The sequence below is a fragment of the Pseudomonas sp. NCIMB 10586 genome (assembly GCF_023127895.1).
Taxonomy (GTDB): domain Bacteria; phylum Pseudomonadota; class Gammaproteobacteria; order Pseudomonadales; family Pseudomonadaceae; genus Aquipseudomonas; species Aquipseudomonas synxantha_A.
This window is the reverse complement of record NZ_SPKQ01000021.1, coordinates 1-57,671: the sequence shown is the minus strand read 5'-3', so window position 1 is coordinate 57,671 and position 57,671 is coordinate 1. Positions and strand designations below refer to the sequence as shown.

Sequence of the window (57,671 nt, the reverse complement as noted above, 5' to 3'; positions counted from 1 at the left end):
GCAGGCTATCGAGGAACATCCAGTGCGCAGGCACCATGTAATCCGGCAGGCACTCGCGCAGCGCGGCTTTGTACGCCTGCTGTGGCTGCGGTGCGGAGCTGACCAGATAGGCGATCAGGCGGTCGTTATCGGCCAGCACCACCGCTTCGCGTACACCGTCGTGCTCACGCAGACAGGCTTCGATTTCACCCAGCTCGATCCGGAAACCACGGACCTTGACCTGATGGTCGACGCGCCCGATGTACTCCACCACGCCGTCGGCCCGGTAGCGTGCCAGGTCGCCGGTGCGGTACAGGCGTTCGCCCGGCGCCCCAAACGGGTTGGGCACGAAGCGTTCGGCAGTCAGCGCCGGCTGCCTGTGGTAACCGCGCGCCAGGCCGACACCGCCGATCAGCAGCTCGCCAGACGCGCCTTGCGGGCATGGCGTGAGGCCGGGATTGAGGATAAACAACCCGGTATTGGCAATCGGCCGTCCAACGAAAGGCTGCGCTTGGTGCAGACGATGAGCCGCTGACCAGATGGTGGTTTCCGTCGGGCCATAGAGGTTCCATACGGTACCTTGCAGCTCGAGCAGGCGCTGGGCCAAGTCGGCTGGCAGCGCTTCACCACCGCACAGACAGGTTATGCCACTCAGTAAATGGGCGAGCGGGCTATCGAGCAACATGCGCCAGCTCGATGGCGTGGCCTGCAGCACACTCGCGGCCTGACGCTGGGCCAGTTCGAGAATCGCCTCAGGGTCGAGGGCCATGTCCTGGGCGCTCAGTAGCACTGTGCCGCCCATACTCAGCGGCACGTACAGCTCCAGGGCGAAGATATCGAACGAGAAGGTCGTCAGCGACAACAGCCGCGTCTGCCGGCCAATATCCAAGGTGCCGGCCATACCGCTGGTAAAGCTGCACAGCGCCTGGTGGCCTACCATCACCCCTTTAGGCTTGCCGGTGGAGCCGGAGGTGTAGATGACGTAGGCCAGATTTTGCGGTGTAACGGCAACCTGCGGGTTATATGCCTGCGTGCCGACATCCTCGACCATCAGCACCTGCACGCCTTGCGGCTGCACCAGGCGCCCTTGCAGGTGCGCCTGGGTCAGCAGCACCCGGGCGCGGCTGTCTTCGAGCATGAACGCCAGGCGCTCTGCCGGGAATTGCGGGTCGAGTGGGACATAGGCGCCACCGGCCTTGAGAGTCGCGAGCAAGCCGACCACCATGTCCAGGGAGCGCTCCACGTGCACTGCCACCAGCACGTCCGGGCCGACGCCCATGGCGATCAAACGATGGGCCAGGCGATTGGCGCGGCGGTTGAGTTCACCGTAGCTCAGGCGCTCCTCGTCGAAGTGCAGCGCGATGGCGTCGGGTTGCGCCACGGCCTGGGCCTCAAACAGCTGGTGTACGCACTGTTCGTGTGGGTATGGGGTGTCGCTGCGGTTCCAGTCGTGCACCATTTGTTGCCATTGCGACGTGCTCAGCATCGCCAGTTCATCCAGGGGCTGGGAGGCATCGTGCACGACCGCGCGCAGCAGGTTTTGCCAATGCTCGGCCAGACGTTCCACGGTTGCAGCGTCAAACAAGTCGGTGGCGTAGGTCAGGGACGCCCAGAGGCCGTCGGCCGATTCCTCGGTTTCCAGGTTCAGGTCGAACTGCGTGCTGTGACCCGCCCAGTCCATTGGCTGCAACACCAGGCCAGGCAGTTGCACTGAACCCGAACGCAGGCTGCTTTGATGATTGAACATCACCTGGAATAGCGGGTTATGGCTCAGGCTGCGCTCCGGCTGCAACACCTGCACAAGTTGCTCGAACGGCAGGTCCTGATGGCCCTGGGCTTCCAAAGCGCGCCGTTTGACTTGGCCCAGCAACTGCTCGAAAGGCATCTGCCCGTGCAACTGCGCCTGCAGTACTTGGGTATTGACGAAGAAGCCCATCAGCCGCTCGGTTTCGAGACGATTACGGTTGGCGATCGGCACGCCGACGCGAACCTGCGACTGGCCGCTGTAGCGGTGCAGCAAGGTCTGGAACGAGGCCAGCAGGAGCATGAACAAGGTCACGTCCTGGCGTTCGGCCAAGGCTTTGAGCTCAGCCAGCATCACGCGGTCAAGATGGATCTGCCGGCGTGCGCCGCGATAGCTCTGCACCGCTGGGCGCGGATGGTCCAGCGGCAAGTCCAGCAGCGGATGGTCGTTACCCAGACGGGCGCACCAGTAATCGAGCTGGCGTTGTTGCTCCCCTGCCGCCATCCAATCACGCTGCCAACGGGCATAGTCGGCGTACTGGATCGGCAAGGCCGGCAAGTCCGCGTCACCTTGGTACAGCGCTACCAACTCGTCGATCATGACCTGCATCGACCAGCCATCAGAGATGATGTGGTGCTGGGTAATGACCAGCACGTGGTGTTCAGGCGCGACGACCAGCAACTTGACGCGCATCAATGGGCCGTCAAGCAGGTCGAACGGGCGCTGGATTTCTTCGCTGACGGCGTGCTCGATGGCATCGGCGGCAATCGCTTGCTGCTCAATCGGCACGGTCAGACTGGGGTGGACGACTTGCAAGGTGTGCTCGCCCGCCTCCACAAACGTAGTACGCAGCGGTTCATGACGCTGCACCAGGGCCTGGACGGCGCGTGCAAGTGCCGCACTGTCGAGTTGACCGCGCACGTGCAATGCAGTCGGTACATGGTAAGCCGCGCTGGCCGGGTCCAATTGCCACAGGAACCATTGACGCTCCTGAGCAAAGGACAACGCCAGCGGCTGCTCACGTCCAAGCGCTTGGAGCGCTGGCGCCGTATCGGCCGTCAAGCCTGCGCAAGCCGCCGCGAAGGCTGCCAGCGTCGGCTGTTCGAACAGGGCCCGCAACGGTACTTCCAGCTTGAGGTCGTGACGCACCCGTGAGATCACTTGAGTCGCCAGCAACGAGTGACCGCCGCGCTCGAAGAAGTGGTCGTCCAGGCCAACCCGCTCCACGTGCAGCACCGCTTGCCAGATCGCTGCCAACTGCACCTGCAAAGGGCTCTGAGGTGCCACGTACACGGCGCACGCCTGGCTCAGATCCGGTGCCGGCAGCGCCCGGCGGTCGAGCTTGCCATTGTTGTTGAGCGGCAAGGCATCGAGTACCACCCAATGTCCCGGCACCATGTAATCCGGTAACGCCTGACGCAAGCGTGTCGCCAGTGCCTGCGCTTCCAACTGCTGATCATCGGCGGGTACCACATACGCCACCAACTGCATGCCGATCGCGCTCGGCTGGGCAATCACTGCCGCTTCACGCACGTCGGGCAAGGCTTGCAGGCTGGCTTCGATCTCGCCCATTTCGATACGAAGGCCGCGAATCTTCACCTGATGGTCGATACGCCCCACGTATTCCAGCGCCCCCGCCGCGTTGTACCGGGCCAGGTCGCCACTGCGATAAAGCCGCGCACCGGGCGTGGCGGAAAATGGGTCAGGCAAGAAGCGCTCGGCAGTGAGCGCCGGGCGATCGAAGTAGCACTGGGCCAAGCCCGCCTCGGCGCCGATGCATAACTCGCCCACACCGTCGGTGCTCAGCAGTTCGAAACCGCTGTCGAGCACATACAGCGCACGCCCCGCAATCGCCTGCCCAATCGGTACGCCGTACGCGTCGTTGGCATCGGTCAACTGGCAGTCATGCACGCTGGACACCACCGTGGCTTCGGTCGGCCCGTAGGTATTGACCAGGCGCACATGACCAAGCCCTGCGGCATGCCAGGCACGTACACCCTCCACCGCCATGGCTTCACCGCCCACATGCACCTGGCGCAGCTTGCCCAGGGAGCGGCAGTGCACTGCACATTCCTGCGCCAACAGATACCAGTAGGCCGCCGGCAAGTCGGCCAGGGTTACGCCTTGCTCGACGATCTCCCGCGCCAGTTGCCCGGCGTCCCACAGCTCATCACTGCGCATGATCAACGCTGCACCCACACACAAGGGCGGGAAGCACTGCTCGACAAAACCGTCGAAACTGAAGGTCGCAAACTGCAAGACGCGATCCTCGGCACTCAAGCGGCTGTACAGCGTGGCACTGTCGCAGAATTGACCGAGGGCGGCATGATCGATGGCCACACCTTTGGGCTGACCGGTGGAGCCCGAGGTGTAGATCACATACGCCAGATCAGCAGCGGCGGCAGGGTTGGGCACGTTGGTCGTCGGGTAGCCGGCCAGCTCGTCACCGCAGGCGGTGAAATCCACACGTGCCAGTCCTTGGGGCAATGGCAGATCCACGAGCAAACCCACTTCGCTGAGCAGCAGGTTGAGTCGGCTGTCGGCGAGCATGTAGGCCAGGCGCTCGACGGGGTATTTCGGGTCCAGCGGTACGTAGGCCGCGCCACTTTTGAGTACCGCCAACAGGCTGACAATCAACTGCGGGCCACGGCGCGAAGCCAGGCCCACCCGTTGTCCGGGACCGACACCAAGCTCCAATAGGCGATGGGCCAGACGATTGGCCCGCTGGTTTAGCTCGGCGTACGTCAAGCCTTCGCCACCGGCCAGCACAGCCAGGGCGTCTGGGGTGGCCTGGGCTTGGGCTGCGATGCGTTGATGCACGCGCTCGTTACCCTGGGCAGCCGCGGCCGACTGGCTGAGAGCGAGCATATTCTGCTGTGCGGTGGCGTCGAGAAGGCGCAGGTTACCAAGGGGCACATGGGCATCTGCGAGCAATTGCGCCAGCAGGTGTTGAAGGTTGGCGCTCAGGCGCGCGACTTGCGGCTCGCTGAACAGCGAACGGTCGTAGCTGAATTCCAGGCGCAGGTTGGCCCCCAGCTCAATGCCCAGGGTCAATGGGTAGTGCGTTTGTTCATGGTTGTGCAGGCGACCGAAGGTCAGGCCAGCCGGCGCACCTTGCTTGAGCGCCTCGGCAACCGGGAAGTTTTCGAACACCAGCAAGGTATCGAACAGCGCGCCGTGATGGCCGGCCCAAGCCTGGATATCGTAGAGCGGTACATGCTCATGGTCGCGCAGGCTGAGGTTGAGCGCTTGCAACTCGCCGAGCCAGCTTGCGACCGACTGGGCTGGCGAGGCTGCACTGATGATCGGCAAGGTATTGATGAACAGGCCCAGTTGCTGCTCGATCCCTGGCAGTGGCGCAGAACGCCCGGCCACGGTGGCGCCGAAGGCCACGCAATCCTGGCCTGTGTAGCGCTGCAACAGCAGGCCCCAGGCGCCTTGCAACACGGTATTGAGGGTCACTTTGTGCTGGCGCGCAAACTCGCCGAGACGTCGGGTAACGTCGCTGTCCAGCGCCACGTGATGGTCCGCCATGCCGATCCCGTCCACCGGCTTGCGCAGTGCCTGCGACAGCAAGGTCGGCGCCGGCAATGCTGCCAGTGCGGCTTTCCAGAACGCTTCGCCAGAGCCTTGCTGTTGCAACCAGCCCAAATAATCGCGCCATTGCCCCAGTGGTGCGGGCACAGCCTGGCCTGCGTAGTGAGCAATGACTTCGCCAAGCAACTGCGCGTTGCTCCAGCCATCCATGAGAATGTGGTGGCTGGTAAAAATCAGGTGCCAGGCCGCGCCCGCACCGCGCACCAGGGTCAGGCGAAACAGCGGCGCGGCATTCAGTGCGAAACCGCGCTCACGTTCAGCCTGGGCCAGGGCGTCGAAGTCGGCATACGGGTCTTCAATCACTTGCAGTTGCAGGTCAACCTGGTGCTGGATCAACTGGTGAGCACTGTCCATGCCCAGCCAATGGAAGCTGCTGCGCAGGGTGTCATGGCGGTCCAGCGCGGCCTGCCAGGCACGCCCGAAGGCCAATAGGTCGAGCCCTTCGATGTCGAGGCGCAACTGGTTGATATAAGACTGGGCCTCGGGCGCAAGCAACGTGTGGAACAACATGCCCTGCTGCATCGGCGACAGCGGGTAAAGATCGGCAATGGCCGACCCCGCCACGGGCAATGCATCCAGTTGCTGCTGAGTAAGACGTGCCAACGGAAAATCCGACGGGGTCACCTGCCCTGCCGGAGCAGCACAACAATGTTCGATCAACGCCTTGAGTTCAGCGGTGTATTCATCCGCCAGACGCTGGACGCTCGACACGTCAAACATCTCGCGACTGAAGCCCCATTGCAGCGCCAACTCACCGCCATACACCTGCCCTTCCACCGTCAACCAGTTGGCCAGCGGTGCCTCGGGATCCTGGGCTTGGCCGCTGCCTTCACTGGCCGGTACGAAGAGTACCGACTCATTGAACTGACGGTCGAACTGGCCCAGGTAGTTGAACGTAATGCGCGGTGCGGCGAGGTTCGCCAGGCTTTCGCGGGCCTGCGGCGACCCCAGGTAACGCAGCAGACCGTAACCCAGGCCCTTGTCGGGCACGGCGCGCAGTTGCTCCTTGACCGATTTGATCGCATCGGACAACTCGCCTTCGGCGCGCAGACGCACCGGGAACAGGCTGGTGAACCAGCCGACGGTACGGCTCAGGTCGATGTCGTCGAACAGGTCTTCGCGGCCATGGCCTTCCAGCTGGATCAGCGCAGCGGGTTGTTCGCTCCAGCGGCTGATCACCCGCGCCAGGGCCGTCAGCAGCAGGTCGTTGACCTGGGTGCGATAGGCCGCCGGTGCGTCTTGCAGCAACCGGCGGGTCTGCTCGGCGTCGAGGCGCGTTTCCAGTTTGGTGCCCAGCCGGTTTTGCAGGCCGCCCTCGGGGTGGTCGCAAGGTAGATCGGTGTCGACCGATTGCGCCTGCCAGTACGGCAGTTGCTCGTCGAGGGTTTGCGCGTGGTCGTGAAGTTGCTGCGCCCAATGCTGGTACGCGCTGGTTTTCGCCGGCAGCGACTGTTCGCGGTAAGCCTGTTGCAGGTCTTCGAGCAGGATGCGCCAAGACACACCATCGACGACCAGGTGGTGGATCACCAGCAGCAAGCGTTGGCTGCCATCGGCCATGCTCACCAATGCGGCACGTATCAGCGGGCCTTGTTCGAGGTCGAGGCTGCGCTGGGCTTCATCACACAGCGCTGCCAACTCGGCGTCGATGTTGGCGTGGGACTGCCACAGCAGCGGCTCGGCGAGGGGCGCCGCATGGCTCTGATGCCAGCCATCCGCCTGCTGCACAAAACGCAGGCGCAAGACGTCGTGATGCTGGATCAGCTGGTTCAAGGCCGCTTCCAGCTGCGCGGGCTGCAACGCCTCTCGCGGGGTCAGCAGCAACGACTGGTTCCAGTGATGACGTGCCGGGATCGTCTGGGCGAAAAAGCGCTGTTGCACTGGGGTCAGAATCACCTCGCCACTGATCTGGCCCTGGTCGATCAGGCTGACTTGGTCGAAGCTGGCCACCCGCGAAAGGCTGCGGATGCTTTGGTACTGGAACAGGTCCCGGGGGCTGAGTCGGATACCGGCCCGGCGGGCGCGGCTGACCACCTGGATAGAAATGATCGAGTCGCCACCCAGCTCGAAGAAGTTATCGTCCTGGCCGACCTGTTCAACGCCGAGCACATCGCTCCAGATCGCCGCCAGGGCTGTTTGCAGGTCGCCTTGTGGGGCGATAAACGCCTGTTGCAGCGCTGCATCCGGCAGTGGCAATGCCTTGCGGTCAAGCTTGCCGTTGGCGGTCACCGGCAGCTTGGCCAGGGTGAGGAAGTGGGTCGGCACCATATATTCCGGCAGGCTGCCGAGCAGCCAGGCCTTGAGGTCGGTCGGCTCCTCGCCTTCACACACCAGGTACGCGACCAATTGTTTGCCACCTTGCACCAACACCACCGCTTCGCGCACTTGCGGGTGCTGCATCAGGCGGGTTTCGATTTCGCCCAGTTCGATACGCAAGCCGCGCAACTTGACCTGGTGATCGAGGCGGCCGAGGTATTCGATCACACCATCGGCGCGCTGGCGCACACGGTCACCGGTACGATACAGCCGCTCACCCGTCACGAACGGGCTTGGCACAAAACGTTCGGCGGTCAACGCCGGGCGCCGATGATAACTGCGCGCCAGGCCGCTACCGCCCAGGTACAGCTCGCCAGCTACACCGTCAGGCACCGGGTTGAGTTGGGCGTCGAGCACATAGGTGGCGAGGTTGGCGATCGGGCGGCCGATGGGTACGCTGTCGGCGCCTTCGTCGATGCAGGTCCAGTGGGTGACGTCAATGGCCGCTTCGGTCGGGCCATAGAGGTTGTACAGCGCCACATCGGGCAGCCTGGCGAACACCTGCCGTTGCGCATCCAGGGGCAAGGCTTCGCCACTGCACACAATGCGCTTGAGGCAGGTGCACGCCTGCACGCCCGGCTCGTGGATAAACGCCTGCAGCATCGACGGCACGAAGTGCAACGTGGTGATGGCGTGCCGGCCGATGGTTTCGATCAGGCGCGCCGGTTCACGGTGCTCCCCAGGCGCCGCAACCACCAGGCGCGCACCGGTCATCAGCGGCCAGAAGAATTCCCACACCGACACGTCGAAGCTGAACGGGGTTTTCTGCAACACTGCATCCGCGGCATCCAGGCCGTACGCCTGCTGCATCCAACTCAAACGGTTGACCAACGCACGGTGGCTGTTGCCAGCGCCCTTGGGCTTGCCGGTGGAGCCGGAGGTGTAGATCACATAGGCGAGGTTGAGGGCATTGACCGCCACGGCGGGCGCTTCGCGGCTGTAGCCGTCGAGCCACAGCGCCGGCTGATCCAGGGCAATCACCTGGATACCGGCAGCGGGCAGCGCGGCCAGCAGGCTTTGCTGGCTGAGCAGCAACCGAATGCCGCTGTCTTCGATCATGTAGGCCAGGCGTTCCTGGGGATACTCGGGGTCGAGGGGCACGTAGGCGCCACCGGCCTTGAGAATCGCCAGCAGGCCGATGACCATTTCGACGGAACGCTCGACACAGATCCCCACCAGCACGTCGGGGCCTACGCCCTGCTCGCACAAGGCGTGGGCCAGCTGGTTGGCCCGGCTGTCGAGCTGGGCGTAAGTCAAGGTGGTTGTACCGAATACCAGTGCCGGTGCATCCGGGGTGCGCTGAACCTGGTCTTCGATCAGGTGATGAATTGCGCGTTCGGTTGGGTATGACTCGGCAGTCTGGTTCCAGGTGTGAACCAGTCGGTGCTGTTCTTGGGCATCAAGCATCGACAATTCGCCGATACGCTGTTCGCCATCCAACACCATCGCCTGCAACAGGCTGATCCAGTGTTGGGCCATGCGGTCGATGGTCGGCGCGTCAAACAGGTCATTGGCGTAGGTCAGCGCGGCGTGCAGGGTGCCGGATTTTTCATAGGTGTCCAGGGTCAGGTCGAACTGCGTGGTGCGGCCTTGCCATTCCACCAGGGCCAGCTCCAGGCCGGACGCGGTACTGACCGAAGCGATGTCGGCGACGACCGGCTGGTGGTTGTACATCACCTGGAACAGCGGCGTGTGACTCAGGTTGCGCTCGATTTTCAGCGCTTCTACCAGGCGCTCGAAGGGCAATTCCTGATGGGCCTGGGCACCCAGGGCGTGTTCCTTGATGCCTTGCAACAGCTCGGTCACGCGGGTTTGCCCGCTCAGTTCGGTGCGCAACACCTGGGTATTGACGAAGAAACCGATCAGCCCTTCGACTTCAGTGCGGTTGCGATTGGCAATCGGCACGCCGACGCGGATATCACCCTGGCCCGTATAGCGATGCAGCAGCACATTGAACGCGCCCAGCAGCAGCATGAACAAAGTGACGTTGTGTTTTTGCGCGCAACTGCGCAGTTGTACCGCCAATGCCGGATCAATCGCGAAGTTATACCGCGTGCCTTGATGGCTGGGCATCGCCGGGCGTGGGTGGTCGGTGGGCAGTTCCAGTACCGGATGCTCGTCGCCCAGGCGCGCCTGCCAGTATTCCAACTGGCGCGCCTGCTCCCCCGCTTCCAGCCAGCGCCGTTGCCACAGGGCATAGTCGCTGTACTGGATCGGCAGCGCCGGCAATTGCGGTTCTTCGTTGCGCTCATGGGCGTCATAGCAACGAATGAACTCGTCGATCAGTACGTTCATCGACCAACCATCAGAGACGATGTGATGCAGGGTTAGCAGCAGCACGTGCTCTTGATCGGCGAGTTTGAGCAGTTGCACACGCAACAGCGGGCCGTGCTCCAGGTCGAACGGCAACAGGGACTGGCGGGTAGCGGCGTCGCTGACGGCCTGCTTGCGCTCGGCGTCTGGCAAGGCGCTGACGTCCAACTGCTCGACATTCACCGCCGGTTCTACCGCCACCTGCGCCAAGCGCTCGTCGGCCTGTCGCTGGAACACGGTGCGCAGGGTTTCGTGACGCGCCACCAGGCTGGCGAACGCCTGCTCCATCGCAGGCAGGCTCAGCGCGCCGGTCAAGCGCACCGCGCCAGGCAAATTGTAGGCGCCACTGGCCGGTTCCAATTGCCAGAGAAACCACATGCGCTGCTGCGCGTAGGAAAGCGCCTGGCGATCCTCAACCTCCACCCCTGCCGGTATCGGAAACCTGGAAAAATCCACGCCCTCTTTCTGCAGGGCTTGCAGGAACAGTTGGCGTTTTTCCAGGGGCAGCCCGATAAACCGGCGAGCAAGTTTCAAGGAGTCTTCAGCATTCATTTCTTCGAATCCGGGGCAATAGGCGGGAAGCACAAAGGCACGTCGTCCCTATAAAACGAACCGGGAAGGGAAAAATTAGCGGGGGATAGGCGGCCGTTATCCGCGGGGAATGCGGGCTGGCGGGAAACGTCCTACGAAAAAAAGCGTGCGCGGCCGATATTTTCAGCAATGCGTAAGATTCAGGCTTGCCGAGGCCAAGTTATCCAGCCGTTTACGTGAGGAAAATCCGCACAATGAATCGCCAACTGCAATACAAAGGCTATAGAGGCTCGGTTGAACACAGCACTGAAGACCATTGCCTGTTCGGCAGGCTTTTATGTATCAGCCCATTGGTGAGCTATGAAGGGCAGACCGAACAAGAACTGGAGATGGCCTTCCGCGCGGCCGTAAATGATTTTCTTGACCGGGAGTGCTCCGTAGCCCTTCATCCTAAACGCCGGTAACCCACTGCAGCCGAGCACAACACCACCGCCCCCGCCGCCAACGCCACCCAGAATCCACTGGTCGCGCCGAAATGATCGATCATCCAACCAGAACTGGCGGCGCCGATAGCAACGCCGATGCTCAACCCGGTGATCAGCCAGGTCATGCCTTCGGTAAGACGGCTGGGCGCAACGATCTGCTCGACCATGGCCATCGACACGATCAAGGTGGGCGCAAAGAACAGGCCGGAGATAAATATGGCGACGGCCAGACCGGGGATGTTGCTCACCAGCAACAAGGGCAAGGTAGTCAACGCCGTGGCCACTCCGCAGAACAGGAACTGACGCGGCAACGGCGCCTTGAGCTTGAGGGCACCGAAGGCCAATCCGGCCAGGCACGAACCGATGGCGTACACCGACAGCACAATACTCGCCGCCGCCGGCTGGCCCTGATGCTGGGCGAACGCCACACTGACCACGTCCACCACGCCGACGATCACGCCCATGGCCAGCAGCAAGGTCATCAGAATCAAAACCGCAGGGGAAGCGATCAGCCAGCGGCCATGCGCGCCGTGGTGCTCGTGTATGGGTGGCTCGGTTTGCCGCTGCATTACAAAGGTGGTGACGCCCACCGCTAGTAACAATGCCGCCACCAAAGGGCCGGCTTCGGGGAACAGCACTACGCTCAGGCCCACAGAAATGGGTGGGCCGATAATAAAGCACACCTCATCCAGCACCGACTCCAGAGCAAACGCGGTTTGCAGCCTGGGCTGGCCGCGGTACAACTCGGTCCAGCGCGCACGCACCATGGCGGACATATTGGGCATGCAGCCGGCCAGCGCAGCAAACAGGAACAGCGTCCAGCTTGGTGCCTGCAAACGCGTACACAGCAACAACATCAATAGCGCCCCGCCGCCGATCAGTGCGGCTATCGGCAGGACCTTGCCCTGGCCGTAGCGGTCCACCCAACGCGACACTTGCGGCGCACAAAACGCCGTGGCCAGGGCAAACACCGCCGCCACCGACCCCGCCAGCCCATAACCGCCATGGACTTGGGCGAGCATGGTGATCAGGCCGATACCGGTCATCGAGATTGGCATGCGCGCCAACATGCCTGCGAGCACAAAGGCTCGGGCGCCTGGGACCTGGAATAATTCGGCGTAAGGGTTTGCCATCCTGCGTAACCTCTTGCTCAAGCCGCGGCCTTGCTATCTGAAGCGATCCGGGCAGAATACATACGGTGCGTATGTTAGGGATCATGCTTCGCATACGCACCGTATGTCAATCACCAACCAATGAGACTTCCATGAGCCGAGCCCGTGCCGAAATGATCGAAGAGACTCGCGCCCGCCTGATCGCAAGTGCGCGCCGGGCATTCGCCACCCAAGGCTATGCCCATACCTCGATGGATGACTTTACCGCTCAAGCCGGGCTGACGCGCGGTGCGTTGTACCATCACTTTGGTGACAAAAAAGGCTTGCTGGCAGCCGTAGTCGCCCAGCTCGACAGCGAGATGGACGAGCACTTGCAACGCATCAGCGCGCAGGCCATAGAGCCCTGGAGCGGGTTTTGCGAACGCTGCCGAGCTTATCTGCGCATGGCCCAGGATCCGGAAATCCAGCGCATTGTGTTGCAGGATGCGCCAGCGGTGCTGGGGGATACCGGCTCACAACACCACTGCGTTGAGTCGTTGCGCCAACTCTTGGAGGCCCTGATGCAAGCCGGATGGGTGGCGCCGGCACCCAGCCAGGCACTGGCGCAGTTGATCAACGGCAGCCTGGTCAACACGGCGTTGTGGATCGCCCGGGATGCACACCCGGGCGCGCGGCTGGAGGAAGGCTTGCAGGGCCTGGAGGTGTTATTGCGCGGGCTCAGCCTCAAACCAACCGCTTGATCTGCTTATGCCGCCATACCAGCCGGTAATACGCGGTCTGCAATACCAGCATTGCCAGGTAGGTCACCGGGAACGCCATCCACACCCCCTCCAGCCCGAAGTGTGCGTTGAACAGATAAGCCATCGGCAGCTCCACGCAAAGCACGCAGAAAATCGAGATTGCCACCGGCATCAGCACCACGCCGCTGGCGCGCATGATGCCGCCGATCACCGCCTGGAAGCCGAACACCAGGATGCTCCAGAGCATGATGTGCAGCAGGTGTTCGGCTCTGATCCGGGCGCTGTCGTCAGTGATGAACAGCCCCAGCAACCAGTGCGACAACCCATAACCGAGCACAATCAGGCCCCCGGTCAGGCACAGGTTGATCACCAACCCCGTGCGCAGGATCGGCCCGATGCGCTCCAGGCGCCCGGCGCCGATCGCCTGGGCACCGAGGATCGAGGCGGTGATGGCAATCGACAGCGCCGGGAACTGGACGTAGTTGACGATCTGCGTCACCGCGCCATAAGCCGCCGTGGCCTGGGAGCCGTGGCTATTGACCAGGGCCAGGATGACCAATTCCGACAACGACAACACCACCATCTGCAAGCCTGTCGGCAGGCCGATGCGCAGCACTTTACCGAGGATGACGCGGTCCAGGCGTAAAGCCGCGAGCAGCTCGCGATCCGGTGCCATCACATGGTTTTTATGCCGCAGGCGCAGCACCAGGAACAGCATCGCCAAGGCGTTAGCCACCAAACCTGCGTAAACCGCACTCTGGATGCCAATGGGTGGCAGGCCGATCCAGCCGCGAATCAGCGCTGGCGTCAGCAGCAAGCCCACCAGGGTCGAAACCATTAACGCCAGCAACGGCGAAATCGTGTCGCTCACCCCACGCAGCAACTGGGTATAGAGGATGAACACCAGCAACAGCGGCATGATCAACATCATCATCTGGGCATAGCCCACCGCATCGTCGAGCACATCCAGCGGCGTACCCAATGCCTGCAAGGCCGGGCGCGCAAACAGGCTGCCCAGCACCGCGGCAATCAGGCCCACCAGGGCGCCCAACGTCAGGGTGGCGCCGGTAATCACCTTGACCAGCCCCGTCTCCTGGGCACCCCACGCCTGGCCGATCAACACCGAGGCGCCCGCCCCCAGGCCGATCACCAGGGCGATAAAGAAAAACACGATGGGGAACATCCCCGACACCGCCGCCAAAGCCTGGGTGCCGAGCATTTGCCCGACATAGATACCGTTGAGGGTGCCGGAAAAGCTTTGCAGAAAATTGGACAGCACCATCGGTGCCAGAAAGATCAGATAGATCTGCCACAGCGGGCGTTGCAAAGGGGTCAGCATGAAAAATGGGACCTCGAATAACGAAAGCGTCGCAGGGTTATACCGTAAGTGGATCCAATGCTAATGCGTTTTAGCAAAGATCACTCATCCACCAAACGTCTGCGACGGCCTGCGCAACGTAGGGTCGAACGGGTTGATGCGTGGCCCGATTGCTGCAGCTTCGCGCTTGAGCAACTCCACCACCATCGGCAATCGGCTTGGCCCCAGGCGGTCACTGATGGTCGCCACACTCAACGCTGCGACCGCATGCCCCTCGCGGTTGAGGATCGGCACTGCCAACCCCGCCATACCTTCCAGCACCCCGGTGTTGCGTGCCGCGTAGCCCAAATTGCGAACGTTCTCAACTTCGGAGCGCAGCAGCACTTCGTCATACAAATGAAAATCCTTGAGCCGTGGCAGGTTGTAGCGGATGACCGTCTCGCGCTCTTCCTGCGGCAGAAAGGCCAGAATTGCCAGGCTGCCCTGCCCTACCCCCAGGGCTACGCGCCCGCCGATATCACCGGTGAAGGTACGAATCGGGTACGGGCCTTCGCTGCGGTCCAGGCAAATGGCGTCGAAGCCGCTGCGAGCCAGCAGGAACAGCGAATCTCCCAACGATGCACTCAGGCGCAACAGGCTTGGGCGCACCAGATCGCGCAGGTTGCCAGTCTTGCCGGCATTGGCCGCCAACGCAAAGAACTCCAGGCTCAGGCGATAGCGTTTACTGCGTGCATCCTGCTCGACCATGCCTTCATCCATCAGGCTGCGTAGCAAGCGGTGAGTGGTGGGCTGGGAGAGGCCAACGCGGTGGGCGAGCTGGGTGACACGTTCACCTCCCTCGGGCACTTCACCCAGAGCGCGTAGTAAGGCAAACACGCGGGATACGCCACCAGCACCGACTTCCTTGCCGCTACTATTCCGCTGAATGGAATCTGTATCACTCGATATCAACATAAATTCTGCTCAGTGAATAAATCTTAAAATAGTAGTCCGCTGAATGAAATCCCATCTTCCGCCCATCCTAGTCTTCGCTCTAATCTGCGTCCACAGGGGCGAAACGAACAACAACTGGCAGCCGACTCAAGATCGAGCGTCAACGCACCGGCAACACTCTTTTCGCATCTGCCCAAAACAAAAAAACGCGCTTCGGCGCGGCGGAATAAAAGGTGGAACGCAGACATGGCATTTCTCCAACTCAACGCCTTGAGTAAACGCTACGGCGCCGTTGATGCAGTAGTTGCCACCGACCTCGCGGTGGAAAAAGGTGAATTCGTTTCCCTGCTTGGTCCTTCGGGCTGCGGCAAGACCACCACCCTGCAAATGATCGCCGGCTTTGTCGAGGTGAGCAGCGGCCAGATCCTGCTCGATGGTCGCGACATCACCCGCGCCAAGCCTGCCAGTCGTGGCCTGGGCGTGGTGTTCCAAAGCTATGCGCTGTTTCCCCATATGAGCGTGCGCGACAACGTCGCCTTCGGCTTGAAGATGCGCAAGGTACCGGCCACCAAGATCGCAAGCCTCGTCAAGACCGTACTCGAACTGGTGCGTCTGGCCCCCCATGCCGAACGCTACCCTCGGGAACTCTCCGGCGGCCAACGCCAACGCGTCGCGCTGGCCCGTGCATTGGTGATCGAGCCACCGGTTCTGCTGTTGGATGAACCGTTGTCCAACCTTGACGCCAACCTGCGTGAAGAGATGCAGTTCGAGATCCGCCGCATTCAATGTGCGGTGGGCATCACCACCTTAATGGTCACCCATGACCAGGGCGAAGCGCTCTCCATCAGCGATCGCGTGGTCGTGATGCAGGCCGGGCGCGTGACCCAGATCGACGCGCCGTACAAACTCTATGAACATCCGCGCACGCGCTTCATCTCTGACTTTGTCGGCAAGGCCAACCTGCTGGCCGGCGACTACGACGCGCTCGGTGTCCCCCAAGTGCGTCACCAGGGCGGCGCTGGCCAACTGACCCTGAGCCTGCGTCCGGAAAAGATCCAATTGGTACAAGCAGGTTCAGGCCGCGTGCAAGGCCAGGTGCTCGACCGCTACTTTTTCGGCAGCCAATGGCTGTATCGCATCCATACCCCCCTTGGCGAAATTACCGTGGTGCGCGGCAACGATGGCAGCGCACCGCTTTGCAACGGCGCGGCAGTGGGCCTGCAATGGCAAGCGGATTTGCTGCGGGTACTGGCGGCCGATGAGGTGCACCCATGAGGCGCGGCTACCTGCTCTCGTTACCGGCATTGGTGCTGTTTGGCGGGTTACTGATCTTGCCATTGGTCTTGACGCTGGTACTGTCCTTCAACGTGTTCGATTACCAGGTGGGTGTAAAGGCCGATCAGTGGACCCTGGACCACTACCTGGCATTGTTGAGCGATGCCTATTTCTACGAGATCTTCTGGCGCACCTTCTGGATCAGTGCGCTGGTAACGTTGCTGTGCGTGCTGATCGGGGTACCGGAGGCGTACATCCTCAGCCGCATGGGTACGCCGTGGCGGTCGGTCTTCCTGATCCTGATCCTCACACCGCTTCTGATTTCCGTGGTGGTACGCGCGTTTGGCTGGAGCTTGCTGCTCGGCGCCGATGGCCTGGTCAACCAAGTGATCCAGGCCATCGGCGGGCGCCCGGTGAAGCTGCTGTATACGCCGTTCGCCGTGATCATCGCGCTGGTGCACGTGATGCTGCCGTTCATGATCATTCCGGTATGGACCTCCCTGCAAAAGCTCGACCCCTCGGCGGAACAAGCGGCGCTTTCTCTGGGCGCAAGCCAGGCCACGGTGATGCGCAAGATCGTGTTGCCGCAAGTGATGCCCGGCGTGCTGTCCGGCACCTTGATCGTGTTCGGCCTGGCCGCCAGTTCGTTCGCAATCCCAGGGTTGCTGGGCGGGCGGCGTCTGAAAATGGTCGCCACTGTGGTGTATGACCAATACCTCTCGGAACTCAACTGGCCCATGGGCGCGACTATCGCGGTGGTGCTGCTGTTGGTCAATCTACTGATCATGCTGAGCTGGAACCGAATGGTCGAAGGCCGCTATAAAAAGTCCCTGGGGGTTTAAGCGCATGTCCAGAAACGGTCCTTTGGCCCTCGGTTTCCATGGTTTGGTGGTGCTGTTCATGATGGCGCCGCTGGTGGTGGTGTGCCTGGTGGCGTTCACCCCGGAAAACACCTTGAGCCTGCCCACATCGGGCTTTTCCCTGCGCTGGTTTCGCGCCGTATTCGAACGCGCCGACTTCATCCAGGCCTTCTATAACAGCCTGATCCTGGCGTTTACCGCCGCGTCCCTGGCGACCTTGATCGCGGTACCGGCGGCTTTGGCGATCAGTCGCTATACGTTCCCCGGGCGTAACTTTTTCAGTGCACTGTTTCTGTCGCCGATCATCATCCCGCACCTGGTGCTGGGCGTGGCGATGCTGCGCCTGTTTGCGTTGATGGGCGTTAATGGCAGCTTTACCTGGCTGATGCTGGCGCACGTGGTGATCATCACTCCCTATGTACTGCGCCTGGTGCTGGCGGCAGCGATCGGGATTGATCGCAGTGCCGAGCAGGCCGCCGAATCCCTCGGAGCCGGGCGCTTTACGTTGTTCCGGCAAATCACCTTGCCGATGATTTTGCCTGGGGTGGCCGGTGGTTGGTTGCTGGCGTTCATCAACAGTTTCGATGAGGTGACCCTGTCAATCTTCGTCAGTTCACCTGCCACACAAACCCTGCCGGTGCGCATGTACGTGTATGCCACTGAGTCCATCGATCCAATGATGGCGGCGGTATCGGCGCTGGTGATCGCACTCACCGCAGCGACCATGATTCTGCTCGATCGGGTCTACGGCCTGGACCGTGTACTGGTGGGGAAACATTGATGGCGCTGTTCAAGCGGCTGACCGAAACCCAGCGCCCAGCCCTGGCGTTCACCCTTGATGGGCAGCCGGCCACCGGGCTGCTCGGCGATACCTTGCTGACTGCCATGCTGACCTGCGCCGACCATCTGCGCGGCAGCGATTTCAGCGCCGAACGCCGCGCCGGTTTTTGCCTGATGGGTGCGTGCCAGGATTGTTGGGTACGGCTTGCCGATGGGCGACGCGTACGGGCCTGCTCGACGTTGCTCGAAGAAGGTCACGCGATCAGCCGCGATCCAGGACGGCAGCCATGAAGCCCGTGGCAATTGTAGGCGCAGGCCCAGCGGGCATCGCTGCCGCACGTACGCTGCTCGATCACGGCATAAAACCCTGCTTGATCGATGAGAACCTGCGCGGCGGCGGGCAGATATATCGGCGCCAACCGGCAAACTTCCAGCGCTCGGCCAAACAACTCTACGGCTTTGAAGCGAGCAAGGCGCAGACCGTGCATCGCATCATGGACGAGCTTGCGCCGTTGATCGACTACCGGCCGCAAACCCTGGTATGGAACGCCGAGGACAACCGTCTCGACCTGCTCACCAGCGGTCGCATCGACAGCGTTGAGTATTCGCGCATCATTGTCGCCACCGGCGCCACCGACCGTATCCTGCCGGTGCCGGGCTGGACCTTGCCGGGCGTCTACAGCCTGGGCGCGGCGCAAATCGCCTTGAAGTACCAGGGCTGCGCAATTGGCGAACGCGTAGTGTTTTGTGGTTCCGGACCACTGCTCTATCTCGTCGCTTATCAATATGCCCAGGCGGGCGCCAAGGTGTTGGCCGTGCTCGACAGTGCGCCGTTCAGTGCCCAATGTCGCGCATTACCGGCGCTGCTCAGGCAACCGGCGACCCTGGCAAAGGGTTTGTATTACCGTGCTTGGCTGACGGCCCATGGGATTGCCGTGCATCAGGGCGCAACACTGTCGCAGATCGATGGAGAGCAACGGGTCCACGGCATTCGCTGGGGCGAACAGACGCTGGAATGCGATGCGGTGGCCTTCGCGCATGCCCTGCGCAGCGAAACGCAACTAGCGGATTTACTCGGCTGTGACTTTGCCTGGAATAATCTCAACCGCGCCTGGTTGCCGCAGCGGGACTGCGCTGGGCGCAGCAGCGTCGAGGCGGTGTATCTGGCTGGCGATGGCGCAGGGATCATGGGCGCGGATGCGGCGCAGATGGCTGGCGAATATGCGGCGTTGGCGCTGCTGGAGGATGCCGGCATTACGGTCGATCAGCACCGCCAGGATACGCTGCAGAAGCAGTTGGCGAGGATCCAGGGCTTTCGTCAGGGCCTGGAAACCGCGTTCCCTTTCCCCGAACAATGGGCTGTGCAAGCCCCCGACGAACTGATTCTGTGCCGCTGCGAAGAGGTCAGCGTCGGTGAAGTGCGGGCAGTAGTGGATGAGGGTCACTGGGAAATAAATCGGGTCAAAGCCCATTGCCGCATTGGCATGGGCCGCTGCCAGGGACGGATGTGCGGGTTGGCGACGGCGGAAATTGTCGCCCAGCGCAGCGGGCGTGGCATCGAACAAGTCGGACGCCTGCGAGGCCAAACGCCGATCAAGCCGCTGCCGTTTGGCGTGGAGGGGCAACCATGATCGACGTCATCGTCCTGGGCGGCGGGATCGTCGGCGCTTCGGCAGCTTTGACACTCGCGCGAAAAGGCCAGCGGGTGGCGCTGGTGGAACGGGATTTTTGTGGCTCGCACTCCAGCGGCGTCAATTATGGCGGCGTGCGCCGCCAGGGCCGGCCCTTGCATCAGTTACCGTTGTCCCAGCGCGCCCATCAACTGTGGGCCGACTTGCCAGGCTTGATTGGCATTAGTGGCGAGTACGTGCGCTGCGGGCATTTGAAGCTGGCGCGCAGCCCGGTAGATTTTGCTGCGCTGCATGCGTATGCCGAACAAACCCGTGGCTTCGACCTGGGCTTGCAGCTGTTGGATCGCACTGAGTTGCGCGGGCGTTTCCCCTGGGTGGGCGACGTGGCAGTGGGTGCCTCCTTGTGCCCGGAAGACGGACATGCCAACCCGCGACTAGTGGCCCCTGCCTTCGCCCGTGCCGCCCTACGCCACGGCGCCGAGGTGTACGAGCAAGCCGAAGTGATCGGCATCGAGCACAACAGCCAACAGTTCCAGGTGCACTGTGCCAATGGCTTGCATCTGCAAGCCCCCTGGCTGCTCAACTGCGCCGGTGCCTGGGCCGGCAGTGTCGCTGCACAGTTTGACGAGCCGGTACCGATTACCTCGGCGCACCCGGCGATGCTGGTCACCGAACCACTGCCGGTGGTGATGACTGTCAATACCGGTGTCGAGGGCGGAGGGATCTATGCGCGGCAAGTCGCCAGGGGCAACTGCATCCTCGGCGGCGGTCGCGGCTTTGCCCTCGGCCCACAGCAAGCCAGGCCAGGTCAGGCCGCGCTGCTGGAAATTCTGCGCAATGCCAGCGAACTCTATCCATTTCTCAAGGGTGCCCAGGCGATCCGGACCTGGAGCGGCACCGAAGGTTACTTGCCCGATCACGAACCGGTGATCGGCCCCAGCAGCACCCAACCTGGCCTGCTCCACGGTTTCGGCTTCGCCGGCGCCGGGTTCCAGCTCGGCCCCGCAGTCGGCGAAGCCCTGGCAGAGATTGTCTGCGCAGGGGCCAGCCGCCAACCCATCGAAGCGTTTTCCATCCGTCGTTTCCAAGCCTGAGAGGAAAAACATCCATGCACTCACGCATCGCTTTATCCTGCTTGTCCCTCGCCTTGCTCACCGGCACCGCCCAGGCCGCCCCCACGCTGTACCTGGGCATGAACGGCGGTACCATGGAACGGGTGTACGCCGACAAGGTGCTGCCCGCCTTCGAGAAAGCCAACAACGTCAAGGTGGTGATCGTACCCGGCACCTCCTCGGACATCCTTGCCAAGGTCCAGGCCAACAAGGCCAACCCGCAGATGCACGTCATGTTCCTCGACGACGGCATCATGTACCGCGCGATCTCCATGGGCCTGTGCGACAAGCTCGCGCCAAGCCCGACCCTGGAGCAGATCCCGGCCAAGGCCAGAATCAAGGACGAAGCCGTGGCCGTAACACTGGGCGTCACCGGCCTGGGTTACAACGCCAAGATGTTCAAGGACAAGGGCTGGTCCGCACCCACCTCGTGGATGGACCTGGCCGACCCGCGTTTCAAGGACAAAGTGGTGTTCCAGTCCCTGGCCTCCTCCACCTTTGGCCTGCACGGTTTCCTGATGTTCAACCGCATCCAGGGTGGCGATGAAACCAATGTAGAACCGGGCTTCAAAGCCTGGCCTACGAGCGTCGGCCCCAACGTACTGGAATACATCGCCAGCTCCGCGAAGATCTCCGAGATGGTGCAAACCGACGAAGCCGCACTCTTCCCCCTGACGCCGACCCAGGTCGCCACGCAGAAGCTGTTGGGCATACCCATGGAATATGCGCAGCCCAAGGAAGGCGCGGTGGTTCTCAACGTGGCCGAATGCGTGATCGCCCGCAATGACCAGCCGGAACTGGCGCAGAAACTCGCAGCGTTCTTGCTGACCGCCGAGGCCCAGGCGCCGGCGCTGGAGGACGGCGACCAGATCCCGTCGAACCCGACGACGCCCACCACCGAAAAGACCCGGGCACGGGTGGAAGCCATGCAGGGTTACTTGCAGACGGCGATTTCAATTGACTGGGACCAGGTTAACCAGGCGAGGCCGGAATGGAATGCGCGGTGGAGTCGCTCGATTGAGCGTTGAGGCTTGAGCGCTGCGCAATCGCGGCCAGTTCATCGCGGGTGCTACTGATGACAGCACCCGCCTTGAGCAACTCATTGACCGCCTGTACACCCCCCTCCTCGCTGATGCTGCGGCACGCCGGCAGGTGCAGGACCACTTGCAATCCGGCCTTGAGCAACTGCAACGCAGTGGTCTTGACGCAGTAGTCCAAAGCCAGGCCGCCGACGATCACACGCACCACCCCTCGGGCCTTGAGGTATTCGATGACGCCGGTGGACAGTTTGTCATGCAGGTCGTGGTAGCAGGCGCCATATGGGTGCAGGTCGGGTTCGACGCCCTTCCAGACGAAGTAGTCATAGTCATAAGGCGTTGGCAGTTCGTCGAGCAATGTGAAGCCTTCGGTGCCCGGTACGCAGTGGCTGACCCAAGTGACATCGGCGTGGGCAAGGCCGGTGGGTTGCAACATCTCGCTGTGCTGCGCAACCACCCAAGGGGCGTGCGGGGTGTGGGCGTCCTTGCTGCCAATGCGATGACCGGCGAGGCTGGCCATGTAGTTGAGTTCGGCGCCAATGCGGTCGCCACCGACCACCGGCAATTCGTTGGGGCACAAAGGCGTGAAGCTTTTCTGCGCGTCGACGTCGAATGAAGCGATGGCGGTTTTCGCAAGGGTCATGGTGATTCTCCGGTGGCAGGCCCCAGGTGACGGAGTGTCAGTCACTTTATAGATGGCTGGCAACACCACCATGGGGGCAAGTCGAATCGTCGCACCGACCCTCCTAGTTTTTAACGGTGCATGGCTTCAGTTCATCCAGTTGCCGCCATCCACGTTGTAGGTCTGGGCCACCACATAATCGGCTTCCTTCGACGCAAGGAAGATCGCCATTCCAGTCAGATCTTGCGCCGTGCCCATGCGCCCGAACGGTACCTCATCCCCTACCCGCTTTTTCTTCTCGCCAGGTGCCAGCCCCTCATGCCTGGCAAACAGTGCATCAACTGCGTCCCAGTGCTCGCCGTCCACTACGCCCGGGGCGATGGCATTGACGTTGATGCCCTGCTTGATCAGGTTCAACCCCGCCGATTGCGTCAGGCTGATCACCGCGGCCTTGGTCGCACAATAGACGGCTACCAACGGCTCACCCCGTCGTCCGGCCTGGCTGGCCATGTTGATGATCTTACCGCCATGGCCCTGGCTGATCATCTGCCGGGCCGCGGCTTGTAGCGTGAACAGGGTGCCGGCGACGTTGATCGAGAACAGCCGCTCAAAGCTGTCGCGGGTAATGTCGATAATAGGTGCCAGGTCGAACAGCGCAGCATTGTTGATCAGGATATCCAGCTTGCCGGCATGGGCCACGACCGCGGCGATGGCGGCGTCGATGCAAGCTTGATCGGTGACGTCCATCGCCACGGCATAAGCCTGGGGGCCCAATTCGGCGGCGGTGGCCTGGGCGCGTTGCAGGTTGATGTCGGCAATGGCAACGGTAGCGCCTTCAGCAATATAGGCCTGGGCAAATGCTCGGCCGATACCCCGCGCCGATCCGGTGATCAACGCGCTTTTACCTTCGAGTCGTTTCATCGCGGTGTCCTGTAAAAATGAGTTCGGGTCGCCGGCACATTGCACCTGTTGTTTTTGTGGGCGTGCTTCGATTACAGCAGCTCGGCCTGGCCCTCACAAACGACTGGCGACTGCGCGGCTGATACTTTTTTGACCTCAAGCCCAGGATCAAAAAAGTACCAGTGCAAAGCAAAACCGGGGTAGCACACTGATTGCCGGTGCGCGTATTTTGAGTCCATTGCACAACGACAAGAGGCAGCACCATGCCCATCAGCCGCGCCAGCCCGTTCGAGCACCGCCCTGCGGAGCTTGAAGTGATCCTGCCCGAACCGGAGCATGGTTTTCGCTGGTTCGAACATGACTATCCCTATGAGCTGGCGCGCTGGAACCACCACCCCGAGTTCGAGATTCACCTGATCCGCCAGGGCAGCGGCAAGCTGGTGGCGGGCGACTATATTGGTGCGTTCAGCGCCGGTCATGTCGCGTTGATCGGTCCTGACCTGCCCCACGACTGGATCGGCGACCTGGCGCCGGGCGAATACCTGAGCGGCCGCGACGTGGTGCTGCAGTTCGACGGCGCCGCCCTCCTCGCCCTGCGCACCACCCTGCCTGAGCTCGGCGATCTACAACCGTTGTTTGAACGGGCGCGATGCGGTCTTGAATTCACCGGCGAAGCAGCAACAAGTGCGGCACGGCTGATGGAGGCCATCGGCAGCGCCCATGGCCTGCAACGCCTGACCCTGTTTCTGCAGCTGCTCGACACCCTGAAGAACGCCTCGCCCACACAGGCCAAGACCCTGGCCAGCCCGTACTACGCACCCACCCTGGATGCGCGCAGTGCCGATCGCATCAACAAAGCCTTCGATTACCTGATGCGCGAACTGACCGGCGACGTGCGCCTATCGGACATTGCGCGGCAATTGGAGATGAGCGAGCCGGGCTTCTCGCGTTTTTTCAAGCGCAACACCGGCCACGGTTTTATCGACCTGATGCGCAAGTTCCGCGTGCAACGTGCCTGCCGGTTGTTGTTGCAAAGCCAGATGTCGGTGGCGGATATCTGCTTTGAAGTGGGCTACGCCAACCTGTCCAATTTCAACCGCCACTTTCGCATCGAAATGCACCAGACGCCGAGCGAATACCGGCGGCAGACTGCACTGCATTTATTCAACCCCATCGCCAATCAACCACCACGCGCCAAGCTCACCTATTGACCCAGTGCCTGTTGCGCCAGGCAAGCCACCCGCAACTCAGCCTCGGCGCGCTCGCGTTCCTGATCTTCCAGAAACCAGGCGGCGGACAGCCCAGCGTGAGCCACCACCCATTGCAGCAGACGCGTGCGCGACAGCCCCGCCGCCTGCGTAATCACCTCGACCTGGCGGCTGAAACGCTGCGGGTCGCTAGCAGTAGGCAAATCCGGATTGCAGATCAGGTTGACGTAATCGTAGCCGCGCTCACCCACCACACGTTTTGGATCAATCGCCAGCCAGCCCCGAGGGCCGAAGTCGAGAATATTGTTGTGATGGATATCTCCGTGCAGCACCACCCTATCCTGTTGCGCCACCAACAAGGTACGGGCCATCGCCGCGCAATCGCGTAGCACGCCACCTTCGCGCTCGGCGGCGTTCCACAAGGCATTGAACCATTCATCCAGCCCAAGCAAACCCTCGGGCGGCGACGCACGGGGCGCATGCAGTCGGGCCACGGTGGCGCAGGCGATCTGACTGGCTTCGTCGTCCTGGCCATTGAGGGCCATGCGCATCAAGGAACCTGGCCCAGTGGCGCGCTCCATCAATACTGCGGTGTGGTCATGAGCAAACACCTGCGCCGCGCCGTCGCCCGCCCACCAACTCAACAAGCGACCGCCAAGTTTTTCTTCCGAGGTATGGGCAATTTTCAACATCGCCGCCATGCCTTGCCAGCGCACCGGCAAAAGGTGACTGCCAGGCGTAACGATAGGCTCGCCATCGGCACTCAAGCTCCAGGCGCGCAGATAGTGATCGAACATATGGGTGCTCCAGTGAGTGGACACAGGATGACATGTAACCTGCTGGTTTTCTGACCAAAGCGTCGGCTAATTCGCATTTTTTCCAAACAGTTCAAGCCATTGACACAAGTTGGTACAGCCTGTGCAAACGTTTGCGGAACGAACTTGGCTGCCAAGTTCAGCCCTACCCGATGAATCGGGCTAAACCGTGTACGAATAAGGACTTTCAATGCATCCCACCTCTAAGCCTCGTGCTTGCCTTGGTGTTTCCCTGCTACTGGCCGCCGTTACGGGAGTACTCAGTGGCCCCATTTTGGCGCAGCAAAAGCCCGTCGATGATTCAGCCCAGGGCGAAACCCTTAGCCCTGAGGCCAGCCCACCGGCGAAAAAAGGCGTTTACCTGTCGGAGTGGTTCAACCAGGACCTGACGCTGATCGGCAGCAAAGACATCAGCTTCGGCCCCAAGCCCCAGGATGACGTCTACCTGGAGTACGAGTACTTCGGGCGCAAGGGGCCCTTTGAGCTGTACGGCTATATCGACGTGCCGAAGATCCTCACCATCGGTAACAGTAATGACAAAGGTGTATGGGACCATGGCTCGCCGGTATTCATGGAGCATGAACCGCGGATATCCATCGACTACCTCGCAGGGCGCAGCCTGGCAATCGGCCCGTTCAAGGAGTGGTATGTGGCCTTCGACTGGATTTACGATCACGGCAGCCATAAGGAAAACCGCGCCAACACCCTGTACAGCGGCTTGGGCACCGATATCGACACCCACTCGCGGGTCAACCTGTCGGCCAACTTCTATGGCCGCTATCAGTGGGAAAACTACGGCGCCAGCAATGAATATTCCTGGGATGGCTACCGCGCGCAGATGAAGTACATCGTGCCCATCGGCAAGTTCGACAACGGTGCTTCGCTGACCTATATCGGCTTTACCAACTACGACTTCGGCTCGGACCTGCACAAGGACAACCCGGCGCGCACCGCCAATTCCCTGGTGGCTACCAACGTGTTGCTGTACGCGTTCACCCACCTGCGCTTTACCCTGGTGGGTCGTTACTTTCACAACGGTGGCAACTGGGAAGACGGCAGCGAGTTGAATTTCGGCGAAGGCAACTTCCGCGCCCGCTCTGATGGCTGGGGTTACTACGCCGGCGTGGGTTACCAATTCTGATCAAGGAGCTGTACATGAACGCACTGACTCGTATCTCGCTGGCCGTCGGCCTCGCTCTGCTGCCCCACGTAGTGCTGGCGGATAACCCCGCACCGATCAAGCCCAAGGTGATGTTGATCACCATGTTCGCCCCCGAGGCGCAAACCTGGATCGACCGCCTGGAACTCAAGCAGGAAGTACGCGTGCCAGGGCTGTCTGCCGAATACCCAGTGATTCGCTGCAACACCCAGGACGTGTGCCTGCTGGTAACCGGCATGGGCCAGACCAACGCCGCTGCGTCGACCCTGGCCCTGGCCTTGTCGCCCAAATTCGACCTGCGCCAGAGCTATTTCCTGATTGCCGGTATCGCCGGTATCAGCCCCAAGCACGGCACCATCGGCACCGCCGCCTGGGCCCATTACCTGGTGGAGTTCGGCACCCAGTGGGAGCTGGATTCACGGGATGCGCCCAAGGACTGGCCGACCGGTTATATCGGCATCAACACCAAGGGGCCCAACGAAAAGCCACCGCTGGACTACAAGACCGAAGTATTCGAGCTCAACCCCAAGCTGCAAGCCAAGGCGTTTGCCTTGTCGCACACGGTGGAGCTGACCGAGAGCAAAGAATCCGCCGCCTGGCGCAAGCACTATCCCGACGCCCCGGCCAATCAGCCGCCGCAAGTCACGCGCTGCGATACCCTGGCGGGCAACACTTGGTTTTCCGGCACTCGCCTGAGCGAACGCGCCGAAGTCTGGACCAAGTTGCTCACCGACAATAAAGGCGAATACTGCACCACCCAGCAGGAGGACAACTCCACTTATGAAGCCCTGCTGCGCGCCAGCCGTGAGGGCCTGGTGGATATCCAGCGCCTGGCCGTGGTGCGCGCAGGCTCCGATTTTGACCGGCCTTATCCGGGTTACAGCGAGGTCGACAACTTGCTCAAGTATGCGGACCAGGGCGGCTTTGTACCGGCACTGGAAAACCTGTACCGCACGGGCATCCCGCTGGTGCAGGCGATTGTGAAGCAGTGGTCGGCGTGGGAAAAAGGCGTACCCGAGGTCGAGTAAAGATATGAAGTGGGAGGGGCTTACCCCCTCCCACATTTGAGACGATGTCACGGCAGCAGGATGAATTTGTCCGGGCTGCCGCTGTTCACTTGCTCATAACACTCAACTCCATCAGCCAACGCCACTTCGCGCAGGCCGGTGGGCAACGGCAACAACCCCTCATCAAAGAACCGCCCGAACGCCCCTAACATCACCGCACATTGCTCACAGCTATAGAGCAACGAATTGACGCCTACCACCGTCCCCCCCTTGCGATACAGCGCCAGAGCCGGCAGTTGCACGTGGCCGTCGACCGGCGCGGCAATGATTGCGATACGGCCGAAAGGCGCCAACCCCGCCACTGCAGCGGGCAGCCAGAAACCGCTGGTATCGAAGATCACCTCGGCGCCGCCCTTGAACACGGCGTGCACTTGTACGCCCAGTTCCTGCGGTTGGCCCAGGGCAATCGCCTCCACGCCTTGCGCCTGTAAGACATCCACCTGATCAGGGCGACGCACCGCTGCCAGCACCTGCGCACCACGAAGCTTCGCCAGTGCCAACGCCGCGCTGCCAACGGCACCATTGGCGCCGATCACCAGCAACCGCGTGCCCTTGCCCACACCACTGCGTTCCAGCGCATCCCAGGCCGTGGTATACGGCACGCCAAGGCTCGCGGCCTGGGTGAAGCTCAAGTGACCGGGCTTGGGCACCACGCCTGTGGCCAATACCCGAAGGTATTGGGCATGGGAGCCGTCAGCAAAAAAACCCAGGTCGCGACCGGTGCCCCAGACTTCCTGACCGAGCAAGGCTGGCGGACCTTCGACCACCACCCCGGCAAAATCACGCCCGGGAATGCGCGGCAGCGTGGTGTAGGGAAACCGGCCGAGTACGTTTTTCACATCGCTGGGGTTCAGACCGGCGGCTTTAACCTGGACCAGCACTTCATCGGCAGACGGTACGGGCGTGGCAACATCGACCAGGCGCAGGTCGGCGAGGTCGCCACTGGCGCTAAATTGTAGTGCTTTCATTAAAGGCATCCGTCGAAGAAGAAAAGGATCAGGACAACCAACCGCTGACCAACTGCCGCCCCATGGGCCACAACTGTTCGCCGAGCAGCATGCCCATCAGCCCCACCAGAGCAATGGCCGGCGGTGCGGGCGAACGGAAGCCCAGCACGCCGTAGATCACGCCGACAAACAGGCCGATGGCCAAGGAAATCAGATAGTTCATGGTGACTACGCCCGGTTGATTGATGGGCTCAGCTTAAGGTGCGACTGGCTTCGACATCGGCCAAGTGCTTCAGGATTTCGGCCAACCCGCGTACTGCGAAGGCGATACACCCAGTTCACGGCGGAACATGTCGCTGAAACTGCTGGGCGAATACCCCAGGCCGCGGGCAATGCCGCTCACCGACTGGCCCTGGACCAGCTCCGCGGCTGCCGTCGCCAACTGCACCTGGCGCCGCCACTCGGCAAAGCCCATGCCCAAGTGGTTCTGGAACAGTCGCGCCAGGGTGCGCACGCTGGCGCCCGCAGCCTCGGCGTGCTGCTCGAAGGGGATTTCCAGAGAGGGCGCAGCCATGACCGCCTGGCATACACTGCTTAGCCGACGATCAGTCGCCACCGGCATGGCGATGCGAATTGGGGAGCGACGTGCGCGTTGCAGCTCAAGCAGGGCCAGGCCGACGACCGCCTCGTAGTAGCCGGCATCGCCGTGATCGCCTTGTTCAACCAACGTCACGATCAATTCGCGCAACAACCGGCCTACTTCGATGACCTGCACCTGGCTGTCAAGCGTCGCCGCCAATGCCGGACGCAGGTAGATATTGCGCATCTGCAAGTCGGAGACAACACGGATGCCGTGTTCGACTCCCGGCGGCAACCACACGGCGCGCTGCGGCGCAACTATCAGGGCTTCACGGGGCGTCTCGACCCACATCACGCCGCTCATCGCATAGAGCAACTGGCCCCAATCATGGCGATGGGGCTCCACATACAACCCACGCGGGTATGTGCGTGCCAGGGGCTGCACTGGGACGGCTTGATCACTGAGGTCGGGGGGCGCGGCCAGGGCCATGGCGGGTATATGTCAATCAAGGGAAAGGCGACCATGGTAAAGACTGGCCGCCGACAAGCGAACTGTTTTTACTCACCCGGCAGGCCCGGGTTGTCCGAGCCTGCAGGTAGATCACGTCAGGTGCGGGCCGACTTGGCGCACTCACAGCCGGTCGCGGCGGCGCAAGGCTCACCGTGGGCATGGTGCTCGGCACAGCTCTGGCAGCAATAACCTTTACCGTCCTTCATGATCGCATCGGCACCCAGTACGCATTTGCAGTGTGGGCAAGCACAGGTTTTATCTGGCATGGTCAGACTCCTTCTTCATGGTCGTCCCGGTGCAGCGAACGCCACACCTTAAGCAGTGACTCCACGCAGAGCGCCAAGGTTCAGCGCCGTCAGTCGGCCGCCCGGGTATTGCTGCGGTACATGAACACCAGTGCCAGCGCCAGGCACAGCATCGCCACGATGCGGCTGCCCGACAATTCGATCGCCGGGTTGCCCAGCCAGCCAAAGTTGTCGATCAGCATGCCCATGCCCAACTGCCCGACAATCACCGCCACCGTGGCGACCGCCGTGCCAACCACAGGCACCGCGCCGACCATCACCAGCATGTACACCACGCCGAACAAGGCGCCGGTCAATTGCCATTTCGGCACATCCAGCAGGCTGACGGCCTGAGCCGGCTCGAAGAAAAATATCAACAACGCCGTGGTGAGTGCACCAACGGCAAAAGTCAGCAGGCTGCTGCGCAATACCCCAACCGTCTGGCCCAGGCGCCCATTGATCGCGGCCTGCACACTCAACACCGCCCCTGCCGCAATCACCACCACCAATAACAGAATCAGATTCATCGTCTTACCCTCGTGCAATCAGGACCAATGCCGCCACAATCAACGCCAGCGCAATCCAGCGTTCGCCATTGACGCGCTTGCGCGCCGTGCCGAACCAACCGAAGTGGTCGATCAATACACTCTTGCCCACCTGGCCGGACAGGATCGCAATCATGGTCATGGCGATACCGATGTGGGGCGTGGCTAGGGTCAGCACCACCACATACATCGGCCCCAGGAACCCACCAATCAACTGCCAGCGCGGCAGTTGGGTAAATGCCGGGCCCTGCTGCGGGCCGCTGAACAGCAGCAGTAGAAGGAGAATCGCGGTGCCGACGCCGAAGATGCTCAAGGTCGCCCACAAATGCCCGACCTGCGCGCCCAATGGCCCGAGCAGGCCAGCCTCCACCGACAGGCCCATGCCCGCCAGGATCACCAACGGCAACAACAGCAACCGCAGAAAATTTTTGTTAGGTCTGGCCTGCGCCACACCTTCAATAGAACGTGCCTGCATGGATCACCTGCGCATCAACAAAGAAAACATGGCGCGCATTATCCGGTGGCCGTCCTGTGCGATAAATGGGAGCATGCAAACAACACCTTTGCGCAATACGCACAGCCAGGAGAGATGATGCGGGGTTTGAATGAGCTGAGTTTCAAGGCGCTGCGCCTGTTCGTCGCCGTGCTCGACCATGGCAGTTTTTCCGAAGTGGCCCGCCGAGAAAGCCTAGCGCCCTCCTCCATTTCGCGGCAGATTCAACTGATGGAACAGGCCCTCGGCCAGCAATTGCTGTACCGCCACACCCGCGCCGTAAGCCCCACCGAAGCCGGGCGCCTGCTGGGGCGTCACGCGCGGCTGGTATTGGAGCAGCTGGAAACGGCGAACCAAGCCCTGCAGGAACAAGACAGTGAGCCCAGCGGGCTGGTGCGTATCAATGCGCCGATGGTATTCGGCCAGCGCCACCTTTCACCGTGGTTGGGGCAACTGTGCCGGCGTTACCCGAAGCTGCAACTGGATATCCAGCAAACCGATACCTTCGTCGACCCACTGCAAGACGGCACCGACCTGCTGTTTCGCATTGGCGTGCTCAATGATTCGGGTATGCAGGCACGCATCTTCGCGCCCCAGCGCTTTCGCATCGCCGCCAGCCCCACCTACCTGGCGCAACACGGCACGCCGCGCCACCCCGACGAACTGGTCGACCACCACTGCCTGGCCTACAAAGGCATCACGGGCCAGCAACGCTGGTTCTTCCGGCGCGGCCAAAGTGACTGGACCTCCTACAGCGTCAAGGGCCCGATCACCGGCAACCACGCCGACACCCTGACCCACGCCGCCGAACAGGGCCTGGGCCTGGTGGTGTTTCCGTCCTGGCTGATTGGCGAAAGCCTGCGCGCCGGCAGTTTGCAGGCTGTGCTGACTGAATATGAAGTGGCGACCACCCTGGAGCCCCAGCAGATTGCCGCACTGTGGCCGGGCAGCCGGAGATTGTCGTTGAAAGTGCGTACGGTGATCGACTATTTCGTGGAGTGTTTTGGGACGGTGCCGTATTGGGATCGGGAAGTGAAGCCGCCCTTGCTAATGGTGCCACCGAGGGAAAATTCCTCGGAAGAAAAGTAGGCCCGTTCTGATTTTACGGGCCAGTATTTCTGGATACCGATCGCTGGGGCAGACTTTGGTTTGTTCTTTCTTGGAGATATGCCATGGATGTCGTGTATTACAAACCATCACGCGCGGAACGAGCAGCTTTGGCCGGTGGTCGAGCCGTCTTTGATAGCTCACGTAGTTTTGGCTATATTTGGCCAAAACACGGGGAAGACAACATGATTACCGTTCCTCTGGGTGAGGCAAAAAACAACCTGTCCAAATTGGTCGACGATGCCGCCGCCGGTAAAATCATCACCATTGCCAAGCATGGGCGCGCAATGGCACAGCTGGTGCCCGTGGGTAAATCCAACGGACAGCGGATTGGCGCAATGAAGGGAAAGCTGGTCATCCCTGAAGATTTCGACGCGCCACTACCTAGCGATTTACTGGATGCATTCGAGGGCAACCACTCGTGAGACTGTTGCTGGATACCCATATTCTGCTGTGGGCGCTCAACGATGACCCCAGACTATCCAGCAAAGCTCACAAGCTGATTGAAAATGCCGCAGACTCATTGGCAATGTTGGTGTAGGCCTGGATTCCAGCGGCCCTATATCATCAATCCAACAACCACTGCCCAATCAACCACGCATTCGCCCCACTGATCACCGCGAACAGGAACCACGCCAACAGCCGCGTGGGCAATCGATTGACGAACGGCCCCATCAACTGCTTGTCACCGGTCATGCGAATCAGTGGATACAGCGCGAACGGCAACTGCAGGCTGAGTACCACCTGGCTGAGAATCAGCAGCTTGCCGATGGCATCGTCGCCCATCAGCCATACCCCAAGGAACGCCGGGATCAACGCCAGTCCGCGAGTGATCAGGCGGCGTTGCCAGCAGGGTATGCGCAGGTTCAGGTAGCCCTCCATGATCACTTGCCCGGCAATGGTGCCGGTAAAGGTCGAACTCTGCCCAGACGCCAGCAACGCGATACCGAACAGGATGCTGGCGAAGGCGCCACCTACCAGTGGGTCGAGCAGATGATAGGCGTCCTGGATTTCCACCACATCGGTATGGCCCGTCTTGTAGAACGCCGCAGCGGCCAGCACCAGGATCGCTGCGTTGACCAACAGTGCCAGAGCCAGGGAACCGATGGTGTCGATACGCGCCAGCTTGACCGCGTCCTGCTTGCTCGCCAGGTCCTTGCCGATCAGGCGCGTCTGCACGATGGAGGTGTGCAGGTAGAGGTTATGGGGCATGACCGTGGCGCCAAGGATGCCGATCGCCAGGTACAACGGCGCCGCGTCGCTGATCGCCGACAGTGAAGGCGTGAAACCGCTGAGCACGTCCGGCCAGTAGGGTTTGATCAGCACCAGTTCGATAAAGAAGCACACGCCGATGGTCGCCACCAGCGCCAGCATGATCGCTTCAAGGCGGCGGAAACCGCGGTTTTGCAGGGCCAGGATCAACAGCGTGTCGAAGGCGGTGATGACAATGCCAGTGGTCAGCGACACGCCAAGCAGCAGGTGAAACGCCAGGGCGCAACCGAGCACTTCGGCAAGATCGGTGGCGATGATGGAGATTTCCGCCAGCAGCCACTGGGTACGTGAGGAGCGCTTGCTGTAACGCTCGCGGCACAGCTGCGCCAGGTCCTTGCCAGTGGCGATGCCCAGCCGTGAGCACAGGCACTGCACCGCCATCCCCGCAAGGCTGGCCAGCAGCACCACAAATAGCAGGCTGTAGCCGTAGCGTGAACCGGCTTCAATGGCGGTCGCCCAATTGCCCGGGTCCATGTAGCCAATGGAGATCAACAAGCCGGGGCCGGCGAACATCAACATGCGTTTGAAAAAGGACGCCTTGGGGTCAACGGCAACAGAGCCGGCCACTTCCGGCGGGCAGAACGGAGCGGTAGCGATTTTCGGCAGGTTGAATTTCACGCGCAATTCCAGACAATACACTAGGCTTGGGCAGCAGCTTATCAGTCGGACGCGACTGTGCGCATCACCGTATCTCGCGGCAAATCAAAGGCCTCTACCACTTGCACAACCAGGTCCAGCTCCTGGTTCAGCGCCTCGCGCTCCATGCGCTGACGAATCACACCGACCACCAATACCGCCAAGGTGGTGATCGAATACGCCGGGCCGGAAAACGCTCGCACGCCGCTGACCAGCAACATCGCCGCAGCCAGCGCCTGGCCCACCACCGGAATCGCCGTGGCTGCACCCCGACGCAGGATAAACCCGGTCAGCCCGGCCAGCGCGGTACCGCTCAAGGCGGTGGTGGCCGAGCGGCCCACATCGAAGCGCGTGAACAGCCCCTGCTCTTTTTGCGCCGCAGCCTTGAGTTCGGCGTCGAACGCCTGACGGTCGGTGCGGCTGAGTTTGTCCTTGTACTGCTCGATCAGTTTTTCAGCGACCTGCGCTTCGATATCCGCCAGCACCACGCTTTCAAGTGGCTCGTCGAACTTGATGCCCAGGCGTTGCGCCACCTCCTCGGCAATCTGGCGATAGCTCACCCCGTGACCACGGGCCAGGTTCATGAAGCTGTCACCGCCCATGCGCTGCAACTCGATGGCCAGTTTCAGCGGTTCACGCACACTGGCGTCGATCGAGGCACTGCGCTTTTGCGCCATCAGCTCGGCGAGGAACTTCAGCTCTTCAGGACGCGCCTGCACCAGCACCGGGAACAGTTCGGCATCCTCTTCGGCAAAGCGCACTTCGCTGCTGCGCAGGTCGGCGCGGATCAGGCCACGGCGCTCCTGCAACAAGTCGGTGTACTGCACCACCGTCTTCAATTGCGGCCAATAAGCGGCATGATCGAAGCTGGCCAGATGCACATTGGTGACCTTGGTCTTGAGTGCAGGCGTAACGTCAATCGCATAACGGCCGATGCAGCGCTCGCTATCCGGCTTCAAGGCCAGCGCCCAGTCCTTGCTGGAATGGCAGTTGATCAGCCGGCCCTTGAGCGGCGCCGACACGTCATCCCAAGGGCTTGACGTACAGATCGCCCCGCCCATCAGCAACAGGTTATTCAACGGCAGCTCGCGGGCGATATCGGGGCTGGCCAACAGACTCTTGACCAGAATACGTGCGCCCAGGGAATGACCGATCAGGTTGATGCGCCGCACCGGCAGCGCCTCGTCGTGCAGGTAGCCGGCCAGTTCAGGCAACAAGGTCCTGGCCACTTCATCGACCCGCGCCTCGACACTTTTGTAATGGTCAAGAAAATAGGCAATCGCCCTACCGACGCCCACCGTCGCTGCGCCCAGGCCACCACCGCCAAGCATCGAAGCGATCACATCCTTGAACGGCGCGAACAAGTTTTCCAGAAAGTGCCCCGCCGGCCAGAACAGCATCAGGTTGGTCGAGCCTTCGATACCCGCCAGTTGTGCCTTGAAATTGCCCAGTTGCTGGCGGTTGAAGAAGGCCGAATAACCGTGAACATAGAGATTGAGCACATCCCCCTGGGGCTCGCCACATAGAACGAATGTGGGCTTGCGGGTGCGGTGCATTTCATCCCACTGGTGTTGCATGGGCCGGTGACTCCTGTTGGCAAGGGATGGCGATAGTAACAAACAGTGCCCGCAAGGAAGGTGAATCCTGACGGGCGTTAGCCACGTTCAGGACAACGGGAATAACCCGAGTCGAGCACGCCACACCAGCCGCGCTCCGGAAGAAATTGTGTGTACATTCTTCAGCCTGGCGGGTGAGCAATAAACTCTGTGCATTCAGGAACCAGTATTACTTCAAAAAAAAACCGCCCTTTCGGGCGGTTGAAAAAACTCGGCCTTGATCAAAAACCGAGGGAGAAACTCACCGTCACCGCGTGGTCCTTGTCGTTGCGCGAGAGTTGACCCGAATAGCCCAGGCCCAGCTTGCCGTTCTGGCTGATCTGGTAGTCCAGGCCCGCCTCCACCACCGCGCTGTCCTTGGCAATCGGCACGCCCTGGGTGCTGAACGAGCCACCGCCATTGATGAAGCTCAGGTCGGCGTCAGGCTTGGTATCGCCGAAGGCATGGCGCCAGCCGATGCTGCCCCGTGGGGTGATTTTCGAGCCGTTGCCCAAGGTAAGGGTCTGGCCGATGCGTACGCCCAAGGTCGAGTAGGTAATATTCTGGTCGGCATCGCCACGCAGGGCTGCCGAACCGCCTTTTTCCTTGATCGTATCGCTGTCGTAGTTGACGTAGGCCAGGCCGGCGAACGGTTCCAGGGCCACGCTGGCGGTTTGAATGGTGTAGCCGACTTCACCGAACACCTGGGCACTGCGTGCCTTGTAGTCGGCTTTCAGGCGTTGGCCCTCACCGCCGACCGCCACGTTGCGTTTGCTTTCGATGTCATGCCAGCTGTACGCCACGCCCATGCGTGCGGCGAAGGCTTCCTGCTGGTAGGCGGTGTAGGCCATCAAGTGGTAGCTGTCCACATCGGCACTGGAATTACGGCGCTTGGCATCCAGATCACTGCGGGTGTAGCCGGCGGCCACACCGACGCGCCAGGCGTCGTCCACTTGCTTGTCGGTGCCGAGCAGGAAGCCGCTGAGATTGCGGTCCAGCTTGGCGGTGTTGCTGTCACCGCCCATATGGCCCCAGGTGCCGAGTACGCGCATCCAACCGACCATCTCGCCGTGGCAACCGGCACTGGTCAGACGGTTTTCGCTTGGCGCCAGGGCATTGCGTGGGTCGTCCTCGCGGTAGCAACCGGGTTGGCGCATACGCTCGTTGACCGCGTCACGTACGTAACGCGAATCTTCGAGCATCGCGCTGGCGGTGCTGGCATGAATCTCGCCAGACAAGCTGTCGAAGGCTGCACGCGCTCCTGCCACGTCAGAATTGAGCAACGCGTTCTGCACCGCCACGCCACCGACGGCTGCGCCGCTGCCCAAGGCCGCCGCCACGCCGCGCTGGTTAGCGGTAGCCGCCACACTGGCATAGCTGACGTTGTTGCGGCTGACCGCCAGTGCCACCTGGGTTGGGCTGTAGTTCAACGCGGTAGTCAGGAACGCCAGGTTCTCCAGGTTGGTGGTGGCAAAGGTGCCGTTGACCGCGCCCGCAGTCAGCAGGGTGTAGGTGGTCGCGCCGGCATACGGTGCCAGGTTGATCACATTCAAGGTGCCGCCCAGGTTGGCAGTGCCGCCCACGGCCAGGGAGCCGGTGGTGGATGGGGTAATCACCAGGTTCAGCGCGCCCGTGCTGGCGTTGGTGAAGTTGCCGGCCACGGTCAACTTGCCGCCGTCAGGCGTCACTGAGCCGTTGTTGACCAGCGAACCGACACTGCCGTTGCCGGTCAGGCCCGCACCGTTGGCCACGGTGACCTGGCCGCCGAGCACCGCGCCTGGGTTGGCCGCATTACCCACCTGCAGCACGCCCTCTTGCACCGCTACGGTCCCGCTGAACGGCTGGTTGCCGGTCAGCAACAGCGCACCGGTGCCTTGCTTGACCACCGCACCGGTGCCGCTCAAGGTGCCGTTGAATTGGCCATTACTGCTTTGGGCAAATACCAGACTGGCGTTGTCGAGGATGCTGCCTTGCAGGCTGGTGGTATTGCCCACCAGCGTACCGCCACTGACCGTAGTGCCGCCGGTGTAGGTATTGGCGCCGGTCAGCAGCAACGTGCCGGAATCCAACTTGTTGATCCCACCGGTTCCTACCAGCGGTGCATCGATCTGGGCGGTCACGCCGGAGTTGACCCGCACCGCAGCCAGGCTGCCATCCGCCGCATTGGTCGGGCTCAAGCTGCCCCCAGCGCCGGCCGTCAGGGTGTAACCGGCGTCAAGGAATTGCAGGCCGGTAAAGCCTTGGTTACCGACAACCGTCACGGTGCCGCCCTGCCCGCCAAATACCGCGAACTGGTTGGTGGACGCCTGCCCTTGGGTACCGGTGGGGTCGGTCCAGTTGGTGCCCGGGCCCCAGGTGCCGCTGCCACCGGTGATGGTGCCGTCGGGGTTGGTGGTGCCGCCGTTCCAGAACTGGATCTGCCCTGGGGCATTTTGCACCACCAGGTTGAGCTGGTTGGCCAGCGCGGTTTGCAGGCTCACGTTGCCCAAGGCGACGGGCAAGGTGCCAAAGGTAAGGCCGTTATCGACCAAGCTGCCGCCATAGCGGAACAGTTGATACACGCCCAGACCGAAGCCGCCGGCATCACTGACGTTGAGCGTTCCGTCCAGGGTCAGGTTGCCAGCGACATTCACCGCAGTGCTCGAAGCACCCGGTGCGCCGAGGGCGAAGTCCAGCGTGGTGCCCGACGACAAGGCCAGCGAGCCCACCGACAGTGGGGACGTCGAGCCCGCCTTGAGCACCGAACCGTCCGCCATGCTCACCGCACCGCCCAAGGTGCCGCTGCCACCCAGGGTCGCGCCGCCGGCAACTTGCACCGCAGCGCTGTTCAAGGTGCCGTTGACCAACAGGCTGCCGGTGTTGACGTTGGTAGTGCCGGTAAAGGTGTTGTTACCGGTCAGCAGCAACGCGCCGGTGCCGGTTTTGTTCAGTACGCCGGTGCCGGTGAGGTTGCCGGTGTAGGTGCCGTCGGTGGCTTGCTCAAAGGTCAATGCCGCATTGTTGGCGATGGCGCCTTGCAGGCTGTTGGTGTTACCGGTGGTGGTGCCACCGTTGAGCGTGGTGCCGCCGCCGTAGGTGTTGGCACCCGCCAGCAGCAAGGCGCCACTGCCGTTTTTCACCAGGCTGCCGGTGCCGCTGACGACGCCGTTGAGGGCCAGGTCATGGCTGCCGGCCAGGGTCAGCGGGCCGCCCAGATTGACGGCATTGGCCAGTTGCAGGTCAGTACCACCATCCAGTTGCGCAGCGCCGCCGACAGTCAGGGCACCGCTGCCCAGTGCGGCGTTGTTGCCCAGCACCAGTTGACCGGCGTTAAGGCCAGTGCCGCCGCTGTAGCTGTTGGTGCCGTTGAGGGTCAAGGTTGCAGCGCCGTTTTTCACCAGGCTGCCGCTGCCGCTGATGCCACCAGTGAGGGTCAGCGCGTTGCTGCCGCCAATCGCCAGGGCGCCGTTGAGTGCAGCTGCATTGGCCAGGCTCACTGCCGCGTTGCTGTCCAGGGTGGTGCCCGCCGCGGCAGTCAGTACGCCGGTGCCCAGGGCACTGTTGTTGCCGACCACCAGGGTGCCGCCATTGAGCGTAGTGCCGCCGGTGTAGCCATTGGCGCCGTTGAGCACCAGGGTGCCGCTGTCGAGCTTGGCCAGGGTACCGGCACCATTGAGCGTGACGCCCAGGGTGGCGGTCACGTTCGGATCGACGCGCACCGCGGTGTTGCCGGTGCCGCCATTGACCAGGTTAAGCACACCCGCCGTGCCGGAGGCCAGGTTGTAGCCATCGGTGACAAACTGCATGCCGGTGATGTTTTGCGTGCCGTCCACCGTCACATTGCCGGCTGCGCCCTGGAACACTGCGAAACTATTGGTCCAGCCTTGGTTGAGCGTGCCGTCGACATTGGTCCAGTTGGTATTGCCGGTGCTCCAGGTGCCGTTGCCGCCGTCAATCGCGCCGTTACCGATCAGGCTGTTGCCATCCCAGAACTGCACGGTAGTGTTAGGCGCAGTCACCAGCAGGTTGACCTTGTTGCTGATGGCGGTCTGCACTTGCAGATCGCCCGGCACCACGCTGCCCGGCAGTATGCCGAGGGTCAGGCCGTTGTCGGTAAGCGCCCCGCCGTAGTTGATGAGATTATAGACGCCGCTGCCAAAGCCGCCGATATCGGTAACGTTGAGGTTGCCGTCCAGGGTCAGGTCGCCGCCGACATTCAGCAGCCCGGTGCCGCCGCCCACAACTGGGGTGCCTAGACCGACATCCAGATTGGAGTTGCCGCCCAGCACCAGCGAGCCCACCGACAGCGTGCTGCCGGTGTTCAGGCCGATATGGCCGCCGTCGGCGACAGTCACGGCACCACCAAGAGCACCGCTGCCGGTCAGGGTCGCGCCGTTGTTGACCGCCACCGTGGCACTGGCCAGCGAGCCTGTGACATTCAAGGTGCCACCGTTGACGTTGGCTGCGCCGCTGATGCCATTGGTGCCGCTCAGGTTGAGCACACCGCTGCCGTTTTTATCCAGGCCGCCGGTACCGCCCAGCGAACCGCCAAAGGTGTTGTCCAGGTTGCTGCCGCCCACCGCCAGCGTGCTACCGCCCGCCACCTGCACCGTGCCGTTGCCGGCCAGCGTGTTGAGACTGGCATTGCCGCCCAGGTTGAGGCTGGCGCCGCTGCCGACAGTAACGCCGGAAGTGCTGCCCAGTGCGCCGTTACCCAACGTAGTCACGCTGCCGCCGGCCACAGTCAGCGGGCCGCTGAAGGTATTGCTACCTGTCAGCAACAGGTCCGCTGCGCCATTTTTGATCAGCGCCGCATTGCCGGCCAGTACCCCGGCCAGGGTCAGGTTATTGCTGCCTGCGACGGTCAGGTCGCCATTAAGATTGACCGCGTTGGCCAGCACCAGCGGCGTGCTGTTGGCCAGGGTCGCCGCCCCGCCGACGGTCAAGGCGCCCGACCCCAGAGCCGTGGCGTTGCCCAAGGTCAATGTACCGGCATTGAGGGTTGTGTCACCGCTGTAGCTGTTGGCGCCGTTGAGCGTCAGGTTGGCGCCGCCGGCCTTGGTCAGGGAACCGCTGCCATCAACTACGCCATCAAGGCTCAGATCATTGCTGCCGCCGACTGTCAGCGCAGCATTCAGGCTGGTGTTATTGGCCAGGGCCAGTGCAGCGCTGGTATCCAGGGTCGCGACGCCATTGACTGCCAGGGCACCGCTGCCCAGGGCCGATGCGTTGCCCAGGGTCAACGACCCCGCGTTCAGTTGGGTGCCACCGAGATAGGCATTGGCGCCATTAAGGGTCAGGTTGCCCGCACCGGTTTTGGTCAGGCCGCCGGCACCACTGACCACACCGTTCAAGCTCAGGTCGGCAGTTCCCAGAATGTCCAGGTTACCGGCCAGGTTCAGGGTATTGGCCAAAGCCACCGCGGTGCTGCTGTCGAGGCTGGTACCGGCTGCCGCGTTCAACGCGCCACTGCCCAGTGCGCTATTGGAGCCCAGGATCAAGGCGCCGGCGTTGAGTGCGGTTGGCCCGGCGTAGGTGTTGTTACCGCTGAGGGTCAGGTTGGCGATGCCATTTTTGATCAGGCTGCCGGTGCCGGCCACGGTGCCGGCCAGGGTCAAGGCGTTGCTGCCGCCAACAGTCAACGTACCGTTGACGTTCACATTGTTGGCCAGGTTGACCGCAGCGTTGCTGTCCAAAGTGGTGCCATTGGCGGTGGTCAACACGCCACTGCCCAGGGCACTGTCATTGCCGACCACCAGCGTGCCGCCATTGAGCTCGGTGCCACCGGTGTAGCTGTTGGCCCCGTTGAGTACCAGGGTGCCGGTGTCCAGCTTGGCCAGGGTACCGCCGCCATTGAGCGTGACGCCCAGGGTCGCGGTGACGCCAGGGTCGACCCGCACGGCGGTGTTGCCGCCGGTGCCATTGAACAGGGTCAAGGCCCCCGCCGTGCCACCCGCCAGGTTGTAGCCATCCGTGACGAACTGCAACCCAGTGATAGCTTGCGCGCCGTCAACGGTGACGGTGCCCGCTGTGCCCTGGAATACCGCAAAGCTGTTCGGCGCCCAGGTTGTATTGAACGCGCCGTTGACGCCGGTCCAGTTGCCGGTGCCTGCGCTCCAGGTGCCGCTGCCGCCTTCGATGGCACCGTTGCCGGTGACTTGACTGCCGTCCCAGAACTGCACGTTGGTACTGCCGTTGACCAACAGGTTGACCTGGTTGCCGATGGCGGTTTGCAGGTCCAGATCAGCGGCTGGGATATTCACCGGCAGGCTGCCTAGTTGCAGGCCGTTGTTGGTCAGGCCGCCGGTGTAGTCGATCAGGCGATAGATACCGGTGCCGAAGCCGCCGATATCACTCACGTTGAGCGTACCGTCCAGGGTCAGGTTGCCGTTGACCTGTACCAGTGCCGTACCGCCGGTGGATGGCGCGCCAAGGCCGGCATCCAGGTTGGAGTTGGCATTGAGCAACAACGAGCCGGTGGTCAGGGTAGCGCCCGAGTTGACCGCCAGGTGGCCGCCATCGGCGATGACCACATTGCCCAGCAAGGTACCGGTGCCGCCCAGGGTTGCGCCGCTGCCCACGCTCACATTGGCGCTGGCCAATGAGCCGTTGACGAGCAGGCTGCCACCATTGACCAGCGTATCGCCGGTGAGCGCGCTGAGGCCACCGAGGGTCAGGGCGCCCGTGCCGTCCTTGGCAAAGTTGCCGAGCCCGGCCAATACGCCGTCGAACGTGCTGTCGAGGTTATTACCGCCAACGCTCAATGTGCTGCCCGCCCCGACTGTCGCCAGCCCTGTGCCGGTGAGCGCGCTCAGGCTGGCGGTACCGCCCAGGTTCAGGGAGGTACCGCCCGCCAGATTGACGCCGGCACCGACACCCAATGCCCCATTGCCCACGGTGGTAAGGCTGCCCGATTGCACATCGAACAAGCCGTTGAAGGTGTTGTTGCCAGTCAGGCTCAAATCAGCCGTGCCGGTTTTGATCAGGTCACCACTGCCTGCCAGTACACCCGCAAGGGTCAGGTTGTTATTGAGACCGCCCACTGTCAGGCCTGCATTGAGGTTGACCGCGTTGGCCAGCACCAGCGGTGTGCTGTTGGCCAAGGTGGCCGCACCGCCGACCGTCAAGGCGCCGGTACCCAGCGCCGCTGCCGTACCGAGGGTCAAGGTGCCCGCATTGAGGGTGGTACCGCCTTGATAAGTGTTGACGCCGTTGAGCGTCAGGTCGGCGGCGCCGTTCTTGACCAGCTCGCCAGTGCCACTGAGCAGGCCACCCAGGGTAAGGTCGTTGCTGCCGGCTACGGTCAGCGCCGCGTTCAGGACGGCATTGTTACCGATGGTCAAGGCTGCATTGTTATCCAGGGTTGCGGCGCCACCAACGATCAGATTGCCCAGCCCCAGCGCCGCCGCATTGCCCAGGGTCAGCGTCCCGGCGTTCAGTGTGGTACCGCCGAGAAAGGCATTGGCACCCGTCAGGGTAAGGTTGGCAGCGCCGTCTTTAGTCAGGCTGCCGGCGCCATTGATCGCCCCCGTCAGGGCCAGGTCGGCGGTGCCGCCGATGCCCAGATTGCCCGCCAGGTTGATTGCATTGTTGACGCTCAGCGCAGTGCTTGCATCCAGGGTTGTACCGCCTGCCGCATTGAGCACGCCAGCGCCCAACGCGCTATTGGCCGCCAGCACCAGACCACCCGCATTCAAGGCCACCGGGCCAAGGAAGGTATTGCTGCCACCCAGGGTCACAGTGGCCGCGCCATTTTTGATCAAGCCGCCCGTGCCGCCAATCACGCCGTTGAGCGCCAACGCGTTGCTGCCCGCCAGGTTCAGGTCGCCGTTGAGGGTGACGTCATTGCCAAGCGCTGCCGCGGTATTGCTGTCCAGCGTGGTACCCGCCGCAGCGGTCAGGGCGCCAGTGCCCAGCGCGGTGTTACTGCCGACCACCAACGTACCGCCATCGAGCAAGGTGCCGCCGGTGTAGCTGTTGGCACCACCGAGTACCAGTGTGCCGGTATCGAGTTTATTCAAGGCACCTGCCCCGGTGATATCGACGCCAATGGTCGCGGTTGCCAGCGGGTCGACACGCACCGCGAAGTTGCCACTGCCGGTGCTCAACTGCCCCACGGTGCCATTGACCAGATTGTAGCCATCGGTGACGAATTGCATGCCAGTAAGGGTCTGCGCACCCTCCACGCTGACGGTACCCGCCGCGCCCTGGAACACCGCAAAACCGCCGCCCCACGTCTGGTTGAGAATGCCGTCGGACGAGGTCCAGTTGGTGCCGCCCGCCGTCCAGGTGCCGCTGCCACCGTCAACACTGCCGTTGGGCACGGTGTTGCTGCCGTCCCAGAAACGGATGTTCGGTGCCGACACCACCAGATTGACCTGGTTGCCCACCGAGGTTTGTACCAACAGGTCACCCAGGCCATAGCCCAACGGCACGCTGTTGACGTTCAATGCGCCGGCCAGGCTGCCGGTGTAGTTGATCAACCGATACACACCGGCACCGAAACCACCGGCATCGCTGACGTTCAGATTACCGGCCAGGTTCACATTGCCACCGACATTCAGCAACGAAGTCAGCGAAGGTGCACCGAGGGCCACATCCAGATTGCCGCCGGCGCTCATGTTCAAGCTGCCGGCGGATAAGGTCGCGCCGCTACCCAGGGCCAAGTGCCCGCCGTTGTTGATATTCACCGCACCCAACAGCGAACCGCTGCCGGTCAGCGTGCCGCCGCTATTCACGTCAACCACCGCACTGCCCAGGGAACCGGTGAGGTTCAAGGTGCCTGCGTTGATCGCCGTGTTACCACTGATGCCGTTGATCCCGGTGAGGTCCAGCGTGCCGGTGCCGACCTTGATCAAGCCACCCGCGCCACTGAGGCTACCGTCAAAGGTACTGCTGGTGCTCAGGCCGCCTACGGTGAGATTGAAACCACCGCCCACCGCCACGTCGCCCGTGCCGCTGAGGCCGGCCAGGCTGGAATCGACATTCAGGTTCAGCGCCGCACCGGCTGCCACGTTGGCGCCGGAACTGCCCGCCAGGGCATCGGCGCTCAACAGCGTGACGCTGCCAGACAGGATATCCACGACGCCAGTGAAGGTGTTGCTGCCCGACAGCGCCAGATCGGCCAGGCCATTTTTGATCAGCGCACCCGCGCCGCTGATCACGCCGTTCAGCGCCAGGTCGTTATTGCCCGCGAGGCTCAAGTCGGCATTCAGTGCAATGTCGTTGCCGATCCCGAAGGCCGCGCTGTTATCCAGGGTGGCTGCGCCGCCGACCGTCAAGGCGCCGCTGCCCAGCGCGCCCGATGTGCCCAGGGTCAAGGTACCGGCATTGAGGGTGGCGCCACCGCTGAAGGTGTTGGTGCCGTTGAGGGTCAGATTGGCCAGGCCGTCCTTGATCAGCGGGCCCGCGCCGCTGATCGTATTGCCCAGGGTCAGCGCATTGGTGCCGCCAACGGTCAGCCCGGCATTGAGGACAATGCCATTGCTCAGCGCAACCGCCGCGCTGCTGTCCAGAGTCGCCGCGCCGCCGACAGTCAGGTCGCCAAGGCCTAGCGCCGAGTTGCTGCCGACGGTCAGTGTGCCTGCATTCAAGGTGGTGCCACCCAGGAAGCCATTGGCGCCACTGAGAATCAGGTTGGCCGCGCCGGCTTTGGTCAGGCTACCGGCACCATTGATGCCACCGCTCAGGGTCAGATCGGCGGTGCCGCCGATGCCCAGGTTGCCCGCCAGGTTGACCGCATTGGTCAAGGTGACGGCCGTGCTGGCGTCCAGGGTCGTGCCCGCCGCCGCATTTAATGCTCCGGAGCCCAACGCGGTAGCGGAACCTACCACCAGCCCACCGGCATTCAGCGCGGTAATCCCGGTGCGGGTGTTGTTGCCGGTCAAGGTCAACAGGCCCGCACCGGTTTTGATCAAGCTGCCGGCGCCGGACATCACCCCGCCCAACGTCAGCGGGTTGGTGCCGGTCAGCGTCAGGTTGGCGCCCAGCGCCACGTTGTTGGTGAGTAACGACGCACCGCCAGCATCAAGGTTCGCGGCACCCGTCACACTCAAGCCACCGCTGCCCAATGCGGTGTTATTGCCCAACACCAGTGTGCCGGCGCCCAGGCTGGTGGTGCCGCTGTAGCCGCTGTTGACGCCATTGAGGGTCAGGCTGCCCGCACCGCTGTGGGTGATCCCACTGGTGCCGGAAATCGCACCACCCAAGGTCAGCGCGCCGGCGACGTCGGTGGTCAGGTTGCCGTTCAGGGTCAGCGCATTACCCAGGCTGACAGTACCGGGGGCCTGCAAGGTGGTGGCTGCACTGACCGTCACTGCGCTGCTGCTCAAGGCCAGGTTATTGCCCAGTTGCACCGAACCGCCGGCCAGGTTCGTCGCACCTGTGTAAGTATTGGCGCCGCTGAGGATCAGTTGCCCGGTACCGGCCTTGGTCAAGCCGCCCGCGCCCGAGAGCACACCGCTGAGGGTCAGCCCGGTCGAGGCACCCTGCACCGTCAAGCCGCCAGTGCCCAGGGTCAGCAAATTGGACAGGGTCAAGCCATTGCCGGTGGCCTCGATGGTCCCGCCGTTGACGGTCAACACACCAGTGCCGAAGGTGGTGTTGTTATTGAACTGCGAAATGCCGCCATTGAGGGTCGTGCTGCCGCTGACCAAAGGCCCTTGCAGGGTCCAGGTGCCGCTGTTGATGGTCAGGTTGTTGAAGTTGACATAGTTGGCGCTCGACGCTGTGCCAGTCCCCGTGATACCGCCGCCGACACCCGTGGTGTTCTGCAAGATCAAGGTGTTGCTGCCCAGCGCGCCACCATCCACTTGGCCGGTGGGCGCGAATGTCAGGTTTACACCGAGCAGTCCGCCCAGGCTCGCGCCGATGCCGCCGCCGTTCGTTACGCTTGAACCGGTGACAGCGGTGAAGGTGTTGGTGCTACCGGCCCCCATCGACACACCGCCGGATATAGTCCCGGTGTTGAGGAAAGTGTTACCAGCGGTGGAGCTTTCGAACGCCACGCGCCCGGTCAGGGTACCGTTGTTGGTCATGTTGACTTGCCCGCCGCCTTGCACCGCCACCACTGGGGTGTCGGAAGTGAACAGGGTCAGGCCGAGCAAGGACGAAGAGCCGATGGTGCCGTTGTTGACGATGGTGGTGATGCCGCCTGCACCGTTGGTGGCGTTCAGGGCCATGCCATCGAGCGAGGCCAGGTTGAGCCCGAGCAGCGCACCGGTACCGCGCATGATGCCGGTGGCGGTGTTGGTGATGTTCAACGCGCTGGCTGCCGTGTTGCCGATCACTACGCCACCGCTCAGCACTGAAACCAATCCCAGGAGTGCCGGGTCAATGGTGCCGGAGTTATTCAACGTCGCGTTGTTACCCGTCAGGGTCAACGCTTTGCCGCCCAGCGTCGCATTGAGTTGCGCTCCGGCGCTGACGTTGACCGTCAGGTCGTTGACCGCGCTGCTGAAGGTGTTGAGGAACAATGGCAATGACGGCACGCCCGTACAGGTCACCGTCGCGCCGGCTGCAGGACTTGCCGGGGTACAGGCAGCGAACACATCCGGGCTCGCCAAGCCCATGACCAAACCGGCCACGCCCAGGCGGATAGCAAGAGAAAGCGCAGAAATACGAGGTACAGCGGCAGTCGCAAGTCTTCTATCCACGTTCTACTCCTTGTGGTGCAAGCGTTTCGTCCATGAATGCGTAAAAAGCCCGGGTTTAACCTTCCACACGCATCGAATTCGAAATACCTGACCGTGTTGACTAACAATCCAGTTTGTCGAAACGTTAGTAGAGCCACGGAAAAGTCATTGAATTAAATGGTATTAATACTTTCGTAAAACCCGTGATCGAATGGGGTAACTACCAACATCCATTGACTGTCGCGACAAAAATACAAGTTTCAAAATGTGAAAAAGCGTTCTAATAGCGCCCTATCTCCCTCGCCACAGCAATAGTTAGCCGTTGATCCAAGTAAACAATGGAGTTCGCAATGCCCCATGAAGGCAACCTGTTACAAGCGGCCGTAGTGTTCCTGCTCGCTGCCGTGCTCACCGTGCCCCTGGCCAAGCGCCTGCAACTAGGTGCGGTGCTGGGCTATCTGTTTGCCGGTGTGATCATCGGCCCGTCGGTACTCGGCCTGATCGGCAACCCGCAAAGCGTGGCGCAGTTCTCTGAATTGGGTGTGGTGCTGCTGTTGTTCATCATCGGCCTGGAGCTGTCGCCCAAACGCCTGTGGGTGATGCGCAAGGCCGTGTTCGGTGTCGGCCTGGCCCAGGTGCTGCTCACCGGGTTGGTCATGGGCGCGGTGGCGCTGTGGCTGTTTGGCCAGCCATGGAACAGTGCCATCGTGCTGGGCCTGGGCCTGGCGCTGTCCTCCACCGCGTTTGGCCTGCAAAGCCTGGCCGAGCGCAAGGAGCTTAACCAGCCCCACGGGCGTCTGGCTTTCGCCATCCTGCTGTTTCAGGACATCGCGGCCATCCCGCTGATCGCCCTCGTACCCTTGCTGGCCGGTGGCAGTCACCCAACCACCGAAGCCGAGGGCCTGCGCCATGGCTTGCAGGTACTGGGCAGCATCGCCGTGGTGATCATCGGCGGGCGCTACCTATTGCGTCCGGTGTTTCGCATCGTCGCCAAAACCGGCCTGCGCGAAGTATCCACCGCCACCGCGCTGCTGGTGGTGATCGGCACCGCCTGGCTGATGGAGCTGGTGGGCGTGTCCATGGCCCTGGGGGCGTTCCTCGCCGGCCTGCTGCTGGCAGATTCGGAATACCGCCACGAACTGGAATCCCAGATCGAACCCTTCAAGGGCCTGCTGCTGGGGCTGTTCTTTATCAGCGTGGGCATGGGCGCCAACCTCAGCCTGCTGCTCAGTACGCCGCTGGTGGTGATCGGCCTGACCCTGCTGTTGATCGGGTTGAAACTGCCCCTGCTGTACGCCGTTGGCCGCATGGTCGGCGATCTCAATCGCGAAAGCGCCTTGCGCCTCGGCGTGGTACTGGCAGCAGGGGGTGAATTCGCCTTCGTGGTGTTCAAGATCGGCCGCGACCAAGGCCTGTTCGAACCACACCTTTACGATGTGCTGGTGCTGACCATCACCCTGTCCATGGCCTTGACCCCGCTGTTGCTGCTGGTGTGTCCGAAGCTGTTCAAACCCAAGGTCAAGTCGGTGGAAGTGCCGGAGGAATACCGCGCCATCGAAAGCGACGCGCCCCGCGTGGTCATTGCCGGCATGGGGCGGATGGGCCAGATTGTGGCGCGGATCCTGCGGGCGCAGAACATTTCGTTTATCGCCCTCGACACCTCCGTGGAAACCATCGAGCTGACCCGCAGTTTTGGCGGTATGCCGGTGTTCTACGGTGACCCCCAGCGCCCGGAAATTCTCCACGCGGCCAAGGTCGATCAGGCGGAATTCTTCGTCATTGCCATGGACGATCCGGAGATCAACATCAAGACCGCCGCTCTGGTGCGCAGCCTCTACCCGCACATGAAGATCATCGCCCGTGCCCGTAACCGCCAGCACGTACACCGCTTGGTGGACCTGGACGCTTCACCGGTGCGCGAAACCTTCTACTCCAGCCTGGAAATGAGCCGCCGCACCCTGGTCGGCCTTGGCTTGAGCCAGGCTCAGGCCGACGCGCGCATCAACCGCTTCAAGACCCACGACCAGCAAGTGCTCGCCGCGCAACACGCGGTGTACGACGATGCAGCCAAAGTCATGCAAACCGCTCAGGAAGCCCGTACGGAACTGGCGCGCTTGTTTGAGATGGACAGACTTGAGGAAGAGTCCGACAAGGTGTGACATGGAGAATGAACGAAATTGCGAATTTTCTGACAGAATACGCCGCAATTTCGTTCATCCCTGGAGCGCCACATGGCCACGTTCACCAAGACCGCAGTGCTGCTGGCCCTCGCGCTTACCGCCGGCAGCGTGTTCGCTGCCGCCAAGCCAACCACGCAAAAAATCTCCACCCTGGGTGGCAAGTTCACCTTCAACCTGCCCAAGGCCTACAGCGCTGACGCCCTGCCCTCCGGCAAGGCTGAGGACGGCACCGCTGATACCCAGGGCACGCTGTATGCCAACTCGACAACGAAAAGTGTGGTGATCGTCGCCGAAACCGTGCGCAACGATGGGGCAACCATCAAGGATAACGACCCGCAGTTCCTCGATGGTGCCGTGGCCGATTTCGTCAAGGACCAGAGCGCCGCCCTGCCCGACTTCAAGAAGCTGGGCGAGAAGAAACTCACTTACAAGGGCCTGGGCCTGCGCCAGGTTGACAGCAGCGCTACCCAGGGCGGCGGCAAGACCTTGAACTCCACGTTCCTGGGTGGTTCCGGCAACCATCTGCTGGTGATCCAGGCGATTTCCCGGGCCGATGATGTGAAGGGGCATGCGGCATTGGTGAAGCAGATTACGGGCGGCAAGTAACCGCCCCTCCCACATTTTTTACTGCATTTCACTTCAAGCTTTTCTCTAGCCAGGCTTTCAAGTCCTGCACTTCCGCTTCGCTGATCGTGTGATTCATCCCCGGGTATTCATGAAACTCCGGCTTGAGCCCCAACCCCACCAGCACCTTATCTGCCTGCGTGGCCGAGCTGAAGGGCAGCGCCTGGTCCAGAGTGCCATGGCCGATAAAAATCGCCAGTTTGCCCATGGACGCATCAGGCTTCAGCGCAGACCTGAGTACCGGTAGCACGCTGCCACTGAGCGCGGCGATACCGCGTACCAACTCGGGTTCACGCAAGGCCACCTCGTAAGACATGATCGCGCCTTGGCTGAACCCCACCAGGAATACCCGATCGCTTTGGGTGTGGTACTTGGCCGTGGCCTTGACCACAAAGTCCTTGATCAGTCGGGCGCTGCTGAACAGTTCATCGGTCTCGCCGTTGTACTCAGGCTCATCAGTCTTGGTAAACCAACGATAACCGTGCGGTTCCACCGGCAGCGGCGCACGCACTGACAGGTAGGTCCAGGTGGATGGCAACGCGTCCTTGATACCAAACAGATCTTCCTCGTTGCTGCCAAAACCATGCAGGAAGATCACCAGCGGCTGATTGCGCGCATCGCTCTGGGTTTGTTCCAGGTAGGACAACGGCAAGTCGGTCTGCAAGCCGGTATCGGCATGAACGGCGCCGGCCACCAGGGCCAGTGCGAGGGCAAGCTGTTTGAGCATCGGATTTACCTCAGGGTTTGCGCAACAAATAGGTGTCCATGATCCAGCCGTTTTCCAGGCGCGCCGCCTTGCGTACCCGTTCGATCTCTTGCGCCACGTGGGCCACTTTACCGCTGATCAGGATTTCGTCAGGCGTGCCCAGGTAGGCGCCCCAGTAAATATCCAGGTCCTGATCCGCCACGCTGCGGTAGGAATCTTCTGCGTCGAGCATCACCACCAGGGTATCGGCATCACTGGCCTGCCCCGCCGCCAGGCGACGTCCCGTGGTGATTTCGACGGACTTGCCGATACGGTTCAACGGCACCTTATGCTGGGCCGCCAGCGCCTGCACGCTGGTGATGCCGGGGATCACCTCGAACTCGAACACGCACCGGCCACTGGCCAGGATCGCCTGCAAGATACGAATGGTGCTGTCGTACAGCGCAGGATCCCCCCAGGCCAGGAACGCCCCCACTTCACCGTCGGCCATTTCTTCGTTGATCATGCGCTCGAAGGTGTGCTGCTTATCGCGGTTAAGGTCCTGCACGGCGGTGGTGTAGTCGATGTCACCGCGTACGCGCTCAGGGCAATCGGCCTCGACAAAACGGTAGCCGGGCTCGGTGATGTAGGTCTGGCAGATCTCACGGCGCAGGTCGATCAGCTTGTCCTTGCTCTGGCCCTTGTCCATCAGGAAGAACACGTCGGTACGGTTCAGCGCCTTCACGGCCTGCATCGTGATGTAGTCAGGGTTGCCGGCGCCAATGCCGATGATCAGGATGCGTTTCATGGGGTGCTCTCAGTGCGGGGCGTTGATTTTGCCATGATCTGCACGTCAGGCGTGAGTTTCCAGGCGCAGGCGCCACACGCCATTGAAGCGCAACTCAGTGGCCGACAGGGGCTCGACGTCGATCCGATAGAACATCGAGACCGGGAACTGCATGACGGAGAGCATCGCGGCGCGAATCACGAACGGGTGGGTCACGGCGACTGTATGGCCGGGGTGGGTTTCGAGCGATGCGAGCCATTGGCCCACACGCGCACAGAGCTGATCCACCGACTCGCCGCCATGGGGTGCGCGGGTGCTGTCGGCGCTCCAGGCCTTTAATTCCTGGCTATCGAGTTGGCTGATGTCCTGGCCTTTCCATAAACCGAGATCAACATCGCGCAACGCCACTTCAACCTCGGCGTGGGCGCCGAACAAGCCGGCTGTCTGGCGGGCCCTGGCTTCGGGGCCGCAGAGCAGGCGTGGCTGTTTTTTGTAGCGTCCGGCCAGGGAGCAAGCAGCACTTTGCCAGTCCATCGAGACGGACTCATCGTCGGGAAAACGCCCATGTTTTTGCAGGGGGGTGATGGCGTGGCAGATCAGGGTCAAACGGGTGGCGAGCATCGCACTTCACTCTGTTTTCGGTATGTTACTGCACCCCCAGTGTGAAGGATGTACCTGTGGGAGGGGCTTGCCCCCTCCCACATTTAATCAGGCGGATGCACTCTCACTGAGCGGAGCGGCTGCGGCCTGAGCCTGCAACTGCGCGGCTTGCTGGCTGTATTCGCGCAGGTAGACGATAAATTCCTGCAACAGGCGGTCCCACAGTTCCAACTGGCTACGCAGATGCGAAGCGCCGACACCGGCCACCACCACGTCCATCTCCATCAACAGAAACTCACCCTGCACCGACAACCGCGCAAAGCGCCGCGAGGCATTCCACACCTGGGCCAGGCCCTCGGGCAATTCACCCTGCACCCGCAGGGCGCAGCTGTAGGTAAAGTCCACGTAACTGCCCTGCTCGGCCGCCGGGTTGCCAAAGCGCACGGCAAAACCGATGCCCTGGCTGGCGCTGAGCAATTGCACAACGCCGTTCTGCTCAGACTGGTTGACCCGATACCCGGCTTCCTGCAACAGCTCGGTGAGGCTTTGAATGGATACGCTGGTGATCAGTTGAACATCGCTCATAGTGGTCTCTTCCTTGTTGATCATTGATTAAGGCGGTGTGCGAGCATCGAACCGATTAAGGTATAGCTCATCGCCAAAACCTTGGGTCAATTCATTGGAAATGACCCATTCTCATCACAACAACGGCTGGCCACCTTTTTTGGATCGTGCTGCATCAGTTGGATAAGCGTCGACTATGAGGCCGTCTTCGGGAGCAAGCCCCCTCCCACATCGGCGGGCACAAGCGCCGAATGACCGCTGGCGACAAAATCCTCCTTGCGCAACACCACCAGTGCCACCAACGACACCACCCCGGTGGCCACGTAGAAGTACCACGGCGAAGTAATGTCCCCGGTCACCTTGATCAACCAGGTGGAAATCAACGGCGCACTGCCGCCAAACACCGCCACCGGCACGTTGTATGCCACTGCAATGCCGGTGGAGCGAATCCGCGTCGGCAGCAGCTCACTCATCAACGCGTAGGTCGACGACGCATACAGCCCGAACAGAATCGCCACCGCCATCAACGGTGCGAAGAACGACGCCGGGGTCGCGGTGGGTGCCGACTTGAACAGCCAGAACATCGCCAGGGTCGCCAGCGTGCCGATCACCATCAGGAACGGCTTGCGCCCGTATTTATCGGTAAATGCCCCGCCAAACGGCATAACGAAGGCGGCCGAGAAGCTGGCAACGAACACGTAGAGCAAGGTGGTGCCGCTGTCGAACTTGAGGATCTTGGCCATGTAGGTCGAGGCGAAGGTCAGCACCAGGTAGAAGATCGAGCTGTGCAAGGTGATGATAAAGAACACCAGGGCAATCGCGCGCTTCCACTGCCAGACCTCCCGCAGCGGCGCCCGCGAGGTTTGCCCGGCGCGTTGCAGGGCTAAAAACTCGGGGCTGTCTTCAAGCTTGAGGCGGATGTACATGGAGATAAAGCCCAGGGGCGCAGCGATCAGGAACGGTACGCGCCAGGCCCATTCCTGCATGACCTCGGCGCCCAGCACCCAGGTCATGCCATTGGCCACGGCGCCGCCCAGCAACAGGCCGAGCACAGCGGTGACCATCAACCAGCAGGTGGCGAAGCCGCGGCGACCGGGCCCGGCGTATTCGGAGATAAAGCTGGTGACCGTGCCGATTTCGCCGCCCGCCGAGAAGCCCTGCACGCAGCGCACCAGGATCAGCAGGATCGGCGCGGCGATGCCCAGGCTGGCGTAGGTCGGCAACAACCCCAGCATCACCGTGGAACCGGTCATCATCACCAGCGCCATGATCAGGGTTTTGCGCCGGCCGATCTTGTCCGCCAGCGGGCCGAAGAACAGCCCACCCAGAGGGCGGATAAAGAAGCTCAGGGCAAACGCGGCGAAGCTGGCCAGCAGGCTGGTGGTGGGGTCATCGGAGACGAAGAACGCCTGGCCGATATAGACCGCGAGAAACCCATAGACGCCGTAGTCGTACCACTCGATCAAGTGGCCCGAGGTGGCGCCCAGAAACGCTCGGCGGCGCTTGCGGACAGTGTCTTGTGCGGGATTGCCCATCGTGGGGACTCCTTGTCTGATTATCGATCCATGTCAAAGCGCGGCGATACTCGCTGCTTTCAACCACTGCCGCAAGTCGGTCTTGAGAATCTTGCCGTAGCTGTTCTTGGGCAAGTCGCTGCGCCACACATATTTTTTCGGTTTCTTGAACGAGGCCATGCGCGCCAGGAACCAGGCGGTGAGTTCGCCCTCATCCAGGGGCTGGCCGCTGCGCGTCACCACAAATGCCACCACCGACTCGCCCCACTGAGCGTCCGGCTCGCCCACCACGCACACCTCAAACACCTGCGGATGCTGGGCCAGTACTTCCTCGACTTCACGCGGGTAGACGTTGCTGCCGCCGCTGATGATCACGTCCTTGGAGCGATCCGTCAGGGTCAGATAGCCGGCCGCGTCGAGATAGCCGATATCACCGGTCAGCAGCCAGCCGTCCACCAAGGTTTGGCCAGTGGCCTGCGGGTTGCGCCAGTAGCCTTGCATCACGGTGGCGCCACGCACCGCGATTTCGCCGCGCTCGCCGGTGGGCAAAGGCTGGTGCGCAGTATCGAGAATACGGATTTCCACACAGGACTGCGCGTGGCCCACCGAAGCGGCCAGGCTGGCCCAGTCGGGGCGTTGGCGATCGGCAATCACTGCACGGGGCAACACGCTGATGGTCATGGGGCTCTCGCCCTGACCGTAGATCTGCACCAGGCGCGGCCCGAAGGTGTCGGCGGCTTCACGCAGATCGGCCAGGTACATCGGGCCGCCGCCATACACGATGGTCTTGATGCCAGCGCCGTGATAATCCTGGCGCCGTGCCTGCTCGACCATGCGCTTGACCATGGTCGGCGCGGCAAACAGCGACACATTGCCCACCTGCTCGGCCAGCCCGAACAGCTCGGCGGCGTCGAAGCCATGGGAGGCCGGCACCACGTGGCGTGCGCCGCAGCGCACATGGATGAAGTTATACAGGCCAGCACCGTGGGACATCGGCGCGGCATACACTGCCGCATCGTCGGCGCTGACCGCATCGACATCTGTGGCGTAGCACAGCGACATGGCGACCAGGTTGCCGTGGGACAGCATCACGCCCTTGGAGCGCCCTGTCGTGCCGGAGGTATAGAACAGCCAGGCGAGGTCCTGGTCGTGGCGTGGCACCGGTTGTTCCAGGGTCGGCCAGCCAGTGTTGGGAGGTAAGAGGTGGCCGTCCAGCTCCTTGCAGCGCGGGGGCAAATCCCGCGATGAGAACACCCGGCCGCCATCGGTAAAGATCAAGCGTGCCTCGGCGTTATCGGCAATCCACGCCGCTTCGCTGGGATGCAGTTTGGCATTGATCGGCACTGCCACGGCGCCCATCCACCAGATGGCGTAGAGCAACTCCAGGTAGTCGCAGCTGTTTTTCATCAGCAGCGCCACCGCGTCCCCCGGCACCAGGCCGTGCTGGTCCACCAGGTGCGCGGCGCGTTGGCGCACGTGGGCGGCGAAGGTGGCGTAGTCGGCCACTTGGGTGGTGCCGTTGAACAGCGCCGGGCGTTGCGGGGCCCGACGCTGGGTGTCGTGCAGCCAGTTGGCAATGTTCATGGCTCAGCTCCGGCGTGCCTGCAGGACCGATGCGTAGTTGGCCACCGCCATGCCGCCCATGTTGAACACCAGGCCGAACTCCGGGTTGGGCACCGCCAGGCCAATCGGTTCGCCGGTCAATTGCCGGAACGCCAAGGCGTGCATGGACACCCCCGTTGCACCGACCGGATGCCCCTTGGCCTTGAGCCCGCCGGAAAGGTTGACCGGCAAGCGCCCGCCGGCACGCACCACGCCGCTGTCGAGCACGCGATGCCCTTCGCCTTTGGGCGCCAGGCCCATGGCTTCGTAGATCAGCAGCTCGGCAATGGTGAAACAGTCGTGCACCTCGGCGAAACTCAGGTCTGCCAGGGTCACATTCGCTGTGCGCAGCGCTGCATGGATCGCTCGTTGCGGGCCTTCAAAGGCCAGGATGTCGCGCTGGGCGATGGGCAAGGTGTCATTGACCTGGGTCATCGCCCGGATCTGCACCTCGCGGCGAAACGCTCGCGCACGTTTGGGTGACGCCAGGATGATCGCAGCGGCGCCGTCGCTGATCAGCGAGCAGTCCGTCAGGCGCAGGGAGTCGGCCACGAACGGGTTGCTCTGGGACACGTTGTTGCAGTGCTCGAAATTCATCTCCCGATGCATCTGCGCCAGCGGGTTAGCCATGGCATTGGAGTGGTTTTTGGTGGCGATGGCCGCCATCGAGCCCAGCGGGCAGTGGTAGCGCTCGGCGTATTGGCGGGCGGCGCGGCCGAACAATTGCGGGAAACTCAGGCCGGCTTCGGCCGGGTCGTTCTGATAGCCGGCGCCGGCCAGGGCTTGGGTGACCGCGGCGGTGCTGGTGTGAGTCATCTTTTCGGCGCCCACCACCAGCACCAACTCGGCGCTGCCGGAGAGAATCGCATTGACTCCCGCCTGGATCGCCGCCGAACCCGAAGCGCAGGCGTTTTCGCAGCGGGTGGCAGGTTTGAAACGCAGCCCGGGGTCGGCCTGCAACAGCAACGAGGCGGCAAAGCCGTCGGGCACCAGCCCAGAGTTGAAATGCCCCAGGAACAGCGCGTCGATTTGCGACGCATCAATCGCAGCGTCGCTCAGGGCTTCACGGGTAACCTGGACGATCAGGTCTTCCAGCGTGGTGCCTTCCAGGCGACCAAAGCGGGAGTGACCAGCGGCAACAATGGAGACGCAATCAGCAGGCATAATCAATTTCTTCTGTTCTTGATCCGGACTTTACTTACAATGACCCACCCCTGGTCCCGCGCCAATTCGTGTAACTACTTACATGGGTAAGTAGCGCGCCAGGGCATTGAACAACGAGGCAGGATGCCCCATGAACGCGTTTGCACAGCAATTTCCCGACCTCGAACGCCTGGCGTTCAAGCTGTCCCCTGCCCCGCAGATCGTCACCAGCGACCGGGTAATACTCGACTGCAACGATGCCTTCCTGAAGCTGTTCGGCTATACACGCCAGGCACTGGTCAATCAGTTGACCCTTCTGATCTACCCGTCCCAGGCCGACTACCATGCCATCGGCAAGCGCAGCCATGACTGGCTGCTCGACAGCGACAACGGCTTTTATTCCGATGAGCGCTTCATGCAGCACCACAATGGCGAAGTGTTCTGGGCCAAGTCCCACGGCTATACCCTCACCCCCAAAGACCCGTTCAAGCTGATGATCTGGCACTTCGAACGCCTGGACCGTCTGCATCAGGGCACTGGCGACCTCACGCCGCGGGAGCGGGAAATCGCCATGCACATCGTCAATGGTTTCAAGTCCAAGGAAATCGCCCTGCGCCTGGCGATTTCCCACCGCACGGTGGAAGTGCACCGGGCGCGGCTGATGAAGAAGTTGCAGGCCAAGACCGTGGTGGAGTTGGTATCGAAGATCATTATGGTGGCGTGACAGGTAACGGCTATTGAGCAGGTTGCCTTCCCACATCATAGATATCTACACAACGTTGTAGCTGCCGACCGTAACCACGATGCAAAGCGAGCCGCTCTTGATCTTGATCTGCTTTTGATCTTAGGCGCCCCGTCAA

Annotated in this window: 40 protein-coding genes and 1 pseudogene (1 of these 41 running past the window's edge); 18 read left to right on the top strand and 23 right to left on the bottom strand. The window is 62.2% G+C overall.

The genetic code is table 11. The features are described 5' to 3' along the window. The coding region annotated (locus E4P01_RS11405) for a non-ribosomal peptide synthase/polyketide synthase (RefSeq protein ID WP_248130004.1) crosses the window boundary (this coding region is incomplete at its 3' end): on the bottom strand, positions 1-10,498 show 10,498 of its 12,445 nt. 1,947 nt of the annotated region lie to the left of the window's left edge. 233 nt (positions 10,499-10,731) lie between these two features. Here E4P01_RS11405 and E4P01_RS11400 point away from each other — a divergent pair. Then, positions 10,732-10,941, top strand: a complete 210-nt coding sequence (locus E4P01_RS11400; RefSeq protein ID WP_216091220.1) for a hypothetical protein — start codon at positions 10,732-10,734, stop codon at positions 10,939-10,941. Here the strand turns inward: E4P01_RS11400 and E4P01_RS11395 are convergent. Continuing rightward, a complete protein-coding gene (locus tag E4P01_RS11395; protein ID WP_216091219.1) occupies positions 10,923-12,095 on the bottom strand; it encodes an MFS transporter in 1,173 nt (390 codons plus the stop codon). The two genes, E4P01_RS11400 and E4P01_RS11395, sit on opposite strands and share 19 nt — an antisense overlap. A 131-nt stretch (positions 12,096-12,226) precedes the next feature. Here E4P01_RS11395 and E4P01_RS11390 point away from each other — a divergent pair, with 131 nt between their 5' ends. Further along, positions 12,227-12,814 (top strand): TetR/AcrR family transcriptional regulator, encoded by a 588-nt coding sequence (locus tag E4P01_RS11390; protein ID WP_216091218.1) that lies wholly within the window; start codon positions 12,227-12,229, stop codon positions 12,812-12,814. Here the strand turns inward: E4P01_RS11390 and E4P01_RS11385 are convergent. Together E4P01_RS11385 and E4P01_RS11380 are read right to left on the bottom strand one after the other, a co-directional pair. Continuing rightward, positions 12,798-14,153 carry an MATE family efflux transporter gene (locus E4P01_RS11385; protein WP_216091217.1) on the bottom strand — a complete coding sequence of 452 codons (1,356 nt, stop codon included), beginning with the start codon at positions 14,151-14,153 and terminating at the stop codon, positions 12,798-12,800. The two genes, E4P01_RS11390 and E4P01_RS11385, sit on opposite strands and share 17 nt — an antisense overlap. Positions 14,154-14,237: 84 nt before the next feature. Further along, entirely contained in the window at positions 14,238-15,086 is an 849-nt protein-coding gene (locus E4P01_RS11380) for an IclR family transcriptional regulator (protein ID WP_032876330.1), read from the bottom strand. 225 nt (positions 15,087-15,311) lie between these two features. On the opposite strand from E4P01_RS11380, the gene E4P01_RS11375 reads away from it, so the two are divergent. The 7 genes from E4P01_RS11375 to E4P01_RS11345 are packed head-to-tail and all read left to right on the top strand — an operon-like array spanning position 15,312 to position 21,751. Then, positions 15,312-16,340, top strand: a complete 1,029-nt coding sequence (locus tag E4P01_RS11375) for an ABC transporter ATP-binding protein (RefSeq protein ID WP_078821097.1) — start codon at positions 15,312-15,314, stop codon at positions 16,338-16,340. Next, a complete protein-coding gene (locus tag E4P01_RS11370; protein WP_216091216.1) occupies positions 16,337-17,182 on the top strand; it encodes an ABC transporter permease in 846 nt (281 codons plus the stop codon). The genes E4P01_RS11375 and E4P01_RS11370 overlap by 4 nt, the downstream gene beginning before the upstream one ends. A gap of 4 nt (positions 17,183-17,186) precedes the next feature. Beyond that, complete coding sequence (locus tag E4P01_RS11365) at positions 17,187-17,981, top strand: ABC transporter permease (RefSeq protein WP_005787620.1); 795 nt, start codon at positions 17,187-17,189, stop codon at positions 17,979-17,981. Then, positions 17,981-18,271 (top strand): (2Fe-2S)-binding protein, encoded by a 291-nt coding sequence (locus tag E4P01_RS11360; RefSeq protein WP_005787618.1) that lies wholly within the window; start codon positions 17,981-17,983, stop codon positions 18,269-18,271. Before E4P01_RS11365 ends, E4P01_RS11360 begins: the two co-directional genes overlap by 1 nt. Next, positions 18,268-19,611: an NAD(P)/FAD-dependent oxidoreductase gene (locus E4P01_RS11355; protein WP_248130003.1), complete on the top strand. Its 1,344-nt coding sequence runs from the start codon at positions 18,268-18,270 to the stop codon at positions 19,609-19,611. The genes E4P01_RS11360 and E4P01_RS11355 overlap by 4 nt, the downstream gene beginning before the upstream one ends. Beyond that, positions 19,608-20,705: an FAD-dependent oxidoreductase gene (locus E4P01_RS11350; RefSeq protein WP_216091214.1), complete on the top strand. Its 1,098-nt coding sequence runs from the start codon at positions 19,608-19,610 to the stop codon at positions 20,703-20,705. Before E4P01_RS11355 ends, E4P01_RS11350 begins: the two co-directional genes overlap by 4 nt. Positions 20,706-20,719: 14 nt before the next feature. Further along, positions 20,720-21,751: an ABC transporter substrate-binding protein gene (locus E4P01_RS11345; RefSeq protein ID WP_078821091.1), complete on the top strand. Its 1,032-nt coding sequence runs from the start codon at positions 20,720-20,722 to the stop codon at positions 21,749-21,751. On the opposite strand, the gene E4P01_RS11340 is transcribed toward E4P01_RS11345, so the two are convergent. Then, the gene (locus E4P01_RS11340) at positions 21,696-22,403 is read right to left on the bottom strand and encodes a nicotinamidase (RefSeq protein ID WP_248130001.1); all 708 of its coding nucleotides are present in this window, start codon (positions 22,401-22,403) and stop codon (positions 21,696-21,698) included. The genes E4P01_RS11345 and E4P01_RS11340 overlap by 56 nt on opposite strands. Before the next feature lie 126 nt (positions 22,404-22,529). After that, positions 22,530-23,303 carry an L-iditol 2-dehydrogenase gene (locus tag E4P01_RS11335; protein ID WP_032876342.1) on the bottom strand — a complete coding sequence of 258 codons (774 nt, stop codon included), beginning with the start codon at positions 23,301-23,303 and terminating at the stop codon, positions 22,530-22,532. A gap of 242 nt (positions 23,304-23,545) precedes the next feature. Here E4P01_RS11335 and E4P01_RS11330 point away from each other — a divergent pair, with 242 nt between their 5' ends. Then, complete coding sequence (locus E4P01_RS11330; protein WP_216091213.1) at positions 23,546-24,493, top strand: AraC family transcriptional regulator; 948 nt, start codon at positions 23,546-23,548, stop codon at positions 24,491-24,493. On the opposite strand, the gene E4P01_RS11325 is transcribed toward E4P01_RS11330, so the two are convergent. Next, positions 24,487-25,287: an aminoglycoside phosphotransferase family protein gene (locus tag E4P01_RS11325; RefSeq protein WP_216091212.1), complete on the bottom strand. Its 801-nt coding sequence runs from the start codon at positions 25,285-25,287 to the stop codon at positions 24,487-24,489. The two genes, E4P01_RS11330 and E4P01_RS11325, sit on opposite strands and share 7 nt — an antisense overlap. Positions 25,288-25,495: 208 nt before the next feature. On the opposite strand from E4P01_RS11325, the gene E4P01_RS11320 reads away from it, so the two are divergent. Continuing rightward, positions 25,496-26,446: a nucleoside-specific channel-forming protein Tsx gene (locus tag E4P01_RS11320; RefSeq protein ID WP_005787604.1), complete on the top strand. Its 951-nt coding sequence runs from the start codon at positions 25,496-25,498 to the stop codon at positions 26,444-26,446. Between the two features lie 14 nt (positions 26,447-26,460). Further along, the gene (locus tag E4P01_RS11315; RefSeq protein ID WP_078821089.1) at positions 26,461-27,492 is read left to right on the top strand and encodes a purine nucleoside permease; all 1,032 of its coding nucleotides are present in this window, start codon (positions 26,461-26,463) and stop codon (positions 27,490-27,492) included. A gap of 47 nt (positions 27,493-27,539) precedes the next feature. Here E4P01_RS11315 and E4P01_RS11310 read toward each other — a convergent pair whose 3' ends face one another. The 6 genes from E4P01_RS11310 to E4P01_RS11285 all read right to left on the bottom strand — a co-directional run bounded on the left by E4P01_RS11310 (position 27,540) and on the right by E4P01_RS11285 (position 30,872). Then, positions 27,540-28,499 (bottom strand): zinc-binding alcohol dehydrogenase family protein, encoded by a 960-nt coding sequence (locus E4P01_RS11310; RefSeq protein WP_032876348.1) that lies wholly within the window; start codon positions 28,497-28,499, stop codon positions 27,540-27,542. A 28-nt stretch (positions 28,500-28,527) separates the two neighbouring features. Further along, positions 28,528-28,701, bottom strand: a complete 174-nt coding sequence (locus E4P01_RS11305; RefSeq protein WP_078821088.1) for a DUF1427 family protein — start codon at positions 28,699-28,701, stop codon at positions 28,528-28,530. A 69-nt stretch (positions 28,702-28,770) separates the two neighbouring features. Next, positions 28,771-29,547 carry a helix-turn-helix transcriptional regulator gene (locus tag E4P01_RS11300; RefSeq protein ID WP_216091211.1) on the bottom strand — a complete coding sequence of 259 codons (777 nt, stop codon included), beginning with the start codon at positions 29,545-29,547 and terminating at the stop codon, positions 28,771-28,773. 116 nt (positions 29,548-29,663) lie between these two features. Continuing rightward, on the bottom strand, positions 29,664-29,834 hold the full coding sequence (locus E4P01_RS11295; RefSeq protein WP_078821086.1) for a metallothionein: 171 nt from the start codon (positions 29,832-29,834) through the stop codon (positions 29,664-29,666). An 89-nt stretch (positions 29,835-29,923) separates the two neighbouring features. Next, positions 29,924-30,379 carry a DMT family transporter gene (locus E4P01_RS11290; RefSeq protein ID WP_032876352.1) on the bottom strand — a complete coding sequence of 152 codons (456 nt, stop codon included), beginning with the start codon at positions 30,377-30,379 and terminating at the stop codon, positions 29,924-29,926. A gap of 4 nt (positions 30,380-30,383) precedes the next feature. Further along, positions 30,384-30,872 (bottom strand): DMT family transporter, encoded by a 489-nt coding sequence (locus E4P01_RS11285; RefSeq protein ID WP_216091210.1) that lies wholly within the window; start codon positions 30,870-30,872, stop codon positions 30,384-30,386. Positions 30,873-30,989: 117 nt separating this feature from the next. Between E4P01_RS11285 and E4P01_RS11280 the strand changes: the two genes are divergently transcribed. The 3 genes and pseudogenes from E4P01_RS11280 to E4P01_RS11270 all read left to right on the top strand — a co-directional run. Then, on the top strand, positions 30,990-31,979 hold the full coding sequence (locus tag E4P01_RS11280) for a LysR family transcriptional regulator (protein WP_216091209.1): 990 nt from the start codon (positions 30,990-30,992) through the stop codon (positions 31,977-31,979). Positions 31,980-32,062: 83 nt separating this feature from the next. Next, positions 32,063-32,422, top strand: a complete 360-nt coding sequence (locus tag E4P01_RS11275; protein ID WP_248090394.1) for a type II toxin-antitoxin system prevent-host-death family antitoxin — start codon at positions 32,063-32,065, stop codon at positions 32,420-32,422. Beyond that, positions 32,419-32,517: pseudogene (locus tag E4P01_RS11270) on the top strand (PIN domain nuclease); the annotation flags it as partial. The gene E4P01_RS11275 and the pseudogene E4P01_RS11270, both read left to right, overlap by 4 nt. Before the next feature lie 47 nt (positions 32,518-32,564). Here the strand turns inward: E4P01_RS11270 and E4P01_RS11265 are convergent. The 3 genes from E4P01_RS11265 to E4P01_RS11255 all read right to left on the bottom strand — a co-directional run bounded on the left by E4P01_RS11265 (position 32,565) and on the right by E4P01_RS11255 (position 47,133). Further along, entirely contained in the window at positions 32,565-33,887 is a 1,323-nt protein-coding gene (locus E4P01_RS11265; RefSeq protein WP_078821083.1) for an Nramp family divalent metal transporter, read from the bottom strand. Positions 33,888-33,928: 41 nt separating this feature from the next. Next, positions 33,929-35,482, bottom strand: coding sequence for a DUF726 domain-containing protein (locus tag E4P01_RS11260; RefSeq protein WP_216091208.1), 1,554 nt, complete (start codon positions 35,480-35,482; stop codon positions 33,929-33,931). Positions 35,483-35,742: 260 nt separating this feature from the next. Next, a complete protein-coding gene (locus tag E4P01_RS11255) occupies positions 35,743-47,133 on the bottom strand; it encodes an autotransporter-associated beta strand repeat-containing protein (protein ID WP_216091207.1) in 11,391 nt (3,796 codons plus the stop codon). Positions 47,134-47,462: 329 nt separating this feature from the next. On the opposite strand from E4P01_RS11255, the gene E4P01_RS11250 reads away from it, so the two are divergent. Together E4P01_RS11250 and E4P01_RS11245 are read left to right on the top strand one after the other, a co-directional pair. After that, positions 47,463-49,271 (top strand): monovalent cation:proton antiporter-2 (CPA2) family protein, encoded by a 1,809-nt coding sequence (locus tag E4P01_RS11250; RefSeq protein ID WP_078821080.1) that lies wholly within the window; start codon positions 47,463-47,465, stop codon positions 49,269-49,271. A 72-nt stretch (positions 49,272-49,343) separates the two neighbouring features. Further along, positions 49,344-49,898, top strand: a complete 555-nt coding sequence (locus E4P01_RS11245) for a hypothetical protein (RefSeq protein WP_216091206.1) — start codon at positions 49,344-49,346, stop codon at positions 49,896-49,898. Between the two features lie 28 nt (positions 49,899-49,926). On the opposite strand, the gene E4P01_RS11240 is transcribed toward E4P01_RS11245, so the two are convergent. The 7 genes from E4P01_RS11240 to E4P01_RS11210 form a co-directional block, all read right to left on the bottom strand. Then, positions 49,927-50,643, bottom strand: coding sequence for an alpha/beta fold hydrolase (locus E4P01_RS11240; RefSeq protein ID WP_216091205.1), 717 nt, complete (start codon positions 50,641-50,643; stop codon positions 49,927-49,929). A gap of 10 nt (positions 50,644-50,653) precedes the next feature. Further along, positions 50,654-51,409: a precorrin-6A synthase (deacetylating) gene (gene cobF / locus E4P01_RS11235; RefSeq protein ID WP_005787570.1), complete on the bottom strand. Its 756-nt coding sequence runs from the start codon at positions 51,407-51,409 to the stop codon at positions 50,654-50,656. A gap of 45 nt (positions 51,410-51,454) precedes the next feature. Further along, positions 51,455-52,009 carry a histidine phosphatase family protein gene (locus tag E4P01_RS11230; protein WP_078821078.1) on the bottom strand — a complete coding sequence of 185 codons (555 nt, stop codon included), beginning with the start codon at positions 52,007-52,009 and terminating at the stop codon, positions 51,455-51,457. A gap of 87 nt (positions 52,010-52,096) precedes the next feature. Beyond that, positions 52,097-52,573: a YbjN domain-containing protein gene (locus E4P01_RS11225; RefSeq protein ID WP_032876374.1), complete on the bottom strand. Its 477-nt coding sequence runs from the start codon at positions 52,571-52,573 to the stop codon at positions 52,097-52,099. Between the two features lie 173 nt (positions 52,574-52,746). Continuing rightward, positions 52,747-54,087, bottom strand: coding sequence for an MFS transporter (locus tag E4P01_RS11220; protein ID WP_078821077.1), 1,341 nt, complete (start codon positions 54,085-54,087; stop codon positions 52,747-52,749). Between the two features lie 33 nt (positions 54,088-54,120). Continuing rightward, on the bottom strand, positions 54,121-55,650 hold the full coding sequence (locus tag E4P01_RS11215) for an AMP-binding protein (RefSeq protein ID WP_005787563.1): 1,530 nt from the start codon (positions 55,648-55,650) through the stop codon (positions 54,121-54,123). Positions 55,651-55,653: 3 nt separating this feature from the next. Next, complete coding sequence (locus tag E4P01_RS11210) at positions 55,654-56,832, bottom strand: acetyl-CoA acetyltransferase (RefSeq protein WP_078821075.1); 1,179 nt, start codon at positions 56,830-56,832, stop codon at positions 55,654-55,656. A 130-nt stretch (positions 56,833-56,962) separates the two neighbouring features. On the opposite strand from E4P01_RS11210, the gene E4P01_RS11205 reads away from it, so the two are divergent. Continuing rightward, the gene (locus tag E4P01_RS11205) at positions 56,963-57,535 is read left to right on the top strand and encodes a LuxR C-terminal-related transcriptional regulator (RefSeq protein ID WP_216091204.1); all 573 of its coding nucleotides are present in this window, start codon (positions 56,963-56,965) and stop codon (positions 57,533-57,535) included. Positions 57,536-57,671: the final 136 nt, after the last annotated feature.

Bases quoted from the DNA above. Each gene is read 5' to 3' on its own strand.
- E4P01_RS11260 (WP_216091208.1), bottom strand. From the start codon at position 35,482: ATGCAACACCAGTGGGATGAAATGCACCGCACCCGCAAGCCCACATTC.
- E4P01_RS11355 (WP_248130003.1), top strand. From the start codon at position 18,268: ATGAAGCCCGTGGCAATTGTAGGCGCAGGCCCAGCGGGCATCGCTGCC.
- E4P01_RS11395 (WP_216091219.1), bottom strand. From the start codon at position 12,095: ATGGCAAACCCTTACGCCGAATTATTCCAGGTCCCAGGCGCCCGAGCC.
- E4P01_RS11365 (WP_005787620.1), top strand. From the start codon at position 17,187: ATGTCCAGAAACGGTCCTTTGGCCCTCGGTTTCCATGGTTTGGTGGTG.
- E4P01_RS11300 (WP_216091211.1), bottom strand. From the start codon at position 29,547: ATGGCCCTGGCCGCGCCCCCCGACCTCAGTGATCAAGCCGTCCCAGTG.
- E4P01_RS11295 (WP_078821086.1), bottom strand. From the start codon at position 29,834: ATGCCAGATAAAACCTGTGCTTGCCCACACTGCAAATGCGTACTGGGT.
- E4P01_RS11225 (WP_032876374.1), bottom strand. From the start codon at position 52,573: ATGAGCGATGTTCAACTGATCACCAGCGTATCCATTCAAAGCCTCACC.
- E4P01_RS11240 (WP_216091205.1), bottom strand. From the start codon at position 50,643: ATGCTCAAACAGCTTGCCCTCGCACTGGCCCTGGTGGCCGGCGCCGTT.
- E4P01_RS11310 (WP_032876348.1), bottom strand. From the start codon at position 28,499: ATGAAAGCACTACAATTTAGCGCCAGTGGCGACCTCGCCGACCTGCGC.
- E4P01_RS11280 (WP_216091209.1), top strand. From the start codon at position 30,990: ATGCGGGGTTTGAATGAGCTGAGTTTCAAGGCGCTGCGCCTGTTCGTC.
- E4P01_RS11290 (WP_032876352.1), bottom strand. From the start codon at position 30,379: ATGAATCTGATTCTGTTATTGGTGGTGGTGATTGCGGCAGGGGCGGTG.
- E4P01_RS11370 (WP_216091216.1), top strand. From the start codon at position 16,337: ATGAGGCGCGGCTACCTGCTCTCGTTACCGGCATTGGTGCTGTTTGGC.
- E4P01_RS11335 (WP_032876342.1), bottom strand. From the start codon at position 23,303: ATGAAACGACTCGAAGGTAAAAGCGCGTTGATCACCGGATCGGCGCGG.
- E4P01_RS11400 (WP_216091220.1), top strand. From the start codon at position 10,732: ATGAATCGCCAACTGCAATACAAAGGCTATAGAGGCTCGGTTGAACAC.
- E4P01_RS11215 (WP_005787563.1), bottom strand. From the start codon at position 55,650: ATGAACATTGCCAACTGGCTGCACGACACCCAGCGTCGGGCCCCGCAA.
- E4P01_RS11390 (WP_216091218.1), top strand. From the start codon at position 12,227: ATGAGCCGAGCCCGTGCCGAAATGATCGAAGAGACTCGCGCCCGCCTG.
- E4P01_RS11210 (WP_078821075.1), bottom strand. From the start codon at position 56,832: ATGCCTGCTGATTGCGTCTCCATTGTTGCCGCTGGTCACTCCCGCTTT.
- E4P01_RS11250 (WP_078821080.1), top strand. From the start codon at position 47,463: ATGCCCCATGAAGGCAACCTGTTACAAGCGGCCGTAGTGTTCCTGCTC.
- E4P01_RS11285 (WP_216091210.1), bottom strand. From the start codon at position 30,872: ATGCAGGCACGTTCTATTGAAGGTGTGGCGCAGGCCAGACCTAACAAA.
- E4P01_RS11275 (WP_248090394.1), top strand. From the start codon at position 32,063: ATGGATGTCGTGTATTACAAACCATCACGCGCGGAACGAGCAGCTTTG.
- E4P01_RS11325 (WP_216091212.1), bottom strand. From the start codon at position 25,287: ATGTTCGATCACTATCTGCGCGCCTGGAGCTTGAGTGCCGATGGCGAG.
- E4P01_RS11245 (WP_216091206.1), top strand. From the start codon at position 49,344: ATGGCCACGTTCACCAAGACCGCAGTGCTGCTGGCCCTCGCGCTTACC.
- E4P01_RS11350 (WP_216091214.1), top strand. From the start codon at position 19,608: ATGATCGACGTCATCGTCCTGGGCGGCGGGATCGTCGGCGCTTCGGCA.
- E4P01_RS11380 (WP_032876330.1), bottom strand. From the start codon at position 15,086: ATGTTGATATCGAGTGATACAGATTCCATTCAGCGGAATAGTAGCGGC.
- E4P01_RS11230 (WP_078821078.1), bottom strand. From the start codon at position 52,009: ATGCTCGCCACCCGTTTGACCCTGATCTGCCACGCCATCACCCCCCTG.
- E4P01_RS11205 (WP_216091204.1), top strand. From the start codon at position 56,963: ATGAACGCGTTTGCACAGCAATTTCCCGACCTCGAACGCCTGGCGTTC.
- E4P01_RS11305 (WP_078821088.1), bottom strand. From the start codon at position 28,701: ATGAACTATCTGATTTCCTTGGCCATCGGCCTGTTTGTCGGCGTGATC.
- E4P01_RS11315 (WP_078821089.1), top strand. From the start codon at position 26,461: ATGAACGCACTGACTCGTATCTCGCTGGCCGTCGGCCTCGCTCTGCTG.
- E4P01_RS11320 (WP_005787604.1), top strand. From the start codon at position 25,496: ATGCATCCCACCTCTAAGCCTCGTGCTTGCCTTGGTGTTTCCCTGCTA.
- E4P01_RS11375 (WP_078821097.1), top strand. From the start codon at position 15,312: ATGGCATTTCTCCAACTCAACGCCTTGAGTAAACGCTACGGCGCCGTT.
- E4P01_RS11360 (WP_005787618.1), top strand. From the start codon at position 17,981: ATGGCGCTGTTCAAGCGGCTGACCGAAACCCAGCGCCCAGCCCTGGCG.
- E4P01_RS11330 (WP_216091213.1), top strand. From the start codon at position 23,546: ATGCCCATCAGCCGCGCCAGCCCGTTCGAGCACCGCCCTGCGGAGCTT.
- E4P01_RS11220 (WP_078821077.1), bottom strand. From the start codon at position 54,087: ATGGGCAATCCCGCACAAGACACTGTCCGCAAGCGCCGCCGAGCGTTT.
- cobF (WP_005787570.1), bottom strand. From the start codon at position 51,409: ATGAAACGCATCCTGATCATCGGCATTGGCGCCGGCAACCCTGACTAC.
- E4P01_RS11340 (WP_248130001.1), bottom strand. From the start codon at position 22,403: ATGACCCTTGCGAAAACCGCCATCGCTTCATTCGACGTCGACGCGCAG.
- E4P01_RS11385 (WP_216091217.1), bottom strand. From the start codon at position 14,153: ATGCTGACCCCTTTGCAACGCCCGCTGTGGCAGATCTATCTGATCTTT.
- E4P01_RS11345 (WP_078821091.1), top strand. From the start codon at position 20,720: ATGCACTCACGCATCGCTTTATCCTGCTTGTCCCTCGCCTTGCTCACC.